The 55455-nt window shown below is 73.6% G+C and carries 50 protein-coding genes and 2 pseudogenes (2 of these 52 running past the window's edge); 27 read left to right on the top strand and 25 right to left on the bottom strand.

Annotated features, from left to right (window positions below; translation table 11 throughout):
- Window positions 1-438: the beginning of a methyltransferase domain-containing protein gene (locus ACIG5E_RS19600; RefSeq protein WP_396534855.1), read on the bottom strand. 456 nt of this gene lie to the left of the window's left edge; 438 of the gene's 894 nt are visible here — the first part of the coding sequence; the start codon lies at window positions 436-438; its stop codon lies off the left edge, out of view.
- Between the two features lie 108 nt (window positions 439-546).
- Here ACIG5E_RS19600 and ACIG5E_RS19595 point away from each other — a divergent pair, with 108 nt between their 5' ends.
- Window positions 547-1185 (top strand): AAA family ATPase, encoded by a 639-nt coding sequence (locus ACIG5E_RS19595; RefSeq protein ID WP_396534853.1) that lies wholly within the window; start codon window positions 547-549, stop codon window positions 1183-1185.
- 2 nt (window positions 1186-1187) lie between these two features.
- Here ACIG5E_RS19595 and ACIG5E_RS19590 read toward each other — a convergent pair whose 3' ends face one another.
- Window positions 1188-1394, bottom strand: a complete 207-nt coding sequence (locus tag ACIG5E_RS19590; protein WP_396534851.1) for a hypothetical protein — start codon at window positions 1392-1394, stop codon at window positions 1188-1190.
- A 152-nt stretch (window positions 1395-1546) separates the two neighbouring features.
- Here ACIG5E_RS19590 and ACIG5E_RS19585 point away from each other — a divergent pair, with 152 nt between their 5' ends.
- The 4 genes from ACIG5E_RS19585 (at window position 1547) to ACIG5E_RS19570 (ending at window position 4955) form a co-directional block, all read left to right on the top strand.
- On the top strand, window positions 1547-2122 hold the full coding sequence (locus ACIG5E_RS19585) for an O-methyltransferase (protein WP_396534849.1): 576 nt from the start codon (window positions 1547-1549) through the stop codon (window positions 2120-2122).
- A 70-nt stretch (window positions 2123-2192) separates the two neighbouring features.
- Window positions 2193-2738 carry a GNAT family N-acetyltransferase gene (locus ACIG5E_RS19580; protein WP_396534847.1) on the top strand — a complete coding sequence of 182 codons (546 nt, stop codon included), beginning with the start codon at window positions 2193-2195 and terminating at the stop codon, window positions 2736-2738.
- Between the two features lie 84 nt (window positions 2739-2822).
- A complete protein-coding gene (locus ACIG5E_RS19575) occupies window positions 2823-4064 on the top strand; it encodes a serpin family protein (protein WP_396534845.1) in 1242 nt (413 codons plus the stop codon).
- 138 nt (window positions 4065-4202) lie between these two features.
- Window positions 4203-4955 (top strand): thioesterase II family protein, encoded by a 753-nt coding sequence (locus tag ACIG5E_RS19570; RefSeq protein ID WP_396534843.1) that lies wholly within the window; start codon window positions 4203-4205, stop codon window positions 4953-4955.
- A 90-nt stretch (window positions 4956-5045) separates the two neighbouring features.
- Here the strand turns inward: ACIG5E_RS19570 and argJ are convergent, their stop codons facing one another.
- A complete protein-coding gene (gene argJ / locus ACIG5E_RS19565; RefSeq protein ID WP_396534841.1) occupies window positions 5046-6200 on the bottom strand; it encodes a bifunctional glutamate N-acetyltransferase/amino-acid acetyltransferase ArgJ in 1155 nt (384 codons plus the stop codon).
- Between the two features lie 362 nt (window positions 6201-6562).
- Here argJ and ACIG5E_RS19560 point away from each other — a divergent pair, with 362 nt between their 5' ends.
- From ACIG5E_RS19560 to ACIG5E_RS19540, 5 genes are all read left to right on the top strand, one after another.
- Complete coding sequence (locus tag ACIG5E_RS19560) at window positions 6563-7801, top strand: styrene monooxygenase/indole monooxygenase family protein (RefSeq protein WP_396534839.1); 1239 nt, start codon at window positions 6563-6565, stop codon at window positions 7799-7801.
- 189 nt (window positions 7802-7990) lie between these two features.
- The gene (locus tag ACIG5E_RS19555; RefSeq protein WP_396534837.1) at window positions 7991-8446 is read left to right on the top strand and encodes an archease; all 456 of its coding nucleotides are present in this window, start codon (window positions 7991-7993) and stop codon (window positions 8444-8446) included.
- A 30-nt stretch (window positions 8447-8476) separates the two neighbouring features.
- Entirely contained in the window at window positions 8477-9904 is a 1428-nt protein-coding gene (locus ACIG5E_RS19550; RefSeq protein ID WP_396534835.1) for an RtcB family protein, read from the top strand.
- 166 nt (window positions 9905-10070) lie between these two features.
- Entirely contained in the window at window positions 10071-11000 is a 930-nt protein-coding gene (locus ACIG5E_RS19545; RefSeq protein ID WP_396534833.1) for an ABC transporter ATP-binding protein, read from the top strand.
- Window positions 10997-11830: an ABC transporter permease subunit gene (locus ACIG5E_RS19540; RefSeq protein ID WP_396534831.1), complete on the top strand. Its 834-nt coding sequence runs from the start codon at window positions 10997-10999 to the stop codon at window positions 11828-11830. The genes ACIG5E_RS19545 and ACIG5E_RS19540 overlap by 4 nt, the downstream gene beginning before the upstream one ends.
- Window positions 11831-12094: 264 nt before the next feature.
- Here ACIG5E_RS19540 and ACIG5E_RS19535 read toward each other — a convergent pair whose 3' ends face one another.
- Entirely contained in the window at window positions 12095-13585 is a 1491-nt protein-coding gene (locus tag ACIG5E_RS19535) for a carboxylesterase/lipase family protein (RefSeq protein ID WP_396534829.1), read from the bottom strand.
- Between the two features lie 100 nt (window positions 13586-13685).
- On the opposite strand from ACIG5E_RS19535, the gene ACIG5E_RS19530 reads away from it, so the two are divergent.
- The 6 genes from ACIG5E_RS19530 (at window position 13686) to ACIG5E_RS19505 (ending at window position 19342) form a co-directional block, all read left to right on the top strand.
- On the top strand, window positions 13686-14366 hold the full coding sequence (locus ACIG5E_RS19530; protein WP_396534827.1) for a TetR/AcrR family transcriptional regulator: 681 nt from the start codon (window positions 13686-13688) through the stop codon (window positions 14364-14366).
- A gap of 98 nt (window positions 14367-14464) precedes the next feature.
- Window positions 14465-15511 carry a TIGR03617 family F420-dependent LLM class oxidoreductase gene (locus ACIG5E_RS19525; protein WP_396534825.1) on the top strand — a complete coding sequence of 349 codons (1047 nt, stop codon included), beginning with the start codon at window positions 14465-14467 and terminating at the stop codon, window positions 15509-15511.
- Between the two features lie 214 nt (window positions 15512-15725).
- The gene (locus tag ACIG5E_RS19520) at window positions 15726-16109 is read left to right on the top strand and encodes a hypothetical protein (RefSeq protein WP_396534823.1); all 384 of its coding nucleotides are present in this window, start codon (window positions 15726-15728) and stop codon (window positions 16107-16109) included.
- Window positions 16106-17899 carry a GMC family oxidoreductase gene (locus ACIG5E_RS19515; protein ID WP_396534821.1) on the top strand — a complete coding sequence of 598 codons (1794 nt, stop codon included), beginning with the start codon at window positions 16106-16108 and terminating at the stop codon, window positions 17897-17899. Before ACIG5E_RS19520 ends, ACIG5E_RS19515 begins: the two co-directional genes overlap by 4 nt.
- Window positions 17896-18738 (top strand): hypothetical protein, encoded by an 843-nt coding sequence (locus ACIG5E_RS19510; protein ID WP_396534819.1) that lies wholly within the window; start codon window positions 17896-17898, stop codon window positions 18736-18738. The genes ACIG5E_RS19515 and ACIG5E_RS19510 overlap by 4 nt, the downstream gene beginning before the upstream one ends.
- Before the next feature lie 133 nt (window positions 18739-18871).
- Window positions 18872-19342, top strand: coding sequence for a hypothetical protein (locus tag ACIG5E_RS19505; RefSeq protein WP_396534817.1), 471 nt, complete (start codon window positions 18872-18874; stop codon window positions 19340-19342).
- 42 nt (window positions 19343-19384) lie between these two features.
- Here ACIG5E_RS19505 and ACIG5E_RS19500 read toward each other — a convergent pair whose 3' ends face one another.
- Both ACIG5E_RS19500 and ACIG5E_RS19495 read right to left on the bottom strand, forming a co-directional pair.
- Window positions 19385-20257 (bottom strand): class I SAM-dependent methyltransferase, encoded by an 873-nt coding sequence (locus tag ACIG5E_RS19500; RefSeq protein WP_396534815.1) that lies wholly within the window; start codon window positions 20255-20257, stop codon window positions 19385-19387.
- Window positions 20258-20391: 134 nt separating this feature from the next.
- The gene (locus ACIG5E_RS19495; RefSeq protein ID WP_396534813.1) at window positions 20392-20940 is read right to left on the bottom strand and encodes a PadR family transcriptional regulator; all 549 of its coding nucleotides are present in this window, start codon (window positions 20938-20940) and stop codon (window positions 20392-20394) included.
- 148 nt (window positions 20941-21088) lie between these two features.
- Here ACIG5E_RS19495 and ACIG5E_RS19490 point away from each other — a divergent pair.
- Window positions 21089-22228: pseudogene (locus ACIG5E_RS19490) on the top strand (MATE family efflux transporter); the annotation flags it as partial.
- A 147-nt stretch (window positions 22229-22375) separates the two neighbouring features.
- Here ACIG5E_RS19490 and ACIG5E_RS19485 read toward each other — a convergent pair.
- The 4 genes from ACIG5E_RS19485 to ACIG5E_RS19470 form a co-directional block, all read right to left on the bottom strand.
- A complete protein-coding gene (locus tag ACIG5E_RS19485; protein ID WP_396534811.1) occupies window positions 22376-22852 on the bottom strand; it encodes a flavodoxin family protein in 477 nt (158 codons plus the stop codon).
- A 104-nt stretch (window positions 22853-22956) separates the two neighbouring features.
- The gene (locus tag ACIG5E_RS19480; RefSeq protein ID WP_396534809.1) at window positions 22957-23133 is read right to left on the bottom strand and encodes a hypothetical protein; all 177 of its coding nucleotides are present in this window, start codon (window positions 23131-23133) and stop codon (window positions 22957-22959) included.
- Between the two features lie 61 nt (window positions 23134-23194).
- Window positions 23195-23821 carry a TetR/AcrR family transcriptional regulator gene (locus ACIG5E_RS19475; protein WP_396534807.1) on the bottom strand — a complete coding sequence of 209 codons (627 nt, stop codon included), beginning with the start codon at window positions 23819-23821 and terminating at the stop codon, window positions 23195-23197.
- Window positions 23822-24110: 289 nt separating this feature from the next.
- Entirely contained in the window at window positions 24111-24287 is a 177-nt protein-coding gene (locus tag ACIG5E_RS19470) for an antitoxin (RefSeq protein WP_396534965.1), read from the bottom strand.
- A gap of 291 nt (window positions 24288-24578) precedes the next feature.
- Here ACIG5E_RS19470 and ACIG5E_RS19465 point away from each other — a divergent pair, with 291 nt between their 5' ends.
- Window positions 24579-26102, top strand: a complete 1524-nt coding sequence (locus ACIG5E_RS19465; RefSeq protein WP_396534963.1) for a M28 family peptidase — start codon at window positions 24579-24581, stop codon at window positions 26100-26102.
- A gap of 266 nt (window positions 26103-26368) precedes the next feature.
- Window positions 26369-27775, top strand: a complete 1407-nt coding sequence (lpdA, locus tag ACIG5E_RS19460; protein WP_396534805.1) for a dihydrolipoyl dehydrogenase — start codon at window positions 26369-26371, stop codon at window positions 27773-27775.
- 93 nt (window positions 27776-27868) lie between these two features.
- Here lpdA and ACIG5E_RS19455 read toward each other — a convergent pair whose 3' ends face one another.
- Entirely contained in the window at window positions 27869-28204 is a 336-nt protein-coding gene (locus tag ACIG5E_RS19455; protein ID WP_396534803.1) for a GNAT family N-acetyltransferase, read from the bottom strand.
- A gap of 90 nt (window positions 28205-28294) precedes the next feature.
- The gene (locus ACIG5E_RS19450) at window positions 28295-29269 is read right to left on the bottom strand and encodes a zinc-binding alcohol dehydrogenase family protein (RefSeq protein WP_396534801.1); all 975 of its coding nucleotides are present in this window, start codon (window positions 29267-29269) and stop codon (window positions 28295-28297) included.
- Between the two features lie 143 nt (window positions 29270-29412).
- Between ACIG5E_RS19450 and ACIG5E_RS19445 the strand changes: the two genes are divergently transcribed.
- Together ACIG5E_RS19445 and ACIG5E_RS19440 are read left to right on the top strand one after the other, a co-directional pair.
- Window positions 29413-30036 (top strand): TetR/AcrR family transcriptional regulator, encoded by a 624-nt coding sequence (locus ACIG5E_RS19445; RefSeq protein ID WP_396534799.1) that lies wholly within the window; start codon window positions 29413-29415, stop codon window positions 30034-30036.
- Between the two features lie 53 nt (window positions 30037-30089).
- Window positions 30090-30962 (top strand): hypothetical protein, encoded by an 873-nt coding sequence (locus ACIG5E_RS19440; RefSeq protein ID WP_396534797.1) that lies wholly within the window; start codon window positions 30090-30092, stop codon window positions 30960-30962.
- A 5-nt stretch (window positions 30963-30967) separates the two neighbouring features.
- Here ACIG5E_RS19440 and ACIG5E_RS19435 read toward each other — a convergent pair.
- From ACIG5E_RS19435 to ACIG5E_RS19425, 3 genes and pseudogenes are all read right to left on the bottom strand, one after another.
- Window positions 30968-31095: pseudogene (locus ACIG5E_RS19435) on the bottom strand (DUF302 domain-containing protein); the annotation flags it as partial.
- 95 nt (window positions 31096-31190) lie between these two features.
- Window positions 31191-32444, bottom strand: coding sequence for a threonine/serine exporter family protein (locus ACIG5E_RS19430; protein WP_396534795.1), 1254 nt, complete (start codon window positions 32442-32444; stop codon window positions 31191-31193).
- 127 nt (window positions 32445-32571) lie between these two features.
- Entirely contained in the window at window positions 32572-33252 is a 681-nt protein-coding gene (locus tag ACIG5E_RS19425) for a Tat pathway signal sequence domain protein (protein WP_396534793.1), read from the bottom strand.
- A gap of 361 nt (window positions 33253-33613) precedes the next feature.
- On the opposite strand from ACIG5E_RS19425, the gene ACIG5E_RS19420 reads away from it, so the two are divergent.
- Window positions 33614-35191 carry an alpha/beta hydrolase gene (locus ACIG5E_RS19420; RefSeq protein ID WP_396534791.1) on the top strand — a complete coding sequence of 526 codons (1578 nt, stop codon included), beginning with the start codon at window positions 33614-33616 and terminating at the stop codon, window positions 35189-35191.
- Between the two features lie 66 nt (window positions 35192-35257).
- On the opposite strand, the gene ACIG5E_RS19415 is transcribed toward ACIG5E_RS19420, so the two are convergent.
- Window positions 35258-36043, bottom strand: a complete 786-nt coding sequence (locus ACIG5E_RS19415; protein WP_396534789.1) for a DedA family protein — start codon at window positions 36041-36043, stop codon at window positions 35258-35260.
- A 219-nt stretch (window positions 36044-36262) separates the two neighbouring features.
- Here ACIG5E_RS19415 and ACIG5E_RS19410 point away from each other — a divergent pair, with 219 nt between their 5' ends.
- Genes ACIG5E_RS19410 through ACIG5E_RS19400 form a run of 3 tightly spaced genes read left to right on the top strand, consistent with a single transcriptional unit; the run spans window position 36263 to window position 39718 of the window.
- Window positions 36263-37651 carry an MFS transporter gene (locus ACIG5E_RS19410; protein ID WP_396534787.1) on the top strand — a complete coding sequence of 463 codons (1389 nt, stop codon included), beginning with the start codon at window positions 36263-36265 and terminating at the stop codon, window positions 37649-37651.
- Window positions 37652-37676: 25 nt separating this feature from the next.
- Window positions 37677-38354, top strand: coding sequence for a response regulator transcription factor (locus tag ACIG5E_RS19405; protein ID WP_396534785.1), 678 nt, complete (start codon window positions 37677-37679; stop codon window positions 38352-38354).
- Window positions 38351-39718, top strand: a complete 1368-nt coding sequence (locus tag ACIG5E_RS19400; protein WP_396534783.1) for an ATP-binding protein — start codon at window positions 38351-38353, stop codon at window positions 39716-39718. Before ACIG5E_RS19405 ends, ACIG5E_RS19400 begins: the two co-directional genes overlap by 4 nt.
- A 57-nt stretch (window positions 39719-39775) precedes the next feature.
- On the opposite strand, the gene ACIG5E_RS19395 is transcribed toward ACIG5E_RS19400, so the two are convergent.
- The 7 genes from ACIG5E_RS19395 to ACIG5E_RS19365 form a co-directional block, all read right to left on the bottom strand.
- Entirely contained in the window at window positions 39776-40489 is a 714-nt protein-coding gene (locus ACIG5E_RS19395) for a hypothetical protein (protein ID WP_396534781.1), read from the bottom strand.
- Window positions 40490-40655: 166 nt separating this feature from the next.
- Complete coding sequence (locus tag ACIG5E_RS19390; protein WP_396534779.1) at window positions 40656-41612, bottom strand: TAXI family TRAP transporter solute-binding subunit; 957 nt, start codon at window positions 41610-41612, stop codon at window positions 40656-40658.
- 107 nt (window positions 41613-41719) lie between these two features.
- Complete coding sequence (locus ACIG5E_RS19385; protein ID WP_396534777.1) at window positions 41720-43555, bottom strand: phospholipase C; 1836 nt, start codon at window positions 43553-43555, stop codon at window positions 41720-41722.
- Window positions 43556-43988: 433 nt separating this feature from the next.
- Window positions 43989-45416 carry a SufS family cysteine desulfurase gene (locus ACIG5E_RS19380; RefSeq protein ID WP_396534775.1) on the bottom strand — a complete coding sequence of 476 codons (1428 nt, stop codon included), beginning with the start codon at window positions 45414-45416 and terminating at the stop codon, window positions 43989-43991.
- Window positions 45403-46818, bottom strand: a complete 1416-nt coding sequence (locus ACIG5E_RS19375; RefSeq protein WP_396534773.1) for a family 2B encapsulin nanocompartment shell protein — start codon at window positions 46816-46818, stop codon at window positions 45403-45405. The genes ACIG5E_RS19380 and ACIG5E_RS19375 overlap by 14 nt, the downstream gene beginning before the upstream one ends.
- A gap of 299 nt (window positions 46819-47117) precedes the next feature.
- Window positions 47118-48401, bottom strand: coding sequence for an MFS transporter (locus ACIG5E_RS19370; protein ID WP_396534771.1), 1284 nt, complete (start codon window positions 48399-48401; stop codon window positions 47118-47120).
- On the bottom strand, window positions 48398-49681 hold the full coding sequence (locus ACIG5E_RS19365) for an aminotransferase class V-fold PLP-dependent enzyme (RefSeq protein WP_396534769.1): 1284 nt from the start codon (window positions 49679-49681) through the stop codon (window positions 48398-48400). The genes ACIG5E_RS19370 and ACIG5E_RS19365 overlap by 4 nt, the downstream gene beginning before the upstream one ends.
- Here ACIG5E_RS19365 and ACIG5E_RS19360 point away from each other — a divergent pair.
- Window positions 49680-51083, top strand: a complete 1404-nt coding sequence (locus tag ACIG5E_RS19360) for a PLP-dependent aminotransferase family protein (RefSeq protein ID WP_396534767.1) — start codon at window positions 49680-49682, stop codon at window positions 51081-51083. The two genes, ACIG5E_RS19365 and ACIG5E_RS19360, sit on opposite strands and share 2 nt — an antisense overlap.
- 29 nt (window positions 51084-51112) lie before the next feature.
- Here the strand turns inward: ACIG5E_RS19360 and ACIG5E_RS19355 are convergent, their stop codons facing one another.
- Both ACIG5E_RS19355 and ACIG5E_RS19350 read right to left on the bottom strand, forming a co-directional pair.
- Entirely contained in the window at window positions 51113-51622 is a 510-nt protein-coding gene (locus ACIG5E_RS19355; RefSeq protein WP_396534765.1) for a signal peptide protein, read from the bottom strand.
- A gap of 199 nt (window positions 51623-51821) precedes the next feature.
- Window positions 51822-53741, bottom strand: a complete 1920-nt coding sequence (locus ACIG5E_RS19350; protein WP_396534961.1) for a glycoside hydrolase family 5 protein — start codon at window positions 53739-53741, stop codon at window positions 51822-51824.
- 466 nt (window positions 53742-54207) lie between these two features.
- Between ACIG5E_RS19350 and ACIG5E_RS19345 the strand changes: the two genes are divergently transcribed.
- Window positions 54208-55455, top strand: the beginning of a protein-coding gene (locus ACIG5E_RS19345) for an SdrD B-like domain-containing protein (protein ID WP_396534763.1). Its footprint extends 1539 nt past the window's final position; 1248 of the gene's 2787 nt are visible here — the first part of the coding sequence; the start codon lies at window positions 54208-54210; its stop codon lies off the right edge, out of view.

The raw sequence follows: 55455 nt of genomic DNA, 5'->3' as shown, positions 1-55455 counted from the left end.
AGCCCGGTCGGGTACATGGACCAGCACGAGCCGGGCGTGCACCAGATCGAACGTCCCCGGCTCCGGGGGCGGATCAGCGGCGACGTCGTGCCGGCGCACCTCGTACCCGTCGCCTGCCTTCAGCCACGACGGGTCGATGTCCGTGGCCAGCACGTGCCCGGTCGGACCGACGGCCGCCGCGAGCGCCTCCGGGATACCGGGGCCACCGGCCCCCACTTCCCAGCAGCGCGAGCCGGCCCTGACCCCCAGTCGATCGAAGTGCCCGCGCGTCACACCGTCGAACAGCTCGGCCAGCCAAACGAATCGCTCGCCCGCCTCGGCGCGCGCGTTGTCCAGCAGGTACCCGCGGGCGGGAGCGGACTCTCCACCGAGCGCGGGAGTCCCGCCTATCGGATCCGGTCGGCCATCGATGTGCGGCGGGCGGGGCGAGGAGGTCATGACTACATGGTCACCCTTCCCAGGCCACCAGCGCCACGACGACGGGAGAGGGACGTCCGCGAGCGCCGGACTTGTTAGGGTCTTCGGTCGGACGCGGACGGGGGAGCGGTGGGCGGCGAGGTGGAGGCGGTGGCCGTGGCGCCGCGTGGGGTGGTGGACCTGCGGGGTGAGGCCGGGGCGGGGCTCGTGGTGACGTACCCGGCCGATGCCGTGGTGGTGGTGTCGGGCCTGCCGGGAGCGGGCAAGAGCACGCTGCTGCGGCGCTGGGCGGCGGGCGGAGCCGTCTCGACGGTGGACCCGCGCACGGTGCACGAGGCCTGCGAGGCGGTGATGCCCGCACGCCTGCCGTACGCGGTGTACCGGCCGTGGGCACGGCTGGAGCACTTCCGGCTGCTGCGCAGCTCGGTGCGGCGGGGCGGCCCGCTGCTGGTGCACGACTGCGGCAGCCGCGCCTGGATGCGGCGCTGGCTCGCCCGGGAGGCCGGTCGCCGGGGGCGCGAACTGCACCTGGTGCTGCTCGACGTCGGCGCCGCCACCGCCCTCGACGGCCAGCGGGCGCGCGGGCGGCACGCCTCCGCGCGGGTCTTCGCCCGCCACCACCGCGGCCTGGGGCGGCTGTTGGCGGAGTTCACCCGGCACGCGCGGTCCGGCGGGCCGGTGCCGACCCCGGAGGCGGCCTCCGTACTGCTGCTCGACGCGGTGTCCCGCTCCCGGGCGGAGGCGGTCCGGTTCGGCGGGGCGCTCTGAGCTCAGCGGCGGGTCAGGCGCTCCGCCTCCGCGTGCCACCAGCCGGGCGGGCCGGGCTCGTTGGCGGCGGAGGTCGGCTGGTCGGGGTGGAGCCCGAGGGAGCGCAGCGCTTCGGCGTCGATCCGCACGTCGAACCAGCACTGCCAGTGGCCGTCCGGACCGATGCCACAGGGCGCGTCCCACCGGATGGCCTCCGGTGGGAAGGGCATCCAGTCGATGCCCCGGTCACGCAGTCATGCGCGGAGGACGGCCATGGGCGTCGGGCGGCCGGTCCGGTTCCGGTAGGCGACGATGGTGATCCACTCGGTCATGACGGCATGATGTCACGGAGCCGTACGGAGTCGGAGGGGGTTTCGAGCGGATGACGGGTGACGAGGAACGCGGGGTACCCGCAGGGGTGTTGGCGGCCGAGCGGGTCGCCGCCCGGCTGGGGTTCGGCAAGAGTTGCACCCGGGAGGTCGGCCGGCTGCTGGCGTGCGCCGCCGCGGTCAAGCCGGGTGGGACGGTCGCGGAGAGCGGCACCGGCGCGGGGGTCGGTGCGGCCTGGCTTCGCAGCGGACTGGGGCCGGGCGCCCGGCTGGTCACGGTCGAGCGGGACGGCGAACTGGCCCGGAGTTCGGCGGAGTTGTTCGAGGGCGATGACCGCGTGCAGGTGCTGCACGGGGACTGGCGGCTGCTGGAGGGGCACGCGCCGTTCGACGTGTTCTTCTGCGACGGCGGCGGGAAACGCGACGACCCCGACCGGGTGGTCGAACTGCTCGCCCCGGGCGGGCTGTTGGTCATGGACGACTTCACGCCCTCGCCGCATTGGCCGCCCCGCTTCGGCGGCGAGGTCGACGGGCTGCGCCTGCACTACCTGACGCACTCCGCGTTGGAGGCGACCGAGGTGCTGAGCGCACCGGGCAGTTCGGCCGTCCTGGCCGTGCGGAAGGCGTGAGCGGAAGGCGTGAGCGGAAGGGCCTGAGTGGACATCAGAGCGGAGGCACGAGAGCGGAAGGCATGAGCGGATGGTGACGATCGAGACTCCCCGCCTGCTGCTGCGGCGCTGGCGCGAGGAGGACGTACCGGCGATGGCGGCCGTCAACGCCGACCCCGAGGTGATGCGCTGGATCGGGGACGGGCGGGTCCAGACCCTGGAGGAGACCCGCCGGGCCGTCGAGCGGATCGAGCGGACCTGGGACACCGAGGGCTTCGGCCTGTTCGCGGTGGAACTGCGGGAGACCGGTGAACTCGCCGGGTTCACCGGTCTGGCCGTGCCCTCGTTCCTGCCCGAGGTGCTGCCCGCGGTCGAGATCGGATGGCGGCTCGGCCGCTCGTTCTGGGGCCGGGGCATCGCCACCGAGGCGGCGACGGCGGTGCTGCGGTTCGGCTTCGAGACCTGTGGTCAGGACCGGATCACCAGCATCGCCCGGATCGGCAACACCGCCTCCGAGCGCGTCATGGCCAAGCTCGGCCTGCGGCCCGAACGGGAGACCACCGTCCCCGGCAGCGGCACCGCTGTCCGCGTCCACGAACTGACCCGCGCCGACTACCTGGCCCGTCTGCGGTCCTGACCGGGAAAACCGCTGGCCACGCGTGCCGCGCGCCTCCTAAGCTCGGCGCACCGGAGGAGCGAGCACGGGGGAGCGGGGGAGCGCATGAGCGGGGCCGAGGCCGTACGGGCCGCCAACGCGTTGGGGGAGCGCTGGGTCGAGCGGATCGACCTGCGGCAGGGGACGGTCCTGATGCCGGCCGGCGTCTGGCCGCTGCTCGGGCTGCTGGCCCCGGCCGGAAGCACCGCCGTCCAGGGCGAGTTGGCGCAGGCGCTGGGGGTGCCGGTCGCGGCCGCCGCCGAGCGCGCCCGCGACCTGCTCGGCCTGCTGCGGGACATCCCGGCGGTGCGGTCCGCGCTCGGCGTCTGGAGCGATGACCGGCTGCGGCTGAGCCCGGAGTGGCTGGCCTCCGTCCCGGCGGACCTGGTCGGCCGGCTGACCGGTGATGCAGACCGGGACCGTGCGCTGCTGGACGCCTGGGCGGCTGAACAGACGGACGGCCAGATCGACGGGATGCCGGTCGAGCTGAACCCGGACACCCGCCTGGTGCTGGCCGCAGCGCTCACCCTCCGGACGGAGTGGATCAAGCCGTTCATGGACTACGGCGCCTTCGAGCAGGACGGAACGGACGGTTGGGGCCGGGCCGTCCACTACCTGACCCGGGCGACGTCCCTGCTGGACCGCGCCGCCCTGCTGGAGACGCCCGCCGGGCCGGTGACCGAGCTTCGGGTGCTCGGGTACGGGGACATCAGCGTCCACCTGCTGCTCGGCGAGCCCGACGCCGCGCCCGGCGAGGTGCTGTCCGCCGGGATCGGAGTGCTCTCGCAGCGGCACCGCCGGACCACCGCCGACCGGCTGCCCGTCGGCGCGGCCGGTCCGGGGCTGACGATCGAGGCGGTGCGGCGGTACGAGCCGGAGGACCGCCTGTTCGTGAGCGTCCCGAAGTTCACCGTCGAGGCCGACCACGACCTGATCGCCCGCCGCGAGCTCTTCGGACTGGAGACGCTCGCCACCCCGTCCGCCACCGAGGACCGGCTGCCCGGCCTGTCGGACGGTGAGCCGCCGCTGTTCGTCAACAGCGCGCGCCAGAAGGCCACCGCGTCGTTTTCCGCCCGCGGGTTCCGGGCCGCCTCGGTGACGGCCATGGGGGTCGCGGCCGGCAGTGCGGGCAGCGCCCGGAAGCCGCCGTACCCGCAGCGCTTCGTCGATGTGGGCTTCACCCGCCCGTTCGGCTTCCTGGCCGTCCACCGGCTGTCCGGGCTGGTCCTGGCGGCGGGCTGGGTGACCGAACCGGACCCGGGTGAGGATCCGTGGGGGGTCGTGCTGGACGAGTCGGAGGAGGACTGACACGGCGCGCCACGGCTGGTTGCCCGGGTGGCCGGAGCGCGGGAATCCGGGTAGCACACCGTCATCGCCCCCGGTGGCGCGAGCGCACTGAGAGACTGGGGTGAGCAGAGTCCGTCAGGGAGAGAGGTCACACCCCGCATGCCCAGCAGCGCTGCCGTCGACAACCCGTGGTTCCGCAGGTTCAGCCCGTCCGACTTCGCTCCCGCCCGGATCGTGATCTTCCCGCACGCCGGCGGATCGGCCAGCTACTACATGGAGTACGCCAAGGCGCTCGCGCCGTACGCCGACGTGCTGGCCGTGCAGTACCCGGGCCGGCAGAACCGCTTCGCGGAGCCCACGATCGACTCGGTCCCGGAACTCGCCGAGCAGGTCTACCGGGAGCTGCGGGGGTGGGTGGACCGTCCGATCGTCTTCTTCGGGCACAGCATGGGCTCGGCGGTCGCCTTCGAGGTCGCCCGGTGCTTCACCCGCGACGGCCTGGCGGGGCCGGAGCGGCTGTTCGTGTCCGCCGGTCGGGCGCCCTCGCTGCCCCGGGACACCGCGGTCCACAAGCTCTCCGACGACGGACTGCTGGATGAGGTCATCCAGCTGGGTGGGACGGACGAGCGGATCCTCGACGTGCCGGCCCTGCGCCAGCTGATCATGCCGGCGCTGCGGGCCGACTACACCGCCATCGAGACCTATCTGGCCGCGCCGGATGCCGTCGTCCCGCAGCCGATCACCGCTCTGGTGGGGGAGACCGACGCCAACGCCACGGTCGAGCAGGCCGCCCAGTGGGAGCGGCACACCTCCGGCGGCTTCAGCCTCCGGGTCTTCCCGGGCGGGCACTTCTACGTGGCGGAGCAGATCGACGCCGTGGTTCGGCTGCTCACCGCGCACCTGCGCGGCTGAGCCGCTGGGCGGACCCGCCCCGCCCGCTGCCCGTCGGTGACCGGTCCGGGGCAGCGGGCGGAACCGCCGACCGTTGCCGGTGGGGCGGCGTCAGGTCGTGTAGTCGGCGTTGAGCTTGACGTACTCCTCGGTGAGGTCGCAGCCGTACACCGTGAACGCGCCGTCGGCGATGCCCAGGTCGATCCGGATGACCACCTCATCGCCGTCCAGGTACCGGCGGGCCCGTTCGAGCAGGGCGTCGCTCGGCTCCTCGGGGTACATCGGGAGGTCGTCGAACCGGATGCGGACGGCCGCCGGGTCGATGTCGGTCTCGTCGTCGAGCTTGCCGATGGCCATGGTGACGCGGCCCCAGTTCGGGTCGGCGCCGTGCACGGCGGCCTTGACCAGCGGGGAGTTGACCACGCTCTTGCCGACGCGCTTGGCCTGGGCCGCGTCGCGGGCCCCGGTGACCCGGACCTCGATCAGTTTGGAGGCCCCCTCGCCGTCCGAGGCGATGTCCCGTACGAGGTGCAGCGCGCACTCGTACAGCGCCCGCTCGAAGGCGGACAGGTCGACCGCTCCGGCGAGCCCGTTGGCGAAGATCGCGGCGGTGTCGCTGGTGGAGGTGTCGGTGTCGATGCTCAGCGCGTTGAACGTCCGGTCCATCACCCGGCGGAAGAGGGCGTCGAGTTCGGCGGCGGGGATGTCCGCGTCGGTGAAGAAGAACGTCAGCAGGGTCGCCATGTTGGGCTCGATCATGCCCACGCCCTTGGCGATGCCGACGAGCACGGCGTCGCCGCAGCGCGCGTGGACGTACTTGGGGCGGGTGTCCGTGGTCATGATCGCCCTGGCCGCGGCCGCGTAGTCGGCCTCCGGGAACGGCCAGGCCATGGCGTCGAGCCCGGCCCGGATGCCGTCCATGGGGTAGGGGCGCCCGATCACGCCGGTGGAGCCGATGACCAGCTCGTCCGGGGAGATGCCGGCGATCTCGGCGACCCGGCGGCGCACCTCCGCGGCGTTCTCCGCACCGGTGCGCCCGGTGGCCACGTTGGCGTTGCGGGACAGCACGACCATGCCGCGGCTGCGCTGGAGCACGGCCGCCTCGCGGCTGAGCACGACGCTGGGGCCGGCGAAGCGCGAGCGGGTGAAGACCGCCGCGGACCGGCACGGGACCTCGGAGATGACCGCCGCGAAGTCGTCCTCGACGTCCTTGAGGCCCATGTTGGTCGTGATGGCCCGGAAGCCCCGGGGCACAGCAGGCTGCATGGTCGATCGTTCCCTCTCCGAATGGGTCCCGGTTCGGGGCGCGCGGGGCGACCCGAACCGCAGGCGGTGAATGAGTTTGCGGAGATCTGAATACATCAATCATCGCTGTGTGGTCAACGCCGATTCCAAATGGCGATCTCGACCTGCCTGGAGAAGGTGTTGCGTCGCCTCGTCACAGCATCCACGGTGCATGAGTATGCGGACTGCGGAGGGGGTGGCGGCTGCGCCCGCCCGGGCGACGCCCGCCGGTTTCCTCCCGCCCGGCCCCTGCCCGTGGCCCGGCCGCTCGGCTACTGTGCCTGCTTGACGCACCGTGTTCGAGCAGCCGACAGACCGTCAGCAGACCACCGGGAGGCCACCGCATGCGCCGAATCGCCGTCGTCGGAGCGGGCCAGGCCGGCCTGCAGCTCGCGCTCGGGCTGGTGGCCGACGGGTGCGAGGTGACGCTGGTCGCCGAGCGCACCCCGGAGCAGGTGCGCGGCGGGCGGGTGCTGTCCACCCAGGCGATGTTCGGCCCGGCGCTGCGGATCGAGGCGGCGGCCGGGCTGGACCTGTGGACGGACGAGGCCCCGTCGGTGTCCTCGGTCGACGCGGCGCTCGTGGCGCCGCCGGCCACCCGTGTCCTGGAGTTCACCATGACCCTGGACGAGCCCGCCCGCTCGGTCGACCAGCGGATCAAGCTGGCCCGATGGCTGGAGCTGCTCGCCGAGCGCGGCGGCCGGGTCGAGTACCGCTCGCTGGACCCGGCCGGGCTGCACGCGCTCGCCCGGCGGCACGAGCTGACCGTGGTCGCGGCCGGACGCGGCGAACTGGCCGGGATCTTCGAACGGAACGCCGCCCGCTCGCCCTTCGACCGGCCGCAGCGCGCGCTGTCCTGCCTGTACGCGCACGGCGTCGGCTCGCCCGACCCGGCCGCAGGGCCCCGGGCCCGGATGCACGCGCTGCCCGGCCTCGGCGAGCTCTACCTGCAGCCGGCCCTGACCCGCTCCGGCCCCTGCGACATCCTGCTCTGGGAGGCGCTGCCCGGCAGCCCGCTGGACGCCTTCGGCGACGGCCCCGAGGTCGGCGTCCAACTCGACCGGATCCGCGCCCTGTTGGCCGAGTACCTGCCCTGGGAGGCGGAGCACTGGCGGGACGCCGAGCCGACCGACGCCGGGGCCGGGCTCTGGGGCGCGGTGACCCCGACGGTCCGCCGCCCGGTGGCGGAACTGGGCTCGGGCGTCGACGCCGTGCACGTCCTGGGCCTGGGCGACGCGGTGGTGGTCAACGATCCGATCACCGGCCAGGGCGCCAACGGCGCCGCGCGCGCGGCGGAGGCCTACCGGCAGGCGATCCGCGAGCACGGCGACGCCCCGTTCACGGCGGACTGGATGTGCCGCACCGCCGAGCGCTTCTGGCAGCAACACGCGCGCCACACCGTCGAGTTCACGGCCGCCATGCTGACCATGCCGGACCACCTGCAGGGCGTCTTCGCGGCCGCCGCCGAGTACCCGGCGGTCGCCCGCCGGCTCGCCAACACCTACGCCGAACCGAGCGACCACGCCGCCTGGCTGGCCACGCCCGAGCTGGCCGCCGCCTACCTCTCCTCGATCGGAAACTAGGGCCAGTCCGGCCGATCTTGCCGCGCGCGCGACGCCGGACAGGACCCTGGGGCGTGTCTGACAACCCCCGCCGCCCGCTCGGAGGTCCGACAGGCCGGACCGCACGCGGTGGGAGACCCCACTTGCCCCCGGCCCGCCCCCGGGACGACGCTGGAGGGAGGACGACAACGGGTGTGGGAGGCGTCGCTCGTGGACGGTCGTGAGCCCGCGGAGCGGTCCGACCGTGGCCACCGGAGCGTGCCGCACACGGCGGACCTGCGGGTGGAGGCATGGGCGCCGACGGCCGAGGGCTGCATCGGCGAGCTGGTGCACGCCGTCGTCGGCAGCTTCGCCGACCTGTCCGGTGCCCGGGTCATCGGCGAGCGCGCCTGCACCGTGCTCGCGGTGAGCGACCCGGACCTGCTCGCGGGCGTCCTGGAGGAGGTCATCTACCGGATGGACGCGGACGGCGAACTGCCCGCCGCGATCGCCCTCGGGCCGATCCGCGGCCTGGACGGCGCCCGCAGCGTCGAGGTGCGCTTCCGGATGGCCGACACCGCGACGGCGGCCCTGGTCGGTGCCGTGCCGAAGGCCGTCTCGCTGCACGGCCTGGAGCTGGGCGAAGGGCCGGGCGGCTGGACCTGCGCGGCCACCGTGGACGTCTGAAACGCGCGCCGAGCGAGCGGGGTGAGCGAGGTGGAGATCGTACTGGCCGAGGCGGGCCGCCACCGCTGGCGGATCGAGCCGCGCCCGCCGATGCGGGTGCCCGGCGTGGTCTTCGCGACCGGCGCGCTGCTGCCGCAGGCCGCCGGGGACCGCGCGCTGGAGCAGGTCGCGAACGTGGCGACGCTGCCCGGGATCGTCCGCGCCTCCTACGCGATGCCCGACGTGCACTGGGGCTACGGCTTCCCGATCGGCGGGGTCGCCGCCACCGACGTCGAACAGGGCGGGGTGGTCTCGCCGGGCGGGGTCGGCTTCGACATCTCCTGCGGGGTCCGGCTGCTCGCCGCCGGGGTGGACCGGGAGGAGCTCGACGCCGAGCGGATCCGCCGCTTGATGGACCTGCTGGACCGCACCGTCCCGCGCGGGCTCGGCCGCGGCGGGCTGTGGCACCTGGACGGGCCGGAGGAACTGGACGAGCTGCTGCTCGGCGGCGCCCGCTACGCCGTCGAGCACGGCCACGGCGTGCCGCGCGACCTGGAGCGCTGCGAGGACCGCGGGGTGCTGGCCGGCGCGGCCCCCGGCGAGGTGAGCACCCGGGCCGTCGAGCGCGGCCTGCAGCAGGTCGGCAGCCTCGGCTCGGCCAACCACTTCCTGGAGGTGCAGGCCGTCGACCAGGTGCACGACCCGGAGACGGCCGCCGCCTTCGGACTGCGGGCGGGCCAGATCTGCGTCATGATCCACTGCGGCTCGCGGGGCCTCGGCCACCAGATCTGCACCGACCACGTCCGCGCCATGGACCGCGAACTCCACCGCTACCGGATCGAGCTCCCCGACCGCCAACTCGCCTGCACCCCGGTCGACTCCCCGCGCGGGCGCGCCTACCTCGGCGCCATGACCGCCGCGGCCAACTACGGGCGGGCCAACCGGCAGCTGCTCTCCGAGGCCGCCCGGCGGGCCTTCGCCACCACCCTCGGCGTCGGGCTGGAGCTGGTCTACGACGTCTCGCACAACCTCGCCAAGCTGGAGACCCACGAGGTGGACGGCGAGGCGCGGAAGCTGTGCGTCCACCGCAAGGGCGCCACCCGAGCCCTGCCGCCCGGCGACCCGGACCTGCCCGCCGACCTGGCCCGCGCCGGGCAGCCGGTGCTGGTCCCGGGGACGATGGGCACCGCCTCCTACGTCATGGTCGGCCTGCCCGGTAACGAGGCCTTTCGCTCCGCCTGCCACGGCGCCGGGCGGGTGTGGAGCCGCCACCAGGCGCTGCGCATGGTGCGCGGCGAGCACCTGAAGGGCGAACTGGAGGCGCGCGGCATCGCCGTCCGGCCCGCCTCGATGCGGGCCCTGGCCGAGGAGACGCCCGAGGCGTACAAGGACGTGGACGCGGTGGCCGCCGTCACCGAGGCCGCCGGGCTGGCCCGGCAGGTCGCCCGGCTGGTGCCGCTGGGGGTCTGTAAGGGATGAGCGGGTGAGCGGATGAGCGGGTGAGCCGCCGCCCGGCCCGGGCGCGTCCCGCGACCGGTCCGGGCCCGGCGCGCCATGGTGGTCGGACGCGCCGTGGCGGGAACGATCCGCCACGGCGGTCCGACGAGCCGGCCACGGTCCGGAGCGCCAGTCACAGGAGGTGGGCATGCCGGGGAACGCGGCCGGGCCGGTGATCGAGCTGCGCGCGCTCACCAAGCGCTACGGCGCCACGGTCGGTATCGAGGACCTCGACGTCACGGTCGAGGCCGGCGAGGTGTTCGGACTGCTCGGCCCCAACGGCGCCGGGAAGACCACCACCCTGCGCTGCCTGGTCGGCCTGCTCGGCCCCAGCGAGGGCCGGGTGCGGGTGCTCGGCCTGGACCCGCTGGCCGACCACGCCCGGCTCGCCCCCGCCCTCGGCTACCTTCCCGGCGAGCTGCGCCTCTACCCCGAACTCACCGGGCAGCAGACCCTCGACCTCCTCGCCGCCCTCCAGGGCGCCCCGGTGCCCCGGCAGCGCGAGCTGTGCGAACGGCTGAAGCTCACCCCGGCCGAGCTGGCCCGCCCGGTGGGGCAGTACTCGCGCGGCATGAAGCAGAAACTGGGGCTGGTCCAGTCGCTCCAGCACCGGCCCGCCGTGGTGGTACTGGACGAACCCAGCGAGGGCCTGGACCCGCTGCTCCAGGAGACCTTCTTCGAACTGCTCGCCGAGGAGACCGCCGCCGGGCGCACCGTGCTGCTCTCCAGCCACGTGCTGCCCGAGGTGCAGCGGACCTGCGGCCGGGTCGCGATCGTGCGCCGGGGGCGGCTGGTGACCGTCCGCTCGGTGGCCGAGCTGCGCCGGGCCCGGGCGCGCCGGGTGCGCCTGGTGTTCGACGACGGACGGGGTGCCCGGCCGCTCGGGGCCGCCGAGCGGTGGTCCCCGCGCTGGGAGGGCCGGCGGGTGGAGCTGCTGGTGCCGCCCGACGAGGTGGTCCCGGCCGTGCGGGGCCTGCTGGCCGAACTGCCGGTGGCCGACCTGACGGTGGAGGAGGCGGGCCTGGACGAGGCCTTCCTCGACCTCTACCGCTCCGGTGGGCAGGAGGACCGGCCGTGACCCCGGGCACCGTCAGCCGCCGCCTCCCGCTGGTCTGGCTCGCCCTGCACCGGCGGCGCCGGATGCTGCTCACCCTGCTGATCGCCATGGTCGTCTTCGAGGCCCTGATCGTGGTGATCGCCGGAACCGTGCCGACCGGCGAGCTGTTCGGCGCCCGACGCACCCCGCCGGGCGCGTTCAAGGCCTTCAGCGGCTCCAACGGCGACGTCTCGATCGCCAGTTACCCCGGACTGCTGGGCGCCGGGCTCACCCACCCGGTCTGGATCGCCCTCCAGCTGACCGTGATCGGCTCGCTGGGCGCCGCCGCCGTCGCGGCCGACGTCGAGTCCGGCACCATCGAGCTGCTGATGACCCGCCCGGTCTCCCGGCGCCGTCTGCTCGCCGAGCGGGCCGGCGCGCTGATCGCGGCCTCGGTGCTGCTGAACGCCGCCGCCACGCTGGCCGTCGCGCTCGGGGTGGCGGTCTCCCCGAAGCTGCGCGACGCCGTCCCGGAGGGCGGGGTGTTCACCGCCGGACTGCTGGGCTGCGCCCTCACGTTCTGCCTGACCGGGCCGGTGCTGGCGGTGTCCGCGCTGAGCCGGCGGCGGGCGCAGGTGGTGGGCGCCGCGGTCGTGTTCGGCGCGGGCGGCTTCGCGCTCAACTTCGTCGCCCTGGCCTGGTCCCCGGCCGAACGGCTGCGCTACCTCAGCCCGTTCCACTACTACGCGCCGGGCGACGCGCTCGCGCACGGCGGTCTGCCCTGGGCGTCGCTGGCGGTGCTGCTCGGGGTGGGGCTGCTCGGCCTGCTGGCGGCCTTCCGGCTGCTGGAGCGACGGGATCTGGCGATCTGACTCCCGGTGCCGGAGTGCGCGGGCGGGGTCCTCGGCAACGACCCTCCTGAATCGCCGCAGGTGGGGCCACTCCTGCTGCCGCCGCTGTCCCGGCCCCCGGTGGCCCGGCAGCGTGTACCCTGCGCTGCCGGGCCACCGGCAGGCCGGTGCCCGCTGACGCCACGCCGAACGAGCTGATCGCCGTCGCAGGCGCCCGGTGACCGCCCCCGCGACCCGGGCACGGCCGGGCCGACGGTCCGGCCGGCTGCCGGTTGCCGGCTCGCCTCAGCCGAGGTCGAAGGCAGTGGGGGAGTGCCCCGCCCAGACGGTGCGGGAGGCCTGCTCGGGGTAGCGGACGGTCTCCGGGCGGGCGTCCAGGACCCGGGTGAGCTGCCGCTCCGGCTCGTGGGCGGCCCACCCGGGCTCGCCGGTGGTGATGAACCGGATCCAGGCCTGCTGCAGCTCCCGGGAGATTTCGACGGCCTCCGGGGCGGGCGGGTCGCCGAGGAAGTGGCGGCCCATCGGGCTGTTCAGGCTGCCGAAGGCGAGGGGGATGTCCAGGCCGTGGCAGGGGCCGAACACCCCGCCCATGGCGGGGGCCGGGTAGGCGAGTTCGAGGAGGTACGAGGTGCCGCCGGCCGCCGTGTTGCCCTCGGCGAGGTGCAGCGAGGGCATCCGGAACAGGGCGTCGGAGAAGACGGTTTCGAGCAGGTCCTCGGGCGTGGCTCCGGGGAGGGCGGTGCGGTAGGCGTCCGGGCCGTCCGGCGGCGGGGCGAGCAGGTCCAGGGCGGTGCGGGCGTCCTCCTCGGTGAAGGTGCCGTGCCGGCCGGCGAGGACGGCGAACAGCCGGAACTCGTCGCGGGTGTGGCCGACCAGCAGTTCGACGCCGGCGGCCCGCCCGGCGGCCAGAGCGGCCCAGGGGGCCTCGGTGAGGACCTCGCCGTCGACCACCGGGACGGTGGCGACGCCGGAGTGGGCGAGCCGCCCCCAGCGCGCCAGGTGCGCGGGGAGCGCGGCGTTGAGGTCGGTGACCGCCGCGGCCAGGCGCCAGGGGTCGACCTCGGCGAGGGCGGCGGCGGTGGGGGCCGTGCCGAGCCGCTCCGCCAGGGCGGCGGTGACCTCGGCCGCCAGCGCGGGGGTGCAGAGGTTGCCCCCGACGCTGTGGGCGACGGCTCGGTGGAACAGGCGGCGGGCCCGGGGCATCGTCAGCAGCGCGGCGACCGAGGCGGCCCCGGCCGACTGGCCGGCGATGGTCACCCGGTCGGGATCGCCGCCGAACGCGGCGATGTTGCGCCGTACCCACTCCAGGGCGGCGATCTGGTCGAGGAAGGCGCGGTTGGCCGGGGTGCCCTCGATGAGCGCGAAACCCTCCGCGCCCACCCGGTAGTTGACGGTCACCACGACGATCCCGGCCCGGGAGAGTTCGACCGGGTCGTACAGCGGGTCGCCCGAGGTGCCCGAGATGAATCCACCGCCGTGGATCCAGACCAGCACCGGCAGCCCCGCCCCGCCCGGGTCCGGGGTGCAGACGTTGAGCGTCAGCCAGTCGGTGCCGTGGGTCGGCTCGGCGGGCAGCGGCCCGGACTGCGGGACGACGGGGCCGAACTCGACGGCCTCGCGGACGCCGTCCCAGCGCTCGGGCGGGGCGGGGGCGGCGAAGCGGAGCGGTCCGACCGGCGGGCGGCCGTACGGGAGGCCGCGGAAGACCGCGAGTCCGCGGTCCACCAGGCCACGGACGGCTCCCTCGGTGGTGTGGGCGACGGGCTGTACGAGCACGGTGACACTCCATCCCTCGGAATGCCTCCAGCGTTGTCGGTCAGGTGTATTATGTCAAGCGTATTGGAAAGCCGGGGGAGTCTTCGAGGAGTGCCGGGCCATGCCCAAACAGGTGGACCACCAGGAGCGCCGCGAGACCATCGCCCGGGCGCTGTGGCGGGTCGTGGAGCAGCGCGGTGCCACGCAGCTGACGATGCGCGAGGTGGCCCGGGAGGCCGGGATCTCCCTCGGGCAGCTGCAGCACTACTTCGGCTCCCGGGCGGAACTGCTCGGCTTCGCGATGGATCTGGCCGGCGAGCAGAGCGCGCGGCGGGTCGGCCTGGCGCTGGCGGAGCTGGGCGAACGGCCGCACCCGCGCGCGGTGTTGCGGGCCATGCTGGTCGAACTGCTGCCGCTGCACGCCGATTCGCGGGTGACCAGCCGGATGAGCGCCGCCTACGTGCTGGAGGCGCTGCACGACGAGGAGGTCCACGCGCGGGCGCGGGAGGCCCTGGTGCGGGGGCGCGGCGCGGTGGAGCAGGTGGTCCGGCAGGCGATCGCCGACGGGCTGGTCGCGGCCGACCGCGACCCGGTGGTGGAGACGGACCTGCTGCTCGCGCTCACCGGCTTCACCACACTGCTGGAACTGGGCGTGGTCGGGCCGGACGCCGTGCTCGCCGCCGTCGACCGACACCTGGACGGGCTGTTCGCGGGGGAGGGCGGGGCGGGGCGGCCGGCCCGTGACGGCGTGGCAGGCTGGGCGGGTACCGCCGCAGCCCCGCGTGACGCCAGCCCCGCGTGACGCCAGCCCCGCGTGACCCCAGACCCGCACGACGCCAGACCCGCACGACGCCAGACCCGCGACCAGCTGACGCCAGACCCGTGACCAGGAGCACCCGCATGGACCGACCCGCCGCCCTCCGCCTCGACGCCAACGCCTCCGGGCACCCGGCGGGCATCCTCGACGCCGCCGAGCAGGCCGAACGCCGGGGCATGGACCGGCTGGTGGTCGCCGAGACCGCGTACGACCCCTTCCTCCAGCTCGCCCGGGCCGCCGACCGCACCGAGTCGATCGAGCTGGCCACCGGCATCGCGGTGGCCTTCGCCCGCACCCCGATGACCCTGGCCTACCAGGCCTGGGGGCTGCACGCGGCCTCCGGCGGGCGGGCCGTCATCGGGCTGGGCTCGCAGGTCAAGCCGCACATCGAGAAGCGCTTCGGGATGCCCTGGGACCGCCCGGCCGCCCGGATGCGCGAGTACGTGCATGCGGTGCGGGCGATCTGGCACAGCTGGCAGACCGGTGAACGGCTGCGCTTCCGGGGCGAGTTCTACACCCACACGGTGATGACGCCGGTCTTCTCGCCCGACCCGATCCCGGCCGGGGTGCCCCGGATCCTGCTGGCCGGCGTCGGACCGCTGATGACCCGCACCGCCGGGGCGGTGGCCGACGGCTTCCTCGGACATCCGTTCTCCTCCACCGCCTACCTGGCCGAGCAGGTGCTGCCCGGGCTGATCGAGGCGCGCCGGCAGGCGGAGACCGAGGGGGCCGCGTGGACCGGGCGGCCGTTCGAGATCGTCGGCAACGTGCTCACCGCCGTCGGCCGCACCGAGGAGGAGCTGGCGGCCAACCGGGCTGGGGTGCGGGAGCGGATCGCGTTCTACGCCTCCACCCCGGCCTACCGCCCGGTGCTGGCGCAGCACGGCTGGGAGGAGCTGCAGGAGGAGCTGCACACCCACTCGGTGCGCGGGCGCTGGGCGGAGATGACGGCGCTGATCTCCGACGAGGTGTTCGACACCTTCGCGGTGTCCGGCACGGTCGAGGAGGTCGCGCGGGAGATCCACCGCCGGTACGCGGGGCTGGTCACCCGGCTCTCCGTCAACCTGCCCGAGGACGCGGACCCGGCGCTCGGCCTGGACGTGCTGGCGGCGGTGCGCGCGCTGGGCTGAAACGGTCCGAGATCTGCCATCGGATGGTGCTGATCGATCAGGAGGCGGCCAAGAACTGGCACATTCGGGCAAGCGGTTCCGGGCGGCCCGCCCGGGCGGCAGGATCGCGCTGAGCGGGACGGACGGGTACGGCCGGATCGGCCGTCCTGGCACGACCTGCGTCCTGTCATGTCTTGGCCACCCGCTGCCGATCGTGAGGGTTACCCGCGTGTCCGTGTCCGACGATCGCACCGTTGATGACGACCCGTACGGGAACTGGGAACTCGCCGAGGACGACGAACTGGCCGACCTCGACGAGTTCCTGCGCGTCTGCGCCGAACTGACCGGCTTCGACGTCCCCGAACTGCACGCCACCGGCATGGCGCACGAGCACCACCACACCACCCTGGCCCACCCGGTCCGCGACGAGCACGCCCTCGTCCACCTCTGGTACGTCGGCGCCTGGCCCGGCGAAGCGCCCTCCTCCGCCAGCGCCCACGACCAGGGCCTGGTCTGGCGGACCTTCCGGGCCAGCCCGCCCGGCAGCGCCGCACCCGGCCACGGCAGCTGGGCCGAGGCCCCGCGAACGGGTGAGCAGCCGACGGGTGAGCATCGGTGAGCGCCCGCTGGGACGCCGTCGTGGTCGGCGCGGGCTTCGCCGGGAGCCTGGTCGCCCAGCGCCTCGGCGCCCGGGGCTGGCGGGTCCTCGTCCTGGAAGCCGGACGGACCGCGCCCACCGCCGCCGAGACCGTCACCGCCCACCGCGCGGCCGGCGGCGGTCCGCCCACCGCGCCCTACCCGCACAACCCCGACGCGCCGTCACCCGATGTCACCGACCTCACCGGCCACCCGGACGGCGGCTTCACCGCCACCGGCTACCTCCGCCAGTACGGCCCGCTGCCCTACGCCAGCGGCTACCTGCGCGCCAACGGCGGCACCGGACTGCTCTGGACCGGCCTCGCCCCGCGCATGCACCCCGAGGACTTCCGCACCGCCGACCTCGGCCACGGCCGCAACTGGCCGATCGGCTACCACGACCTGGAACCGCACTACCGCGACGCCGAACGGGAACTCGGCGTCGCCGCCGACGCCGAGGAACAGCGCCGGGCCGTCGGACTCCCCATCCCGGACGACTACGCCTACCCGATGCGGGCCATCCCGGCCAGCCACCTCGACCGGCAGCTCGCCCGCGCCCTCGACGGCCGCACCGTCCGCGACCCCGCCATGCCCGACCCGGCCCGACTCGCCGTCACCGCCACCCCGCACGCCCGCAACGGCCTGCCCACCCGGCCGGGCACCGGCCACGGCCCGCCCTGCGTCGGCAGCGCCAGCTGCGTCCCGGCCTGCCCGAGCGGCGCCAAGTACACCCCGCTGCGCACCCAGGCCCGCTGGGCGCCCACCGTCGAACTGCGCACCGAGGCCGTGGTCAGCCGGGTGCTCGCCGACCCGGCGACCGGGCGGGCCACCGGCGTCGAGTACCGGTCCGGCGGGGCCGCCCACCGGGTGACAGCGGGCCTCGTGGTGCTCGCCGCGCACGCGATCGAGAACGCCCGACTGCTACTGCTGTCCGGCCTGGCCAACCGCAGCGACCAGGTCGGCCGGAACCTGATGGACCACCCCGCGCTGCTCACCTGGGGGCTGATGCCCGACCCGGTCGGGCCGTACCGGGGGCCCGGCTCCACCAGCGGACTGGAGGCCTTCCGCTTCGGCGGGGCCCGGCACCGGCGGGCGCCGTTCCGGATCGAGATCGGCAACTGGGGCTGGTCCTGGGCCGGCGGCACCCCCGAGGCCGAGGCGGCCGCGCTGCTCGCAGCCGGACTGCGCGGCAAGGAACTGCGCGAACGCCTCGGCGACCGGCTGGGGCGGCAGTTCTCGCTCCAGTTCGAGCTGGAGCAGCCCGCCGACCCGGCCAACCGGATCACCCTCGACCCGGAACGCCGCGACCCGCTCGGCCTGCCCGTCCCGGCGATCCACTACGACCTGGGCGGCTACGTCCGCGAGGGCATGGCCTCCGCCCGGGCCGTCTCCGACCAGCTCTTCGCCCTGCTGGGCGCCGAGGACCACACCGCCTACCCGGGCGCCGGCTGGCCCGGCCGGCTGGAGCACCGGGGCGAGGCGTACGGCTACCGGGGCGCGGGCCACGCCGGCGGCACCCACCTGATGGGTGACGCGCCCGGCACCTCCGTGGTCGACCACTGGCAGCGCTGCTGGGACCACCCCAACCTGTACGCCGTCGGCTGCGGCTCGATGCCCTCGCTCGGCACCTCCAACCCCTCGCTCACCATGGCCGCCCTGGCGCTGCGCAGCGCCGAACGGATGCACCAGGACCTGCTGGAGCTGCGGAGCCCGGCGACCGTCTCCCCTCCCCGTACACCCGTACCCCCTTCGTCGCCCTCGGAGCGCTCATGACCGGCCTGCCGCTGCCGCCCGTACCGGAGCCGTACCACCTGCCCTTCCACTACGGCGCGCTGCACAACGTCGGCGTCGACTACCTGGTGGAACCCGAGCGGGCCCGCGCGCTGCTCGCCAAGCGCCACCCGGGGCTGAGCGTCGCCGCCTTCGACGGCGGGGCCTGCGTGTCGCTCAACTACCAGCTGTACTTCGCCCAGTACCCGAACGGCGGCGGCATCACCCAGGAGCTGGAGATCAACCTGATCGCCCACCCGGCGTTCGCCGAGGACCGCATCCCGGCAGTCAACTACGGGCAGTACGCCCGCGGTTACGACCAGACCAAGCTGCTCGGCATCGCCCGGCTGCACGTGCTGTGCGACAACCCGCTCGCCATCGACGCCGGGCGCCGCCTGTACGCCGAGCCCAAGCATCCCGGCTGGTTCGAGACCACCATGCCCTCGCTCAACGCGCCCGCCCTGCGCGAACGGTGGACCGTCTCCTGCCGCCGGGCCGACCTCGGGGCGGACGGGCTGCGCCGGCACGAGGAGGAGATCCTCGCCCTGGACGTCGACCTGGTCGGCCTCACCCCCGAGCCCGTCAACAACACCCCGATCACCGGCTACGGCACCGACGACGAGGGCAAGCTGCTCGCCGGACCGCTGAACGTCCACCAGCCCTACCGCTACTACGCGTTGGACGACCGCAGCGCCGACCGCGTCCGGCTCGACCTCGGCAACCCCGCCGAGGAGGCCGCCCGCGACCTCGCCCTGCTGGTCGGCGACGCCCCGGCGGCCGGAGTCTGGACCTACCAGTCCGCACCGGTGGCCGCCCACAACCGCGCCTACTACGTCCGGTGACGGGCAGCCCCGTCCCGACCGGGAGCACCGCCGTGCGCCGGGACGTCGTGGGCGGCCCGGGGCGACGACAGGCGGCCCGCCGGCGCAAACCCGGTGGACCTTCGCGATCAGTGCACTAGTCTGTCGTGCCGACATGGACGAGCACGGGAACATTGAGACGGACGACGTCGAGGCGCTGCGGCGGCTGCACGACGGCGGGGACTACCGGCGGCTGGCCGAGCGGACCTCGAACCCGGACGTCCTGCGCCAACTTGCCCGGGCGGATTACCCGTTCGTCTGGCACGCGATCGCCCGGAACGCCGCCGCACCCGCCGATCTGCTGGTCCCGCTGTCGGCTCGGCGGCACAGCACCTGGAACGACAACTGCCTGCTCCAGCTGATCGCCGCCCACCCAGCCCTGACCGGCGCCGAGTTGGACGGCCTGGTGCCGTTGCTGGCCGCGCGCCTGCGGGAGGGCGACCGCCCGTACGCGGCGGTGCTGGAACTGGCCCGGCGGCCGGAGTTGCCGGCCGAGCGGCTGAACTGGCTCGGGCACCTGCCCGGTTCCTCGGCCCACCTCCGCCGGGGGATCGCTCGGGCGCTGGCGGCGCGGCCGGTTGGCTGAACGCCGCCGGTCCGGAGGCTGACGGGAGGCGCGGCCGAGGACTCAGGCGCTCGGCGTCGGGCGGACGGCGCGGCGCTCGCGCAGCGTGCGCAGCACTCGGCGGGTGGCGCGGGTGGCGACCGGCGGGAGGAGGTCCAGGGCCAGGCGGCGCGAGGTGGAGCGGATCTGTGCGGGCGTCTTGACCTGGTAGTTGAGCCGCAGCACGTGGTGGCCGGCGATGGTGTCCTCGTCGACGGTGTAGTCCTCGGCCCGCCAGTCGCGTTCCAGCAGGGTCCGGCGCGCGGCTTTGGCGTCGCCCCAGGTGCCGTAGAACTTCATCGGGGTGAGCAGCACCGGCCGCAGCCCGCCGGTGAAGACCGCCTCCCACACCGCGGCCGAGACGCCCGGGGTGTGCTCGGAGCGGTAGTCGTCCAGTGAGACCAGGCCGTCCTCGGCGAGGGCGGACCTGGCCACCAGGATGTCCCCGCTGACGTGCTCGTACAGGTGCGAGGCGTCGACATGGACGAATCGGCAGCTGCCCGCCGGGATCCGGCCGTCGGCCAGCACCGAGGTGGGCGCCTGGACGATCTCGGGCAACTCGCGGTGGAAGGCGAGGTAGTTGGACTCGAAGGCGCTGCGGGTGAGCGTCTTGCGGTAGGACATCGTCATCTCGGCGGCGTTGTCGGCGTCGCCCGCCTCGGAGTCGAACAGGTCGCAGACGGTCAGTCGCTCGCCGGGCTGCAGGTGGTCCCCGAGCAGCACGGCGCTGCGGCCGAGGTAGCTGCCGAGCTCCAGGATGTCGCCGGTGATCCCGGCCGCCGTCTGGGCGGACAGCAGGTGCGAGAAGGCGGCCCGGTCCAGCCCGAAGAACCAGCCGGGGATGTCGTCCCGCCGCTGCGGAGCGGGGCGGGCGGCGGCGATCGCTTCACTGGGCACGGCTGCCTCCAGGGGACGGGCGGAGCGCGGTGGTGGATCACGCCGCGGAGGGGCGCCGTGGTCGTGAGGCCGATCATCATAGCGATGCCCGGGCCACCCGGGACCAGCTGCCGAACGGCATATTTCCGCTCCCGTCAGAGGCTTTCCGGACCGTCCGCGCCGACCAGCCCGGCGATGGTCTCGGCCAGCCACGCCCGTTCGGCGGCGCTGGAGGCCCGGGCGACCAGCAGCATGCCGCGCCGGAACGGGTTCGGCTCCCGCTCGGCGGTGACCGGGCGGCCGTCCCCGTCGTAGAAGAAGCTGCTCGGCGCCTCCAGGAAGGCGAGTCGGCGGCGGAGCACCGCGGCCTGCCGGAGCGGGTCGGCCAGGTGGTGGAGGAAGGCGGCGAGGGCGAAGAAGCGGATCTGGTCGGTGATCTCGGCCTGCTCCGGGTCGGCCAGTCGGCGCAGCAGCTCCGCCCGGCCCTCCTCGGTCAGCTCCAGGGTCTGGCGCGGTGCGGCCCCGCTGCCGGGCTCGGTGCGGCGGTGCAGCAGGCCGGCCTTCTCCAGTCGGGTGATCGCGGGGTAGAGCGCGCCGTCGCTGACCGGCCGGACGTGACCGGTCAACCCGGTGATCCGGGACTTGAGTTCGTAACCGTGCAGCGGCTGGTCGTACAGGAAGCCGAGGATCGCGAGGGTCAGCACAGTCGAAGCCCTTTCGTTGGAGTGCGCCCCATGGCGCGGCCATGTTACCTCTTGCCGAGGTGTCTCGAATCGAGGTATATCAATTCGAGGCAGAGCCGATCGAGGTGGGCGCCCGCTCCGGTGCGGGCGGCGGAACGAGGGGGGAACCATGCGCGAGCAGCTGTCCCGGCTGGCCGCTCTGGCCGGACCGGTCTACGCCGAACTGCTGTCCGGGGTGATCGCCACGGTGATCAGCACGCTGTGGGTCGCGAGCCTCGGCGGATCCGCCGTCGCCGCCGTCACCCTGGCCGGCACCGTCGAGAACCTGCTGCTCGGACTCGTCCTGGTGGTGGCCTCCGGCGTCAGCGTCCGGCTCGCCCGGGCCCTCGGCGCCGGCGACCGGGACGAGGCCGCCCGCATCACCCGTGCCGCCTGGCGCCTCTGCGCGCTCGGCAGCCTCGCCCTCACCGTCCCCGGCTTCCTGCTCCGGGACCGGCTCGCCGCCGTCTTCCTCGACGGCGAGGCCGCCACCCGGGCGGCCGAGTACTTCACCGTCGCCTTCCCGGCGTTCGTCCTGTTCTTCGCCCAGCGCGTCGCCGACGAACTCTTCAAGGGGGCGGGGGACACCCGCACCCCGATGCGGATCGCCCTGCTCTCCAACGCCCTGCTCCTGGTCCTCGATCCGCTGCTGATCCTCGGCCCCGGCCCGCTGCCCGCCCTCGGCGTCACCGGCGCGGCCCTCGCCCTCGCCACCTCCCGGGCGGTCGCCCTCGCCGTCACCCTGCGGCTGCGGCCCCGAACCGGAGGAGCGGTCCGGGGCGTCGGCGCGGCAGCCGTCCGCATCCTGCGGGCCGGCGCGCCGTTCGGCCTGGACTTCACCGCCCGAATGGCCGTCGGCACCGCCCAACTGGCCCTGGTCGCCGGCTTCGGAGTCGCGGCCGTGGCCGGATACGGCATCGGCTACCGGCTCCTGCTCCTCGTCACCATGGCCTTCTACGCGCTGCGCCAGGCCACCGCCATCCAGGCCGCCCGTCTCACCGGCGCCGGAGCGGCCGCCGACCTGCGGGCCCTCCACCGCGCCACCGCCCGCCTCGCCGTCGGGCTGGGCGCGGGCGCGGCGCTGCTGGCGGCCGGCTGCGCCGGCCCGCTGACCGCCCGGTTCACCGACGATCCGGCCGTGACCGCCCAGTCCATCGGCTTCCTGCACCTGACGGCCCTCTACCTCCTCCCGTACGCCCCGGCCGTCGCCCTCGGCGGCTTCCACCAGGCGACCGGCGCCGGGCGGGCGCTGGTGCTGGCGGCGGTGTTCGGGCTCGGTGCCCAGCTCGGGGCCGCGGTGGTGCTGTCGGGGGCGTTGGGGGTGGCCGGGGTGTGGTGGGGGCAGGTGGTGGGGGCGGTGGTGCAGTTGGCGTTGCTGCTGGCGCTGACTCGGCGTGGGATCGGCGCGGTCGGCGGTTCAGGAGGCCCTGCCGGGCCGGGGGTGCAGGCCGGTGGCGAAGGTGTGGGCGGCCGCCAGGTCGCGGGCGTCCGGGCGGTGCTTGTTGATGCCGCCGACCAGTTTGAAGGGGAGCCAGGTGTCGTGCCCGCGGGCCGTGAAGCTGCCGACCACCTCGAAGCCCTTCGGCTCCAGGAGCCGCGTCAGCGGGCGGGTGAAGGGGCGGAAGCCGGGCTCGGGTAGGCCGCTGGTGGCGAAGACGAAGGCTTGGCGGGGCTGTTGGGCCGCGGGGAGGGCACGCACGTAGTCGCGCAGCCGCGGGTGCGGCCGGCCGGTGAAGACGCCGGAGCCGAAGCCGACCAGGTCGTAGCCGGCGAGGTCGGCCGGGTCGAGCTCCTCGGGTTCGACCACCGGGGCGGCCAGTGCCTGGCCCATGGCGGCGGCGATCCGCCGGGTGTTGCTGTGGGACACCGAGACGCACACGATGACGGCCTTCATGGTGATGCTCCCTTCGCTCCGCGCTCGCGGTGGGTGCGGAAGGTCCGCGCCCACAGGGTCGACCGGGCAGCGCTCGGGAACGTGACATCGGGGGGCCGGCCGGCTCAGGCCGAGGGAAGAGCGCCGAAGGCGTGGACGCCGGTGCGGCTGCCGCGGTAGACGGCCGTCCCGGCGGCGGCCAGCGAGACCACGGTGAACTCGCCGTCGGTGCCCAGGTGTTCCGGCTCGTCCTGCCAGCGGAGCCGGCCCGTCGCGAGGTCGAACGCGTACGGTTGCGTCAATCGGGTGAACGGCGCCGCCGCGCACCACGCCCGGAGGGCCGCGCCGGGGCGTCAGCGACCTTCACCGCGCGGACGGGCCGAGGTGGGCGTCCAGGCTGGTGCGCAGCAGCGATTCGAGGCCGTCGCTGCCGGTGGCCAGCCGCAGGCTGCCCCAGGCGCGCAGCTGGGCCAGGCCGTGCAGGTTGGCCCAGAGGGCGGCGGTGGCGGCGGTCGGGTCGTCGGACTGGGGGTGGACCTCGGCGACCAGGCCGACGAAGGTCAGGAAGAGCGGGAGGGTGGTGCGGCGCAGCTCGGAGCCGCTGCCCTCCAGCAGGTCGTGACGGAACATCAGCTCGAACATGCCGGGGTTCGCCGCCGCGAAGCCCAGGTAGGCGCGGGCGAGCGCCTCGATCCGGGTGCGTGCGTCGGCGCCGGTGGTGACGGCGAGGGCGTCGGCGCCCGCGAGGGAGTCGGTGAGCCTGCCGAAACCCTGGCGGGCGACGGCGGCGAGCAGTTCGCGGTGGGTGGGGAAATGGCGGCGCGGTGCCCCGTGGGAGACCCCGACGTGCCGGGCGATCTCGCGCAGTCCGAGGGCGTGGACGCCCTCCCGGGTCACCAGCTCGACTCCGGCGGCCACCAGTCGGGCGCGCAGGTCGCCATCCTGCTCGGTCAGGGGCTCGATCATGGTCTCGGTCATGGCCTCAGTCATGGACACTGTCTACCTGATCTTCGTAGACACTGTCTACTCGGCTGGGCGGCCGTCCGCCCGGCAGAATCGGAGGCATGGACGAAGGTGGCGAGTCGGCCTGCTGGCTGGACCGGGTGTGCCCGGAGTGCGGACGGCTGCGTGAGCGGCCGGGCCCGGGCCCGTGCGAGAACTGCGGCGCGGATGCGGACGGGGAGTCCGGCGCTGAAACGGAGCAGGGGCCGGGGCGGGAGCCGGGTCGGGGCGACGGCTGAACGCCGCCGCCCGGCCCGGGCGGACCCGACCTCGGCCGCTACTGCGGCGGCTGGTCGCGGAACTGGTTCTTCAGCTTTTCCTGGGCCGCGTCGGTTTGGCTGCTGTACTTGCCCTGAGTGCGGTCGTCGAAGGCGTCACCCGCTTTGTCGACGCCCTTCGAGGCCTCGTCCTCGTGGCCCTTCAGCAGGCTCTTGAGCTTATCCAGCATGGACATGTGGTCACCCTCCTGGATGAGACGCCCCCACCCCTCCAGGATCACAGCGCGGGCCGTCCCGCGCATTTCGCAGCCGCGCGGCGGGCTTGGCAAGGCGATCCCGGTCATGTCAAATCGTGAGTTCACGGATCGTCGGAAGGAGTCGCCTTGAAGCTGCGCAGCCGTTGCCGGACCTCCCCGCTCGCCCGTTCCACCCCGTTCGACCACACCACCCGGCTCGACCACACCACCCCGTTCGGCCGCGCCGCCACGACACCTGGCCCGCGCATCCGGAACCGGACGGGCGCGGCGCTGACCGTCGCCGCACTGGTCACCCCGCTGCTGCTGGTCGGCACCGGCAGCGCCAACGCGGACCCGGATCCTGCCCGCCGGGGCGCCAGGCTGGCCGAGCGGCTGGTCGCTGCCAGCAGCGCCGATGACGCGCACGACACCCTGGCCGCGCTGCAACGGATCGCCGACCGCAACGGCGGTACCAGAGCCGCCGGTTCGAAGGGCCACGACGAGTCGGCGCGCTACATCTACGAGCAGGCTCGGCGGGCCGGGCTCAAGGTCTCCCGGCAGGAGTTCGAGTACACCTTCTTCGAGGCCCGCGCCCAGCGGCTGGACGTGGTGTCACCGCAGGCCGAGTCGGTGCCGGTGATCGCCATGACCTACTCGGCGAGCGGTCCGGAGGCAGGCCTGACCGCCGAGTTGGGCATCGCCCCGGTCGGCGCCACCACCGGCTGCACGCCCGCCGACTACCCGGCGGGCTCCGTCACCGGCCGGATCGCGCTGATCCGGCGCGGCGGGTGCGGCTTCGCCGAGAAGCAGGCGGCCGCGGCGGGGGCCGGCGCCCTCGGGGTGCTGATCTACAACAACACCGACGGCGAGCTCAGCGGGACCCTCGGCGAGCCCGCGGCGGGGAAGGTCCCGACCGGCGGGATCACCAGGGCGGCCGGTGAGGCGCTGGCCGCGAGGGCAACCGCCGGACCGGTCCGGGTGACCCTGGACATCCGGACCTTCATGGAGCCGCGCAAGACCTGGAACGTCATCGCCGAGACCCGCGGCGGGGACCCGGACAACACCGTGATGATCGGCGCGCACCTGGACTCCGTGCCCGCCGGGCCCGGCGTCAACGACAACGGCTCCGGCGCGGCCGGCATCCTCGAGGTCGCCAGGAACCTCGGCGTCCGACCGGTGAAGAACAAGGTCAGGTTCGCCTGGTGGTCCGCCGAGGAGTTCGGTCTCAAGGGCTCCGAGGCGTACGTGAAGTCGCTCTCCGAGGCGGACCGGAAGAAGGTCCGGCTCTACCTCAACTTCGACATGATCGCATCCCCCAACTACGCGCAGTTCGTCTACAACGGCTCCGGCAGCGCGGGCGGCGGCGCCGGTCCCGAGGGCTCGGCCCAGATCGAGCGGGACCTCACCGGGTACCTGGACGGCCGCGGCCTGCCGCACGACCCGTCCGCCTTCAACGGCCGCTCCGACTACGGGCCGTTCATCGACGCGGGCATCCCGGCCGGCGGCACCGACACCGGTGCCGAGGTGATCAAGTCCCCCGAGCAGCAGGCCCGTTACGGCGGCACGGCGGGCACCGCCTTCGACGCCTGCTACCACAAGGCCTGTGACGGCCTGGACAACATCGACATGGCGGCCTTCGACGTCAACATCGACGTGATCGCCCACGCCGTCGGCACCTACGCCTGGGACCTCTCCTCGCTGCGGCAGCCCGTACCTGCCCGGCGCCCCGCCTGGCAGGCTGCGGCCGGAGCGGGTATGAGCACCCCCGGCAGCACCGGTACGGGCGGAGCCGACGCCCACGAGGTGGCGGCCTGACGCCCGGGTGGGCCCGCTGCCGTCCTCGGGCGGCGGGCCCGCCCGCCCGCCGTGCACCTGCTGGCCATCCCTTTCCTCCCTCCGTCATCGCCCCTGGTGGGGCCGGGTGCGAGCCACCGTAGCGGACAACACTGACAATCCGGCCCGAGCCCTGTACGGTGCCGCGCGGAGCGCATCCGCCGAGACCCGGTGGGTGCGCCGGGTCCGGTCCTGACACCATGGGACCGAGATCACGACACCGTGACACCCTCGGAGGAGTCAGCAACATGAGCACGCACTACGACGTCGTCGTCCTCGGCGCGGGCCCCGGCGGCTACACCGCCGCCGTCCGCTCGGCGCAGCTGGGCCTGAAGGTCGCGGTCATCGAGGCCAAGTACTGGGGCGGCGTCTGCCTCAACGTCGGCTGCATCCCCTCCAAGGCCCTGCTGCGCAACGCCGAGCTCGCCCACATCTTCACCAAGGAGGCCAAGACCTTCGGCATCAAGGTCGAGGGCCAGGTGACCTTCGACTTCGGCGAGGCCTTCCGCCGCAGCCGCACGGTGGCCGACGGCCGGGTCAAGGGCGTCCACTACCTGATGAAGAAGAACGGCATCACCGAGTACGACGGCTGGGGCACCTTCGTCGACGACCACACCCTCCAGGTCGCGCTCAGCGGCGGCGGCTTCGACGTGGTCACCTTCGACCACTGCATCATCGCCGCCGGTGCCACCACCCGTCTGCTGCCGGGCACCAGCCTGAGTGAGCGCGTGGTCACCTACGAGGAGCAGATCCTGACCGAGGAGCTGCCGGAGAGCATCATCATCGCGGGCGCCGGCGCGATCGGCGTCGAGTTCGCGTACGTGCTGCACAACTACGGTGTGAAGGTCACCATCGTCGAGTTCCTGGACCGCGTGGTGCCGCTGGAGGACGTCGAGGTCTCCACCGAACTCGCCAAGCAGTACCGCAAGCTGGGCATCGAGGTGCTCACCTCCACCCGGGTGGAGTCGATCGACGACAGCGACCCGAACAGCAAGGTCAAGGTCACCGTCACCAAGAACGGCCAGCAGCAGGTGCTGGAGGCCGACAAGGTGCTCCAGGCGATCGGCTTCGCGCCGCGGGTCAACGGCTACGGCCTGGAGAACGCCGGGGTCAAGCTCACCGACCGCAACGCCATCGCGGTGGACGGCCGCGGCCGCACCAACGTCGACCACATCTTCGCGATCGGTGACGTGACCGCCAAGCTGATGCTCGCGCACGCCGCCGAGACGATGGCCGTGATCGCCGCCGAGACCATCGGCGGGGTGGAGACCCAGGAGGTGGACTTCGTCATGATCCCGCGCGCCACCTACTGCCAGCCGCAGATCGCCTCCTTCGGCTACACCGAGGCGCAGGCCCGTGAGCAGGGTTACGACGTCAAGGTCGCCAAGTTCCCGTTCACCGCGAACGGCAAGGCGCACGGCCTCGGCCACCCGATCGGCTTCGTCAAGGTCATCAGCGACAACAAGTACGGCGAGCTGCTCGGCGCCCACCTGATCGGCCCCGAGGCCACCGAGCTGCTGCCCGAGCTGACGCTGGCCCAGCAGTGGGACCTCACCGTCCACGAGGTCGCCCGCAACGTGCACGCCCACCCGACCCTGGGCGAGGCGGTCAAGGAGGCCATCCACGGCCTCGCCGGCCACATGATCAACATGTGACGACCCGATCGGCCTGACCCGTGACCCCGCCGGGCGCCCCGCGCCCCGGCGGGGTCACGCGCGCCGCGTCCCCGACCTCACGGGTCGGTACACCTAGCTCAGCTGGGTGCGCAGCCAGCTCTTGACCTCCGGGGTGACCTCGTCGGCGATGTCGGCGAACTCCTCGTGCTTGATCAGGAACTTGGCCACGTACGGGCAGACCGGGACGATCCGCTTCCCGGCGGCGCGCACGTCCGTCAGCGCCTCCTGGACGAGCTGCCCGGCCAGGCCGCGGCCGGCGAAGGCCTCCTCGACCAGGGTGTGGTAGAAGACCCGCTGCCCGTCGTGGTCCAGGTACTCGGTGAAGCCGGCGAGTTCGCCGTCGACCCGGATCTCGTACCGGTGCAGGGCGTCCGCCCGCTCGACGACGGGGGTACTGGGGGTGCTCATCGCGGAGGCCTTTCGTTCGCGGGGCCCGTACGGGCTCTCGGTGCGGGGCCAGGTTAGCCCCGGCCCCGCGCGATCACCGCCCCGAGCGGATCACGGCAGCAGCAGGATGCGGCCCAGGTGGGAGCGGTCCTCCATGATCCGGTGGGCGGTGGCCGCTTCGGCGAGCGGGAGGCGCGCGTGGACGGCCGTCCGCAGCCGGCCGGCCGTGAAGTGCTCGACGCACTCCTCGATGTCCCGGCGGGCCGGCTCCGGTCGGACGGTGCGCCAGGCGATCAGGGAGAAGCCGACGATGGTGCGCAGGCCGAACAGGCGGGCCACCGGCACGCTGCCCGGCTCGCCGTCGGCGGCGCCGTACACCACGACCCGGCCGAGCGGGGCGGCCAGCTCCAGGCTGCGCTGGAGGACCTCGCCGCCGACCGAGTCCAGGACGACGTCCACGCCCTGCGGTGCGGCCGCCCGCACCTGCTCGGGCCAGTCGGGGGCGGTGTAGTCGACGGTGACGTCCGCGCCGAGCGACTTGAGGAAGTCGAGCTTGTCCGCCGAACCGGCGGTGGCGATCACGGTGCCCGCGCCGAGCAGCCTCGCCAGCTGGACGGCCAGGTGGCCGATCCCGCCGGCCGCGGCGTGCACCAGGACGGTCTCGCCGGGGGCCGTCCGGCCGGTGCGCAGCGCGGCCAGGGCCACCGGTGCGGCCATCGGCAGCATGCTGGCGGCTCCGGCGTCGAGCCAGGCGGGCACGCGGGCCAGCCAGGCGGCATCGGCGATCGAGAACTCGGCGAAGGCGTCCAAGGCCAGCCCGGCGACCCGCTGTCCGAGCAGGTCCCCGGTCACATCCGGGCCGACCGCCTCGACCGTCCCGACGACGTCGCCGGTCAGCACTCCCGGCAGCGGTCGGTGGAAGACCGATCCGGCGGGCGCTCCCCGCCGGAACCGGGTGTCGACGAAGTTCGCCCCGATCGCCTCGGCGCGCAGCAGGACCTGGCCCGGCCCCGGCGTCGGGGTGTCGGCCTCCTCCGGCGTCAGGACCTCGGGGCCGCCGTATTCGTAGTACCGGATGCGTCGCATGGTGCCCTCCCTCGACGGGCCGGACCGGAGTGAACTGGACCGGCGGTCAACTTGCACTCCGGGACGGTACTTGACCGCTGGTCCAGTTGTCCACGGGTTACGGTACGGGGCACGGGTACGAGACGAACGGGGAAGGGGAAGCCGTGGCGGAAGGCCGACGCGAACGCGCCGACGCGGTCCGGAACCGGCGCGCGATCCTGCGCGCCACCGAGGAACTCCTCGCCGGCCACCGGCCCGAGCAGATCTCGATGGAACAGGTCGCGGCCGCCGCCGGGGTGGGCAAGGGGACGGTCTTCCACCGCTTCGGCAACCGGATGGGCCTGATGCTCGCGCTGATGCAGGAGCGGGCGCTCGACCTGGAGGAAGCCGTCCGCAACGGGCCCCCACCGATCGGCCCGGGCGCCCCGCCCCGGGAACGGTTGCTCGCCTTCCTGGACGCCGTGGTGGCCGTGGTCGGCCGCAACAAGAGCCTGCTGGCCGCGCTCGGCCACGCCGTCACCACCACCCCGCAGCCGCCCGGGCAGGCCCCGCGCGACGCGCACCCGGTCTACCTGGCCTGGCACACCCACCTCAGCGGGCTGATCACCGAACAGCGCCCCGACCTGGACGCCGAACTGCTCACCCATATCCTGCTCGGCGCCCTGCACAGCGACCCGATCCTGCGGTTGCTGGAGCAGGGCGACGGGCAGCGGCTCGCCGACGCGCTGCGAGTGCTCGCCACCTCGCTGCTCGACGGGCCGGCGGGCCGCCCAGGCCGAGTGGGTTGACCTGGTGACCCGGCGGGGCTCGGCCGACCGGGCGACTGAATGCGAACCGGGCCGTGCGCTACGACATCGTCCACGACCCCGACCGCAACAGGTGGTACCTGGACGCCTCCTGGTCCACCGACAAGACCGCCCTCCCCACGCCGGAAGAGGTCCGGGCACGGGGCCGGCGCCTGCTGGGGGTCGACCTGAACGCCGACCACCTTGCCGCCTACGTCCTCGACCCGCACGGCAACCCGATCGGCGAGCCGATCTCTGTCCCCCTCGACCTCACCGGACCAGCCAGCAGGCGGGACGGCAGGCTGCGCGCCGCCATCACCGACCTGATCCGCATCGCCCGCGAACACCACTGCGCCGCCATCGCGATCGAGAACCTGGGCTTCGACGACATCCGCGCCACCGGCCGCGAGACGATGGGCCGGGGCCCGCGAGGCAAGAAGTTCCGCAAGACGGTCGCGGGTATCCCCACCGCGCGCTTCCGGGAACGCCTGCGCGGCATGGCCTTCCACGCCGGTCTCCTCGTGATCGCCGTTGACCCGGCCTACACCTCCCGCTGGGGCGAAAAACACTGGAAAGCCCCGCTCCAGCACCAGACCACCACCCGCACGGTCACCCGGCACCACGGCGCCGCGGTGGCCATCGCACGACGCGCCCTCGGACACCGGATCCGGCGTCGGCCAGGTGTGACCCGCACCCGACCAGAGGATCGTGCCGGGAGAGCTACCGGCCAGACCGCATCCATCCCGAGAGCACGCGGGACCGCGAGCCCACCCAGGACAGCGAGCACGCCCCACCGGGGCGACAAGACTCGACCGCGCCACAGTGACCAACTCGCGCTGCTCCCCGACCTCGAAGACCGTTCGCGAGGTCACCAGGCCATCACCGGCCCGGTTTGCGGCAGTTTGGCCAACACTGGCCAACAACGCTAAGAACGGTTGCAGGCGCCGAGGATCAGGTAGTCCTCCAGCTCCGCACCGAGCTTCTCGTGCAGGGTCGCCCGCACGTCGATGGTGGTCAGCACGCCGAAGCCCTGCTCCTTCAGCAGGCGGTGACGTCCGCCACCGCCTGCTGGAACGGCCGGTCGAGCCGGACGCCGAGCCCGTAGTCCACGATTCCTCCTCGGGATCCGTCGTCCGGCCAGTATCGACCGGCCCCGGTCAGGCCCGCAGCTGGGGCACGGCGAGCGCGGGGCGCGGGATGCGGCTGATCACCGAGCCGATCAGGGTGCCGATCGACACCCCGAACACCGCGGACACGGCGGCCAGCACCGACTGCGCTCCGTTGCCGACCTCGATCTGCGCGGTGTTGAGCAGGCCGAAGGAGCCCGGAACCACGATCCAGAACGCCGGGAGGTAGAGCACCTGCCAGAGCGGGCCGCCCGGCAGCCAGTGCACGACGGTGGCCGCGACCGCCGCGCTGACCGCGCCGGCCAGGCCGCCGATCGCGGCGCCGTGGACCTGGCCGACCACCACCTGGACGGTGACGCTGACCGCGATCACCGCGACGATCCACGGGATGGCCGAGGGCGGGGTGTTCACGTTGACCACGACGCCCGCCACGGCGATCGCCAGCCCGATTCCGATGACCCAGCAACTCGGCTTGGCCACCTGGATGTTGGCCAGCGCGCTGGCCGGCATGCCGATCGCGGTCGTGGCCGCGGCCACTCCGGCCAGGAACAGCGCGAGCTGCACCGAGCCGGACACCAGCCGGGCCGTCCCGGCGCTGGCGGCGCCCGCGGCGACCTCCGACAGCCCGGTGACCAGCAGCCCGCCGGGCAGCAGGATCGCCAGGGTGGCGACGATGGTGCGCAGCGGCCCGTCCAGCAGGCCGGCCTGGGCGAGCGACAGCACGAGCAGCGCCACCAGGAACCCGGCGGTGACGGGCAGCAGCGGGCGCAGTCGGGGCAGTCGGCGCGCCAGCATGGTCAGGCCCGCGACGATCAGCGAGCCGGCCCCGGCGGCCAGCACGTTCGCCGTCATCGGCTGGAGGAACAGGCAGACGCCCACTCCGACCGGCAGCGCTCCCAGGTCGGCGACCCAGGCGGGCCAGCGGGCCGGCGCCCGGCGGATGGCGTCCAGTTCGGCCAGCGCCCGGGGCCCGTCCAGCTCGCCCGAACGCAGCCGGTGCACCAGGTGGAGGACGTCGGCGGTCTGCTCGAACCGCAGCGCGGTGTCGACCGGTTGGAACGTGGTGGCGTCCGCCGGGTCCAGGGCGACGAACAGCCCGTTGGTGAGTGCGGCGACCCGTACGTCGGGAGCCCCCAACGCCCGCCCCAGTCCGCGGAGCTCCTCCTCGACGTCATGGACGGGAAGACCGCCGCCCAGCAGGGCTTCGCCCAGTTCGAGCAGCAGGCGGCGGAGCGGGTCCGGTGGGGCTTCGTCGCCCCGGACCGATGGAGACTTGCTAGACATGGCAGGTATCGTCCCATCCCGCCCGGATCGGTCCGACTCTGCCCCGGTCTGATCGTTCGCCGGGCCCGGGTCGACCGGATTCGGGCGACCCGGACGGGCTGCGCGGGGCCGGCTGCGCGGGCGCCGGTCAGTTCACGGTGACCGCCGGAGCGCCGGGCTGGCTGGTGTCGGCGAGCGGGCCGTAGCCGGCCGAGAAGTAACCGTCGGCGGGGCAGAGGCCGGAGCCGCCGCTCTTGGCGAAGTGCTCGTTGGTGAAGGTCAGACCGTTGCTGCCGTTGTCGGCGGTGCCGGTGAAGGCACCGCTGAGCTGGTAGGTGCAGGTGATGGTGCCGAACCAGCTGTCGAGAACGGCGGTGGCCTGGATCGGTCCGGCGCTGCCGCCGGTGAGGGTGACCGGCAGGCCGGTGGCGTCGTCGACGGAGACGCCGTAGGGGAGGGTGTCGACGGTGAGGCTCTCCACCGAGGTGACGCCGGTGACGTTGGCGGTGCAGGAGTCGAAGGTGAGCCCGGTCAGCGACTCGGTCGCGACGCCGGGGGCGGCCGGGTTGGTGAGCACCGTGGCGGAGTACTGGGAGGTGGCGCAGGTGACACCGGTGGTGCTGGTCGCGGTCGAGTAGAAGGTGGCGCTGGTGCCGGCGGCGAGCGGCGCGGCGAGGGCGTCGCCCGCCGCGACGGCGGCGCCGCCGGCGGTCAGCACGGGCCCGGCGGCGTCGGCCGGGAGGGCGGGGGCGGCGGAGGCGGGGGCCGCCGCGGCCAGGGCGAGTGCGGCGAGGGCGGCGGGAACGGTCCAGCGGGGGAGTGCGCGCATGGGAAAGCCTCTTCCTCGGTGAGGGGGGCGAGAAGACGACCTTTGCTGCTCCCGGGAGGTGGGGGATCGGGGAGCTGACTACGTTCTAGGACCGTGTCGGTGTGCCGTCAAGGCGCTGCGGACAACTTGCTGACTTTTCGTCAACAAGCCTTCCCGCGGAAGCGCGGTATCCCGATCACGGTGCCAGCGGCGTGACAGTGATCCGACAGCGGCCGAAAGCGATCCGACGGTGTCCTGACAGCGGCGGGCGGAAGACTTCGCGACGTCCGGTCGGAAGACCCCTGAGATTCCCGCCAGCCACGCGACTGCGGTGATTCCTGTGATTCATCCGACTCCTGCGACCGACGAGAGGGAACCGCCCGTGCCCCGACCCCGCCTCACCGTCAGCCTCCGCGCCGCTGCCGCCACGGCCGCCGGCCTGCTGCTGGCCGGCCTCACCCCGGCCGCGGCCTCGGCCGCCGCGCCCGCCCCGCCGGTGCCGAAGCTGACCTGGACGAAGCCGTGCACCCCCGGCTTCCAGTGCGACACCGCCCAGGTGCCGCTGGACTACCGGGACCCGCACGGCCGTTCCATCGCGCTGGCGCTCATCCGCCGCCCCGCCGACGACCAGGCGCACCGGATCGGCACGCTGTTCTACAACCCGGGCGGCCCGGCGGTCCCCGGCACGGCGGCCCTGCCCGCCGTGGTCCCGCTCTTCCCCGAGCAGGTGCGCAAGCGCTTCGACCTCGTCAGCTTCGACCCGCGCGGCGTCGGTGACTCGACCACGCTGCAGTGCTTCCCCGGCCAGGCCGCCGAGCGGGCCCTGCTCAGCGGCCTCCCGGCCGGCTACCCGATCGGCGCGGAGCAGGAGTCGCGTTGGGCCGACACCTACGCCCAACTGGGCCGCCGCTGCGCCGAGAACGACCGGAGCGGCCTGCTCGCCCACCTGTCCACCGCGGACGTCGCCCGCGACCTGGACCTGCTGCGCCAGGCCGTCGGCGACCGGCGGCTGAACTACCTCGCCACCTCGTACGGGACGTACCTCGGCGCCACCTACGCCAACCTGTTCCCGGACCGGGTGCGCGCCATGGTCCTGGACAGCGCCGTCGACCCGGTCGCCTGGTCCACCGGCCGCACCCCGCAGGACGCAGCGCTGCCACCCTTCCTGCGCACCGGCAGCGACCTCGGCTCGGCCCGCGCCCTCGACACCTTCCTCGACCGCTGCGGCGCCGCCGATCCCGCGAACTGCGCCTTCTCGGCGGGCAGCCCGGAGGCGACCCGGGCCAAGTTCGCCGAACTGATGAACCGCCTGGACCGCGGGCCGGTCACCGTCGGCACCGGACCGCAGGCCGTCACCTACGACCGGGCGACCGCCCTCTCGGCCATCTCGGTACTGCTGTACACGGCCCAGCCGGTGCCGCAGTTCGGCACCACCGGCTGGGCCGCCCTGGGCCTCCAACTGCAGAGCCTGTGGACCGCCCCCGACACCCCGGCGGCGCCGCTGCCGACCGGCGGACCGGTCAAGCAGACCCAGGTCCTCGGAGTGCTGTGCGCCGACACCGCCAACCCGCCCGCGGGCGCGGACTACTCGGCGCTCGCCGACCTCGCCGGGGCGCGCTCCGGCGACCTCGGCCCGTCCTGGGTCTGGCCGACCCAGCGATGCGCCGCCTGGCCGGCCGAGGCCGCCCGGGACCGCTACACCGGACCGTGGAACCGGCGCACCGCAGCGCCCGTCCTGGTCGTCGCCAACACCGATGACCCGGCCTGGCCCTACGAGGGCTCCCGTGCCCTGGCCGACACCCTCGCCCGCGGCCGGCTGCTGACCGTCGACGGTGACGGACACACCGTGCTCGGCAACCCGAGCAGCTGCGCGGCCGGCTACGAGGAGCGGTACCTGGTGGACGGCGAACTGCCGCCGCGCGGCCAGGTCTGCGCGCCGGACAAGCGGCCGTTCCAGTAGCGGTCGGTGACCGGTGGCACCCGGCCCGGGGGCGGGAATCCCGTCGCCGGTCGGGTGCCGTCCGGTTCAGCGCTCGGGTCCGCTGTGGTCGTCGGGCGGCTCGTCGGAGGTCTCGTCGGAGGTCTCATGGGCGGGCTTTTCGGAGGTCTCGTCGGACGGCTCGTCGGAGGGAGGGGCGGAGCGTTCGCCGGGCGGCTCGTCGGAGGTCTCGTCAGAGTTCCCGTCGGAGCGGTCGCCGGAGGGCCCACGCTCCCGGGAGTGGTGACGTCGCAGGAACCAGGCCAGCAGGGCGACGGCGACGATCACGGCGATCACGATGGTGGTGACCCGGCCGACGGTGCCCTCCACCCTGGTGTAGGCGGCTCCGGCGAAGTAACCCAGAAGGGTGAATCCGACGCCCCAGGCGATCCCGCCGAGGACGTTGTAGAACAGGAACCGGCGGTACGGCATGCGGGACATCCCCGCCAGCGAGGGCACCAGCGGGCGGACGAAGGCGATGAAACGGCCGATGAAGACGGCGGCCGGTCCGCGTCGGCGGATCAGGTCCTGCACCGTGTCGACCTGCTTGGCGTGGCGGCGCAGCGGGCGGGTACGCAGGATCGGTGGACCGAGGTGGCGGCCGATCTCGTAGCCGGCGGAGTCCCCGAGGACGGCCGCGCAGACCACGACCAGGACCATCCAGCCGAGGGAGACACTGCCCTGGTGGGCGAGGAAGCCGCCGAGGACGGCGGCGGTCTCGCCGGGGATGAAGAAGCTGAAGAACAGGGCGTCCTCGGCGAAGACCATGCCGCCGACGGCCGCGTACACGACCGGGCCGGACAGGCCGCGCAGCCAGTCGGTGATCGTGTGCATCGGCCACACCCCGTCGGTGATCGGGCCCCTTCCCGCGTCCCTTTCCGCCCCAATGTAACGCGTGTCGCCGCGCAGGCCCCAGCGGGTGGGAGGGGGGTGGCCCGGTGCTCGGCTTCCTTAGCGGAACGTTAGATCTGCGCGGCGTTCCTTGCCGCCGTGCGCCGGGCGGCGGCACGCTCTGGGGCACCCACCCCACCGCATCGATTCCCGGGAGCCGCCATGTCCCCGTCCGCCGTCGCCGTCCGTCCGCAGCCGCCCGGCGGGGAGCGCGCCCGGCGGCGGCTCGCCCTGATCGGCGGGTCGCTGGGCAACCTGGTGGAGTGGTACGACTGGTTCGTCTACGCCAGCTTCGCCGTCTACTTCGCCGACGACTTCTTCCCGGGCAGCGACTCCACCGCGAAGCTGATGAACACCGCGGGCATCTTCGCGGTCGGCTTCCTGATGCGCCCGGTGGGCGGCTGGCTGCTCGGCCGGGCCGCCGACCGGCACGGCCGCAAGAGCGCGCTCACCCTGACCGTCACCATGATGTCCGCCGCCGCCGTGCTGATCGCCGTCGCCCCGACCTACGCGCAGGCCGGCTACCTCGGCGCCGTCGTGCTGCTGCTCGCCCGACTGCTCCAGGGCATGAGCATCGGCGGCGAGTACGCGGCCAGCGCCACCTACCTGACCGAGGCCTCGGCGCCGAACCGGCGCGGCCTCGGCTCCTCCTTCCAGTACGTGTCGATGACCTGCGGCCAGCTCCTCGGCCTCGGCATCCTCATCGTCATGCAGCACACCCTCAGCAGCGCCCAACTGCACTCCTGGGGCTGGCGGGCGCCGTTCCTGCTCGGCGCCGTCCTCGCGGGTGTGGTGCTGTGGCTGCGCCGCCGGCTGCCGGAGACCGAGGCCTTCACCGCCGAGACTGGCGGCCGGGAGCAGGACGGCGGCCGGGAGCAGGACGGCGCCCGGGGCACCCTGCGCAGCCTTTGGGAGCACCGGCGCCAGGCCCTGCTGGTGATGGCCCTCACCCTCGGTGGCACCGTCGCGTACTACACGTACACCACCTACCTGACCAAGTACCTGATCGGCAGCGCCGGGCTCGCCAAGAACACCGCCACCCTGGTCAGCTTCACCGCGCTGGCCGTCTTCGCCGCGATCCAGCCGCTGGCCGGCCTGCTCTCCGACCGGATCGGCCGTCGCCCGCTGCTGATCACCTTCGCGCTCGGCTGCACCGTGGGCACCTACCCGCTGATGACCGCGCTCGGCTCGGCCTCCGGCTACTGGTCCGCGCTCGGGCTCTCGCTGGTCGCCCTGGTCATCGTCACCGGCTACACCTCGATCAACGCGGCCGTGAAGGCCGAACTGTTCCCCACCCGCATCCGCGCCCTCGGCGTCGCCCTCCCGTACGCCCTTGCCAACGCGCTGTTCGGCGGCACCGCCGAGTACATCGCGCTCTGGTTCAAGAACAGCGGGCACGAGTCCGGCTTTTTCTGGTACGTCTCCGGCTGCGCCCTGGTCTCCCTGGTCGTCTACGTGCTGATGCCGGACACCAGGAACGCGGTGCTCAGCCCCGAGGAGGCCCGGACGGAGGCCCCGACGGGGGCCGCCGCGGCCGAGGCCGTACGGTAGTCCCCTCAGAGGTGGGGAGGGTTCCGTGCACATGCTGCTCGTCGAGGACGACGACCGCATGGCCCAGGCCCTCGCCACCGCGCTCGCCCGGCGCGGCCACACCGTGCGCCGGGTGGTCCGCGCCGCGGAGGCGCTGCGGCACGCCCGGGAGGCCGAGTTCGTCCTGCTCGACCTCGGGCTGCCCGACCTGGACGGCCTCGACCTGCTGCGCAAGCTCCGCACCGTGTGCAGCCTGCCGCTGATCGTGGTCACCGCGCGCAGCGAGGAGCGGGACGTCCTCCAGGCCCTGCGGGCCGGCGCCGACGACTACGTGGTCAAGCCGTTCCGGATGGCCGAACTCATCGCCCGGATCGACACCGTGCGCCGCCGCACCGGCTCCGCCCCCGAACCGGGCGGCGGCGAACGGCAGGTGCGCACCGGCGACGTGGCGATCGACCTGGCCGCCCGCACGGTGACCGTCGACGGCACGCCCGTCCGGCTCACCCGCCGCGAGTTCGACGTCCTCGCCCTGCTCGCCGCCCAGCCCGGCGACGTCCGCTCCCGCGAGGAGATCCTCGACCGGATCTGGGGCGACGCCTTCCTCGCCTCCTCGCGCTCGCTGGACGTGCACGTGGCCGGCATCCGCGCCAAGACCGCGCGGGCCGGGCTGGTCCGCACCATCCGCGGGTACGGCTACCAGCTCGGCGCCCTGGACGGTCCGTGAGGCGCCGCCTGCTGGCCGTGCTCACCGCGCTCATCGGCACCGCCGTGCTGCTGCTCGCCCTGCCGCTGGCCGACTCCTACGCCCGCGGCCGCACCGAACACCTGCTGCTGCAGCGCCGGGCCGACGGCGTCCGCTTCGCCGAACTCGCCGACCGGATCCGCACCGACGCCGACCGCCGCGAACTCGACGCCGAAATCACCCGCTACGCCCAGCTCTACGGCGCCGCCGTGACCGTCGTCGACACGGCCGGCCACACCGTCGGCCGGGCCGGACCCGCCCCGAGCGGCACGGCCGCGCAGCAGGCCCAGGATCGCGCCCTCACCGGCCGCTCCACCGAGGAACTGCCCACCGTCCGCCCCTGGGGGCCCGACACCGTGGTGCTGGCCGAACCGGTCGGCCAGGACGAACGGGTGGGCGGCGCCGTCCTGTTGACCGTCCCCACCGGCGCCGCGCGCCACGACGTGCTGGTCCGCTGGGCACTGATCGCCGCCGGCGCCGTCACCGCCTTCGGCGCCGCCGCACTGGTCACCGCCGGGATCGCCCGCTGGCTGCTGCGGCCCGTCCACGAACTCGACCGCGCCGTCGCCACGGTGGCCGGCGGCCGCTTCGAACTGCGGGTCGCCTCCGACACGGGCCCGCCCGAACTGCGGCGGCTGCGTCGGCACTTCGACGGCATGGCCCAGGCCGTCGCCGAATCGCTGCGCCGCCAGCGGGACTTCGTCGCCGACGCCTCCCACCAGCTGCGCAACCCGCTGGCCACCCTGGTGCTGCAACTGGAGAACGCCGAGCCGCACGTCGGGCCGGGCCCCGGGCGGCAGGCGCACGCCCTGGCCCTGGACGAGGCGGACCGGCTGGGCGAACTGCTCGACGGCCTGCTGGCGTTGGCCCGGCTGGAGGCCGCCGCCGCGCCGGTCGAGGAGCAGGATGTGTCGGCGGCGGTGACCGAGCGGGTGGCCGCCTGGGCGCCGGTGTTCGAGGCGGGCGGGCTGGAGCTGACGGCGGACGTCGCACCCGGACTGCGGGCCCTCGGGCTCCCGGACGCGACCGGGCGGATCCTGGACGCGCTGCTGGACAACGCGAGCAAGTTCGTACCGGAGGGGGAGCGCGTCCGGGTGGTGGCCGGCGCCGTGCCCGAGGGGGGTTCGGTGGTTCGGGTCACCGACAGTGGCCCCGGCGTTCCGGCGGGCCAACTGCCGCTGCTGCTGGGGCGGTTCGCCCGGGCACCCGAGCACCAGAACATTCCCGGCACCGGACTCGGTCTGGCCATCGCGGACGAACTGGCGCGCGCCTGCGGCGGATCGCTGACCGTCGCGGGCGCGCAGCCGCACGGACTGACCGTCGAGTTCCGGCTGCCGGGGCCCTGAGACACGGTCGGCGGCCGCGACATGACCGGGCGGCCACCGACCGGGGCGGGGAGGGTGTCAGTCGTGGGCGCTGATCTCGCCGCCCGCGCCGAGCACGATGTACACGCCGTTGGCGTCGAGGCCGTCGTCGTGCTGGTTGGACTCCATGGTGCCCATCACCGCGTTGTCGTTGCCGATGATGTCGGCGCGGTAGTGGAGTTCGCCGACCTTGGTGACCTTGGCCGTCCAGCCGCCCGCGAGCTTGAAGGTGCCCGGCCCCTGGTGGGAGCCGCCCATCCAGGCGTGGACCGTGCCGTCCATCGCGAGCACCACGAACATGTCGTTGGCGTCGACCCCGGCGTCGTGGCCGTTCGCCTCGACCGTGCCGAGGACCTGGCCGTCGTGGACGATCTTGGCGACGTAGTGCAGGTCGCCGAGCTGCTGGATCTCGACCTTGCTGCCGTCCGGCAGGGTCTGGCTGTGGGCGCCCTTGCCGGTGCTCGCCGGCGGGGTGCTGCGGTGCGCGCCGGTCGGGGTGGCCGAGGCGGTGGTGCCGTGCGTGCCCGGGGTGGCGGGCGGCGTGGTGGCACCGGGTGCGGTGCCACCGGGCGTGGTGGAGGCGCTGGCGGTAGCGGTAGGGGTGAGGGCGATGGTGGCGGTCGGCGCGGCGGTGTCGTGCGAGCCGGACGAGCTGCTGCAGGCCGTGGTGGCGGATACCAGCAGGGCGGCGGTCAGGACGGTGCCGGCCAGCGTGCGGACGGCGGGGGCGCGGCGGGTCGTCGAGAAGGGCATGCGGGTCTCCTGCGCGAAGTACGGGTGAGGACACGCCCGTTGCCCCGATCGGCCTGGACGGGGGCCGGTGGGAGACGGAGCGGCGTGCACGATCGAAGTTAGTCCGCACAGTCGACGGAATGGCGCATTCCGTGTCACCGGATCGTCACGCCCTCCACCGGGCCGACTATCCGTACACCGAGCGGTAGTACGCCGCCGCCCCCGGATGGAGCGGGACGGCCCCGGTGGAGACGGCGAACCGGGGCTCCAGCCGGGCGCCCGCCGTCACGGACCGCAGCAGGGTGGCCCACTGGTCGAAGAGGATGCCGAGCAGTTGCCGGACGGCGTCCTGGGGCACGCCCGGCCGGGCGGTCAGGTAGTTGCCGACGCCCAGGGTGGCGACCGGGCTGTCCAGGCCGTACGCGCCGGCGGGCAGGGTGACCGCCGTGTAGACCGGGCCGTAGCGCTCGCGCAGCAGCGCGGCGACCGCGTCCAGCGGTACGAACCGCAGCGGCAGCTCCCGGGCGAGCGCGGACACGGCCGGTGTCGGCACGCCGCCGGACCAGAACACCGCGTCCAGCGCGCCGCTGCGCAGCGCGGCCAGGGAATCGGCCAGCCCGAGCGACTGCTGCCGCACGCCGGTCCCGGCCTGTCGCAGCAGCCGTCCGGCGGTCACCTGGAGCCCGGAGCCCACCGCGCCGGTCGCCACCCGGCGGCCCGCCAGGTCGGCGAGTTCGCGCACCGGGCCGTCGGCGGGGGCCAGCAGGTGCAGGTAGTTGACGTACACCCGGGCCAGCGCGGTCAGGCCGAGCGGGCGGTCGAAGGTGTCGTGGCCCAGCACCGCGTCCTCGGCGACGTCCGCCGTGGTGAGGGCGAGGTCCACCGAGCCGTCGGCGAGCTGCTGGAGGTTGTCCACGCTGGCCGCGCTGCTCACCGGGGTGAGGGTCAGCCGTCCGCTCGCCGTCACGGCCTCGGTGAAGGAGCGCCCGAAGGCGTTGTACGGACCGCCCTCGGGCCCGGTCGCCAGCCGCAGCGATCGCGTCGGCGCGTCCCCGGCCGAGCAGCCGCCGGAGCAGCAAGCGGTGACGGCGGCCGCCAGGGCACCAGCCAGTACGGTGCGGCGGCGCGGGGTGGTGGCGGTCATGGCGGGAAGGGTAGCCCGCCCCGGGTCCTCGGTTGAACGCGAGCACCGCCGGGTCCTGGCTGCCAGGACCCGGCGGTGCCGGGGGTGTTGCGCGTGCGGGCCGGGCGTCAGGCGCGGCGGCCGCGCTTGCGGCGGGCGAGGAAGACCGCACCGCCGCCGAGCGCCAGCAGGGCGACGGCCGCGGCCGCGATCGGCCCGGTGTTGGAGTTGGCGCCGGTCTCGGCCAGCGGCGGGCCGGAGACGCTGCTGGTGGCCCCGGCGACGGCGGTGCTGCCGGTGCCGTCGGTGGAGGTCGCCGAGCCGGCCGGGGTGGTGGCCGAGGAGCCGCCGGTGGGCTGGCCGCTCGGGGTGGTGTCACCGCCGGCGGGCTGGCCGGTGGCCGGGTCGAGGATCAGGGTGGCCGACTGCGGGTTCTTGAAGTCGAACATGCCCTCGATGGAGCCGGCGTGGTCGTCGAAGGAGTAGTCGCCGATCCGGCCGGTCTTCCAGTTGTCCTCGACGAAGCGCAGGATCGAGGTCTGGTCGGTCTGGGTGTGGTCGACGAAGTTGGCCTTGGCGTACGGGGAGGCGACCAGCAGCGGCAGGCGCGGGCCGAAGCCGCAGCGGTCGGCGTAGCCGCCCCAGCCGGCGTCCTTGCCGCACTGGCCGGGGCCGCTCAGGCTGTCGTTGGCCGCGTCCTTGGAGCCGTTGACGGGCTCGGCGAACTTGTGGTCGTACCAGCCGTCCGAGTCGTCGTAGGCGATGACGACGGCGGTGGAGGCCCAGTCCTTGGACTTCTGCAGCTTGTTCAGGGTGTCGACGACGAAGTGCTGCTCGTCCAGCGGGTCGGAGTAACCAGCGTGGCCGTCCTGGTAGTTGGCGGCCTTGAGGTAGCTGACGGCCGGCAGGTTGCCGTGCTGGAGGGCGGCGTCGAAGTCGGTCAGGTCGTACTGGTGGTTGGCCTGGCCGTCGTGGCCGATCTCGTCCACGGTCTTCGGCGCGAGGTGCTGCGGGTTCGCCGTGGACTTGTAGTACTGGAAGGGCTCGTGGTGCGGGTTGTAGTCGGTCTGCGCGGCGCCGACGATGTTCTTGTGGGTGGCCTCGCAGGCGGCCTTGCCGTCCTTGGTGCCGGTCGGCTTGAAGCCGCCCTGGAACCAGCCCCAGCTGACGCCCTTGTCGTTCAGCAGGTCGCCGATGTTCTTGCCGGTCATGACCAGGTGGTTGTGCTTGGGGTCGGAGCAGTCGTCGTAGCCCGGGTCGGGGTCGTTGATGACGGTGCCGATGCCCTTGGCGTCCGGGGAGGCGACCACGTAGGCGTCGGTGGTCTGCTGACCCGTCTTCGGGTCGATCGGGTAGCCGCCGTGCAGCTGGCCGGAGACCAGGTTGATCGCGCCCGGGGTGGAGGGGCCGTAGTTGGTCCCGAAGGAGTTGTCGCTCATCGCGAAGCGCTGGGCGTAGTTCCAGTAGCCGGTGACGGTGTTGCCGTCGTAGTAGTCCATCACCAGGCCGGGCGCGGTGTACATCGGGGGCTTGCAGCTCTCGATGTCGGTGTGCTCGACGAACTTGTCCATCTTGCCGCCGTCGAAGGCGAGCTGCTCGTCCTTGTAGGTGTGGTCCTGGTCGCAGGTGACGGCCTGCGCCGGGCCCAGGCGCTGCGGGTTGTTCCGGTTCGGGTTCTTGTGCAGCAGGTCGTCGCTGAGGCCGTCCACCTTCGGGGTGTCGGGCTTGGCGGTGAACTTCACCTTGTCGTCGGCGGTGTTGGCCGCGTTCGGGTAGGTGCCGAAGTAGTGGTCGAAGGAGACGTTCTCCTGGAATATCACCACCAGGTGCTTGATCGGGGTGGCGGTCTGCGGACCGTCGGCCGCGAAGGCCGCGGGAGCACCGCCGAAGGCGGCCAGCGAGGCCGCGCCGATCAGGCCGGCACCGTAGCGGAGCCACCTGTTACGGGTGGGGACTGCGTGCATGGTCGATTCCTCGGACGTCATCGTCATACGTGTCAGGAGTTGGGGCCGTGACGCGCGTAGCTCGAAGCGGCGCGGCGGCTAGACGCTAGAGCGTAGCGGTGAACGCGATTGACGAGTGCATGTGAACGCGAGGTAAATCGCCGCAGTACGGAACTCTTCGTCAGGGCTGCCACCCGGCAGACAAGTCCGATGAATGTCGCTCGAATCCGACGATTACGGGACAGGTTTCGGCGCTTTCAGGCCAGGAATGTCGTTTCTATCCCGGCCGGGATCGCCGTGAGCCCCTGCGCGAAACCGTGGTCGAAGTCACGGAACATCGCCCGACCGGCCTCGGCGGCCAGCGGGCGGGCGGCCAGCCGCCGCGGGGGCAGCGGGCCGCTGAACGACCGGGGGCGGACGGGCCGTTCGGCGCCCGCCCGCCCCCGGCGGCCGGTCAGGACGCGGCGGCCTCCGCCTGGATGCCCTGGAGGGCGGTCACCAGGGCGTCGACGTCCTGCACGGTGTTGTACAGGGCCAGCGAGGCTCGGGCCGCGGCCTGCAACCCGTAGGCGGCGAGGGCGGGTTGGGCGCAGTGGTGGCCGGCCCGGATGGCGATGCCCTGCTGGTCGAGCGCCCCGGCGAGGGCGATCGGGTCCGTCCCGGCGAGCAGGAAGGTGAGCACCCCGATCTTGCCCGGCGCCTCGCCGATCAGCCGGAGCCCGGGCACGGTCCGCAGCGCGGCGGTGGCGTACTCGGTGAGCTGCTCCTCGTGCGCGGTGGCGGCCTGGCGGTCCAGTCCGGACAGGTACCGCAGGGCCGCCCGCAGGCCGGCCACCCCGCCGATGTGGCCGGTGCCGGCCTCCAGCCGGTGCGGGACGGGGGCGTAGCTGGTCTGCTCGAAGCTCACCGAGTCGATCATGTTGCCGCCGCCCTGCCACGGGGGCATGGCCTCCAGCAGCTCCCGCTTGCCGTACAGCGCGCCGATCCCGGTCGGCCCGAAGACCTTGTGCCCGGAGAAGGCGTAGAAGTCGGCGTCCAGGGCGGTGACGTCCACCTGGAAGTGGGCGACCGCCTGGGCGCCGTCGACCAGCACCTTGGCGCCGTAGCGGTGGGCGAGCGCAGTCATCTCCGCCACCGGCGGGATGGTGCCCAGCACGTTGGACGCGTGGGTGAGCGCCACCATCTTGGTCCGGAAGCCGAGCAGGTCCCGGTAGGCGTCCTGGTCCAACTGCCCGTCCGGGAGCAGCGGGATGGGGACGACCCGGGCCCGGCGCTCCTTGGCGATCAGCTGCCAGGGCACCAGGTTGGAGTGGTGTTCGGCGGCGGAGACCAGGATCTCGTCGCCGACGCCGAGGTTGGCCCGCCCCCAGGTCTGGGCCACCAGGTTGACGGCCTCGGTGGTGCCCCGGACGAAGACGATCTCGTCCGGGTCCGGGGCACCGAGTACCTTGGCGGCCTCGGCGCGGCCTTCCTCGTAGATCTGGGTGGCCTGTTTGGCGAGGGTGTGCGCGCCGCGGTGGACGTTGGAGGTGCCCGACGCGTAGTGCTCGCCGACGGCCTCGACCACCTGGCGGGGCTTGAGGGTGGTGGCGCCGTTGTCCAGCCAGACCAGCGGCCGGCCGTTGACCTCACGGTGCAGCTGGGGGAAGTCCCGGCGGACGGACTCGACGTCGAAGCCGCCGGTGGGTGCGGTGGGCGCGGACCTCCGGTCGGCCTGGGTCGGCAGCCAGTAGTGGCCGCCGCCGGCGGCGTGGGCGAGGGCCTCGGGCAGCGGGTTCGGGGGAGTGGCGACGCCGTTGCCCGGCAGGGTGGTCGACGTCGAGAGGCCTCCCGGCGCCCCGCTGATCCCGGTGCCGCGCCCGATTCCGTCAGGAGTAGTCATGGTAGTTCGACACCTCGACGTTCTGGAGCACCGCGATGGCGTCGTCCACGAGCGCGGCGGTCGAGAAGTAGCTGGTCACCAGGTAGGAGGTGATGGCCTGCCGGTCGACGCCCATCGCGCGCACGGCCAGGCCGGGCTCGACCTCGTCCGGGACCTTGGACGGCCGCAGCCCCACCACGCCCTGCCGCTCCTCGCCGACGCGCATCAGCAGGATGTTGGTGGTGCCGGGCGCCGAGTTGGCCGTGCCGTTAAGGTCCAGCTTGTCGGAGGGCAGCAGCGGCACGCCGCGCCAGGTCAGGAACGGGCTGCCGAACAGCTCGACGATCTGCGGCGGCACCCCGCGCCGGGTGCACTCGCGGCCGAACGCGGCGATCGCCCGCGGGTGGGCCAGGAAGAACGCGGGCTGCTTCCAGACCCGGGTCAGCAGTTCGTCCAGGTCGTCCGGGGTGGGCGCGCCGCCGCGGGTGCGCACCCGCTGGGTCGGCACGACGTTGTTGAGCAGGCCGTACTCGGCGTGGTTGAGCATCTCCCACTCCTGGCGCTCGCGCAACGCCTCGACGGTCAGCCGGAGTTGGGCCTGGACCTGGTCCATGTCGGAGTTGTAGATGTCCGCGACGCGGGTGTGCACCTTGAGGACGGTCTGGGCGATGCTCAGCTCGTACTCGCGCGGGCTCTCGTCGTAGTCGACGAAGGTCTCCGGCAGGTACGGCTCGCCGGAGTGGCCCGAGTGGAGGTCGATCGGGTGCTCGGGGTCGGTCGGGGCCTGGCCGGCCGCGAACTCCTCCAGCTGGGTGCGCAACGAGGGCTCCCGGTCGGCGAGTTCGACGAGCATCCGGCGGTCCAGCGAGAGCACGGTACAGGTGGTGACGGCCTTCACCCGGTACGTCATCGCGGTGCCGCCGGCCCAGGCGGCGGCGTCGAAGAAGTCGCCGTCGCCGAGGACGGCCAGCAGGGCGTCGTCGCCGTAGGCGCCGGTCGCGCGCTTCTCGGCCCGGCCGAACGCGAGGATGTGCAGCTGATCGGCCGGGGTGTCGGCGTCGACGATCAGCTCGCCGGGCGCGACCTCGCGCTCGGTGAACCCGGCCGCGAGCGCGGTGAGCACCGGGCTGTCGACCTGGCTGAGGAAGGCCAGTTCGCGCAGGTCCTCGGCGATGACCCGGGTGGCGCCGCCGCCGTCGACGTACGTGCTGACCAGGCCGTCGCCGAGGATGAAGCCCCGGCGGCGGTTGACCCGGTAGACGCCCGCGTCCAGGTCCACCCAGGGCAGTGCCCGCAGCAGGTACCGGGGAGTGATCCCGAGCATCTGCGGGACGGTCTTGGTGGTGGTGGCGAGATTCCGGGCGGCGGAGGTACTGAGGCTCTTCTGGCCCTGCTGGTTCTGCGGAACGGTCTCGGTGGTCACGACTGGTCACCTCTCCGGTATGAACAACCGACGTGTCGTCAGATCGACCCGGAGAATGTTGCCGCTGGATCGCGCTCGGTGTGACCACGTTTCAACTCGCCGGACAGCGGACAGTCCCTGCGCGAACACGGGGAATCGAGGTTGCCAAACTCACTCGATCGGGTGGCTTTGGCATAAGCGGCGGCGATGCTTCGCAAAGCCGGACTTGGGAGCACGGGGGGCGAGTTGGGGCGCACGCCCGACCGCCCCCGTGCGCCCGTCGCGGACGGGCACGCGGGGGCATTGGGCCCCGGTCACCGCTACGGCGCGGCGGGCAGCGCCCGCAGCCGGCTGACCGGGGAGACGAGAAGCCCGACCACCACGGCGGCGGAGCCGACCGCCGCGACGGTCAGGGCGCCCCGGGCGCCGAGCTGACCGGTGAGCAGCCCGGCGGCGAGGCCGCCCAGCGATCCGCCGCCGAACAGCAGGGTCCGGAAGGCCGCCGTCATCCGCCCCATCATCGACTGGGGCGTCACGGCCTGGCGGAGGCTGACGATGATCACCCCCGCCACGCCGAGGCCGAGGTAGGTGCTGAAGAAGGACAGCACGAACATCCCGATCATCACCGGCCGCGGCCCCGCGGCGGCCGGGATCAGGCCCGGGCCGAGCAGCAGCACCGACTGCGCGACCAGGTAGACCCGGCCGAGCGGGAAGCGGGCGATCACCCGCCGCGCGACCAGCGCGCCGATCAGTCCGCCGACGGAGGCCGTCGAGAAGACCGCGCCGATCGTCCCGTCGCCGAGGTGGAGGTCGTGGTGACCGTAGAGCAGGAACATCGTCCACACGGTGATCATCGAGAAGTTGCAGCAGAAGCCGATCAGCGCGAGCGAGCGCAGCACCGGGTTCCGCGTCACCCAGCCCATGCCGTCCTTGAGTTCGCGCCACAGGTGCCGCTCGGCGGCCGGTTCGGGGGCGGGCTCCGTCGTGCGGATCGACAGCAGCGAGAGCACGGACACCAGGTAGGAGCAGGCGTCGACGAGCACGGCGACCGGCGCGCTGACCGCCGACACCAGGACGCCTCCCAGCCCGGGCCCGGCGACGTCGGCGGCGGAGGAGCTGGTGCTCATCCTGGCGCTGGCCTCGACGTAGTGCTCGGGGCTCCTCACCAGTACCGGCACGTACGACATCCAGCTGACGTCGAACACCACCGAGGCGATGCCGACCGTGCAGGCGATCACCATCAGCACGGGCAGGTCGAGCGCGTGCCACCAGTAGAGCAGCGGCACCAGCGCCAGCAGGACCAGCCGGACCAGGTTGGCGCCGAGCATGACCGGCCGCCGCCGGTGCCGGTCCGCCCACACGCCGATGACCAGGGCGAGACCGAGGTAGGGGACGAGCTGCAGGAAGCGCAGCAGTCCGACCTGTTCGTCGGTCGCGCCGAAGGCGCCGATGGCGGTGAGCGGAAGGGCGAGGTTGGTGACCTGGGTGCCGAGCAGCGAGACCGTCTCGCCGGCCCAGAACCTGAGGAAGTCGTGGTTGTGCCACAGGCTCTGCCGCGCGGGTTCGGTGCTCGGCGGGGACGAGACCTGGGTCGTCCGGGTCATCGGGCGCTCCTCGCCAGCTCGGCCACCGTGCCGGCCACCGCGTCGACCTCGTCCTCGGTGTTGTAGTAGTGCGGCGACAGCCGCAGGCACCACTCCACCTCCTTGTCGGCGAAGTCGAACTGCGCGAACTCCCGATAGCTGAGCGCGGAGTTGATGCCACGCGCGTCCATCGCGGCCTTGAACGGGCCGGCCTGCCAGCCCTCGATGGTGAAGGTGACCAGGGCGGCCGGCGCGGGCCCGCCGTCGAGCGTGCGGACGCCGGGGACGGCGGCCAGCCGCTCGCGCAGCCGGCCGGCCAGCGCGGGGGTGCGCCGGGCCACCGGCTCCAGACCGACCCGCAGGGCGTAGCGGACGGCGGCGGCGCAGCCGAGGACGGTGGCGTACGGGAACTCCCACTCCTCGAACCGGGCCGCCGTGTCGACCGGCCGGTAGTAGCCGGGGGCGACCCAACGCGCGCCGTGCATGTCGATGTGGAGCGGCTCGTACCCGGCCTCCAGCACCCGGTCGGAGACGTAGAGGAAACCCGAACCGCGCGGGCCGCGGAGGAACTTGCGGCAGGTCGCGGTGAGCAGGTCGCAGCCGATCGCCTCGACGTCGATCGGGTACTGGCCGACCGACTGGCAGGCGTCGACCAGGTACAGCAGGTCGAGTTCCCGGCAGTGCCGGCCGATCTCGGCGACCGGCTGGATCAGCCCGGAGTTGGTGGGCACGTGGGTCACGGCGACCAGGCGCGGCCGGTGGGCGCGCATCAGCGTGGCCATCGCCTCGACGTCGACGCCGCTGCCGTCGGGGTGGTCGGGGGCGTGCAGGATCCGGACGCCGTGGCGCCGGCGCAGGGACAGGAAGGCGATCTGGTTGGACACGAAGTCGTTGCGGGTGGTCAGGATGACGTCCCCGGGCCGGAAGTCGATCGCGGACAGGGCCTTGGTGTAGGCGTGGGTCGCGCTCGCGGCGAAGGCGAGGTTGCCGGGGCGGGTGCCGAGGAGTTCGGCGAGCGCGGCGTAGAAGTCGGCGACCTCGGCGGCGCGGGCGGCGGCGGCCTCGTAGCCGCCGATGCCCGCCTCCAGGCGCAGGTGGTCGAGCACCGTCTCCAGGACCGGACGGGCCATCAGTCCGGCGCCGGCGTTGTTGAAGTGGATCACCGCCTCGCAGCCGGGAGTGTCGGCTCGGAGGGCGGCGAGGTCCAGGAGCGGTTCCTGGCCGAGCTTCAGGACCGGTTCCGGTCCGGGGCTCAGGAGCGGTTCCGAGCTGGAGGCGAAAGCGCTATTCTCGTTCTTCATGTCTGACGGTAGCAGTATCGAGACCCTGGTGGCGATCCTCCGGTCCCAGATCGCCCGCCTCTCCCCGGGCGACCGCCTGCCCAGCAGCCGGGACCTGATCACCCGTCATGGCGTCGGGCCGGTCACCGTCTCCCGGGCGATCGCCCTGCTCGCCGCCGAGGGCGCGGTGGTGACCCGGCCCGGGAGCGGCACCTACGTCGCGGCCCGCCGCCCGCCGACCGGCGGCGGCGAACCGGACACCTCCTGGCAGGCGGTGGCCCTGGCCGGCCGCCCGTTCGCCCCCGAGGCGCCGGACGAGCAGCCCGGCACCGTGCCCGCCGGCACCATCGCGCTGTCCGGCGGCTACCTGCACGAGAGCCTCCAGCCCACCCGGCTGCTCGGCGGCGCCCTGGCCCGGGCAGCCCGCCGCCCGGACGCCTGGCACCGCGCCCCGGCGGCCGGCCTGACCACCCTGCGGACGATCTTCGCCCGGCAAGCGGGCGGCGACGTCGGCCCGGACGACGTGCTGGTCACCGGGGGAGGGCAGGGCGCGCTGTCACTGCTGTTCCGCGCCGTCGCCGCGCCCGGCAGCCCGATCCTGGTCGAGTCACCCAGCTACGCCGGGGCGCTCGCCGCCGCGCGCTCCGCCGGACTGCACCCGGTGCCCGTGCCGATGGACGACCAGGGTTTGCGCCCCGACTTGCTCGCCGAGGCCTTCGCCGTGACCGGCGCGCGCCTGCTCTACTGTCAGCCCACCTTCCACAACCCGACCGGGACGGTCCTCTCCGGCGAACGGCGCCGCCAGATCGTCGACGTGGCCCGCGCCGCCGGGGCGTTCATGATCGAGGACGACTTCGCCCGCCACCTCGGCCACGGCCGGCCGGTGCCCCGGCCGCTGGTCGCCGACGACCGGGACGGCACCGTCATCCACCTCACCTCGCTGACCAAGCCCGCCTCGCCCAGCCTGCGGATCGGCGCGCTGATCGCCCGGGGGCCGGTGATGCGGCGGCTGCTCGGGATGCGGCGGGTGGACGACTTCTTCATCGCCCGCCCGCTCCAGGAGGCCGCGGTCGAACTGCTCAGCACCCCGGCCTGGGACCGGCACCTGCGCGCCCTGTCCGCCGCGCTGCAGCAGCGCTGCGCCGTCCTGGCCGACGCCCTGGCGCGGGAGGTGCCGGACTGGACGCTGCACCGGGTTCCGGAGGGCGGCCTGCACCTGTGGGTCAGGCTGCCGGCCGGCCACACCGAGGAGGCCGTCGCGGAGGCGGCCCGGGCGCACCGGGTGGCCGTCAACCTCGGCCACCACCACTTCCCGGCCGAGCCGCCGGCCGCCCACCTGCGGCTCGGCTTCGCCGCTGCGGCCGAACCCGCCGAACTCGTCGAGGCGGCGGCCCGCCTGGGCGCCGTGGCCGCCCAGGCCTGACGGCGCAGCGGTGTAGCGGCCCGGGGGGCTCAGGCGTAGATCGCGATCCGGGGCTCCACCGTCCCCTGGGCGGGCGCGTGGAGCACGGTGATCCGGTACCGCTCGGTGAGTGTGTGGTGGCTGTGCAGGACGATCTTCGCTGGGATCAGGCCGGTGTAGAGCGTGCCGGTCTGGCTGGCGAGCGGCACGGTGTGCCAGCGGCCGTCGCTCCCCAGCTGTTCGAGCCGGATGTCCGACGGGTCGAGGAACGGGCCCCTCTGGGGCGACTCGACCAGGATCTGCGGGGCGATCGTCCGGTCCGTCGGGGCGTCGTTGCGGTAGCTGAAGGTGATCCGGTGCGGCGCGCGGTCGCTCGGCAGTGGGGTGTCGGGCAGGTCGAAGAAGCGGACCGGTGCCGCGTTGGCCGCCGATGCGGTCGGGGATGCGGCGGCCGGGGACGCGGAGGCCGCCTGCGCGGGCGCCGCCAGCGCCACGGTCGGCAGAACGGCGAGGGCGACGGTCAGCACCAGAGCCCGACGGGGGATCGTCCTGGTCGGCATGGCGCCTCCTTCGGTCGAGGGGCGGCCACTGGGGAGCTGCCGCCTGCCGGACGGTGCCCGCAGTGCTACGGACGGTCGCCGGCCGGGTGGTTCGTTCCCCTCCACCCTGCACGCGCCCGGCGGATGGCGCATCCGCCGGGCGCGTTGACCGGATATCCGTCACACCGTGTGATCGGGCGCTACCGATCGGGCCGGTGCGTCAGCTCAGCGGACGGCAGAGCAGCGCGTCCGGAACGCCGTACTGGAGCCAGCGCCAGGTGTCGGCCACGCCGGCGACGTACTCGTCGTCGGCGCACTGGCCCTTGTAGGTGCCGGGCGCCCAGTCGCTCGCGACGGAGCCACCGGCGGCGGGCCGGTTGTCGCCGTGGTCGAACCAGACCGTCCGGCCGGTGGTGGGCAGGGCGGTGGCGGCCGGGGCGCAGAGCAGCGCGGACATCGCGTCGCCGTGCACGCTGTAGCCCACGGCGAAGGTGTTGTCCGGGCACTGGAGCTTGTCGTAACCGGACGCCCAGTCACCCCCGGTGACGTAGCGCTGGTCGGTGACGGTCACCCAGTCGCCGGTGCCGACGGCGGGAAGGCCGGTGTCGGTGCACAGGCCGCGGCTGCTGCTGCGCCCGAGGCCGGCCAGGCGCTGGCCGTCCGGGCAGTCGCCCTTGCGGTTGCCGGGGCTCCAGTCGGGCCGGGCCAGCATGCGGCCGGAGACGTTCTGGTCTCCGTGGTCGAGGTCGAGCATGTTCCAGCGGGCGACCGGTGCGACCTGTCCGGTGTACGAGGGGGCGTTGACCAGCTTGTTCCAGTCGGCGGCGCGCCAGTCGCCGGGGTCGTTCAGGCCGAGCTGCCGGCCGGCGGTGTCGTAGGAGAGCAGCGCCCAGTTGTCGTTCGGGACGCCGTTGTTCTGCCAGCCGACCAGCGGCCAGACGGCGAAGTCGGTGTCGTTGGCGGCCAGGATGTCGGTGAAGCGGTCGAACCAGGCCTGCTCCTTGGCGTCGGTCGAGCCGCGCCCGGCGGCGCCGAACTCGCTGACCCAGACCGGGGCGGTGAAGTGCTGGCCGGACCGGGTGACGAACAGGGCCTCCTGGTCGACCACCTGGGCGAGCTGTTCGGGGGTGAAGTCCTCGTAGCGCGGGTCGCCGGTGGAGCCGGGGCCGCTGCCTGCGCCGGTGTTGGCCGGGCCGGTGTAGGCGTAGAAGTGGGCGGCGTAGACCAGCTTGTCGGACCGGATCAGGGTGTTGGACAGGGTGGCCACCGGGGTGAGCATCGGTCGGCCGTGGGAGAACCCGGCGGCGGGGATGCCGTACCAGTTGATGCCCTCCATGATGACCAGCAGGTCGGGGTCGGCCTGGAGGATCCGGTTTCCGGCCTCCTCGAAGGCCGCGTACTCGTCGTGGCTGTCGCCCAGGCCCCAGTTGGGGTCGTCCCAGGTGTCCCGGCGCACCTCGTTGCGCAGGTCCGCGCCGACGACCCGCTTGTCGTCCTTGTAGCGGTTCGCCATGAACACCCAGTCGTCCTCCCACTGCTGGGTGCTCTGGCCACTGTTCCACCGCTCGTTGCCGTCCAGGCCGCAGCAGAAGCGGTAGCTGGTGGTGTGGTTGTTGAGGATGACCGCGAAGCCGTCGGCGGTCAGCGCGGCCACGACCGCGTCGTAGACCTGCAGCGGGGTCTTGCCCCTGAGCTGGGGATTGGCGGCGACGGCGGCGTCCGGGACGGCAGCGGTGTCGTGGATCAGCGCGTTGGCGAACGGCAGCCGGACGGCGTTCAGCCCGAGGCCGTGGAAGCCCGCCAGGATCTGGCCGATCGGCGCCCGGTCCAGTCCGAGCGGGATGTTATACGAGACCTGGCCGGCCTGGTTGTGCGCCGGGTCGGTGGTGGAGCCGCTGCCCTCCCAAGTCCCCTGGGCGCCCGCCCAGTTGCCGGCCTTGAGCTTGAACCGGTCGCCGTTCGCGTCGACCACGTACCGCCCCCGGGTGCTCAGCGGGCCGGTCCAGGAGGCGGCGAGCCGGGTGCCGCTCGGCGCGGGCGCGGCGGTCGGTGCGGCTTGGGCGGGCGGGGCGGTGCCGATGAGGGCGGCCAGTAGGGCCGCCACCGCGAGCACGGCTCGGCGAGCCGGGCGGATGGGTATCACGGATCTCTCCAGTAAGGGGTGACAGGGGCAGGAATTGTCGACGGTACGTCAAAAGACCTGTTCCGCCGACGCGCTCCAGGAGGGTGCCACCACTCCTGGGGCTGGTGGGTTGGAATGAATCGTGGACGGTTCTGTGCAAGCTGTGTCGAAATTCCGGGACCGTCGTAGTGGTGTTCGACTGGGCGGCCACCCTCCGCGGTCAGGTGTTCTTGTCGACATGGCGCTTGTTCGGTGCCGAGGGGGCGCCTCGGGCCGGATCCGCGCTGGTGGGAATGGCCGCGCCGTGAGTCGCCGTGGAGGGGTGGCGTCATGCAGACGTCTGACTGGTCATCAAAGTTCCACGTTCTGCCACCCGGTTAGGTGAATTCCCTTTAAGCTCACGTTAATCATGGCGGTTTCAGGCCACTCTGTGGACTTCCTCGGATAGTCGGGCCATGAGGCCATTCGGACGATGAGAGCAGGGATGAAAACGACGAATGAACTGATGAACGGCGCCGCGCGCGGGCCGTCCCGGTCACGGCTGGGCCTGCCCGGCCGTCGCGCCGTCGGCCGCGTCGCGGCGCTCGCCATCGCCGTCGGCAGCAGCTCGCTGGCGGCCGTCCCGACGGCGGTCTCGCAGACCGGCGACGGGACGGTCACGGTCCGGGTGATCCGGGCCGTGGACGACTCCGGCACGTGGACGCCCGCGCTGGAGCCGAACATGGCGGGCGTCAAGGTGACGCTCACCGATGACGCCGGTGTCTCGGTCGACGGGACCACGGCGGCGGACGGCACGGTGACGCTGTCGCCCGCGACGAGCAAGGCGACCGGCGGCAAGTACCGGGTGCAGGTGGTGAACCCGAAGCCGGGCGTGCTGTTCCCGGCCTTCGCCTCCCGCCAGGGGCTGGACGGCGCGCCCAACCAGCTCAGCTCCAACGAGGAGTTCGTCGACCTCAGCGGAGGCAAGAACGTCTCGTACACCACCGGGCTGTGGAACCCGGCGGACTACTGCCAGAAGAACGCGCCGCTGGCGACCGCCTGTCAGACGCCCACCTACCAGGGCGGGACCCAGCGCACGCTGGTCACCTTCCCGTACGACATGCGCGGCCAGGAGGGCCCCGGCAACGCCGCGACGAACATCGCGACCGACGCCGAGACCGGCACGATCTACGGCCTCGCCTGGAACAAGGCGGACAAGCGGCTGTTCTCCGCGGCGACCGCCAAGCGGACCACCGACTACGGCCCCGGCGGCTCCGGCGGGATCTACGTCACCGACCTGAGCGACCCGGCGAAGAAGAAGACGACCGTCTTCACCACCGTCCCGAACGCCGGCAGCACCGCGCACGGGCCGGGGACGGACGACGCCTTCCTCGACGCGCCCGGTAAGGAGAGCCTGGGCGGCATCAAGGTCACCGACGACGGCAAGGACCTGTTCGTCGTCAACCTCAACGACCGGAAGCTGTACCGCTACGACGCCACCGCGCCCACGGCGTCGGCGCCCAAGGCCTCCTACCCGATTCCGGACCCGGGCTGCCCGTCGGCTGCGGACTGGCGGCCGTACGGCCTCGGCATGCAGGACGGCACCGGCTTCCTCGGCGGGGTCTGCTCCGGCGAGTCCACCGGCAAGCTCACGGACGTGCGTGCGCTGGTCATGCCGTTCGACCTCGGCACCGGGGCGTTCGGCAAGCCGGTGCTGGACCAGCCGCTGGACTACCCGCGGCAGTCCACCGTC

Source organism: Kitasatospora sp. NPDC053057, assembly GCF_044546945.1.
Taxonomy (GTDB): domain Bacteria; phylum Actinomycetota; class Actinomycetes; order Streptomycetales; family Streptomycetaceae; genus Kitasatospora.
Note: the sequence above shows the minus strand (reverse complement) of the source record. Positions and strands in the feature narration are given on the sequence as shown.

Excerpts from the sequence above, each read along its gene's own strand:
- ACIG5E_RS19590 (WP_396534851.1), bottom strand. The coding sequence starts at position 1,394 with ATGCCCTTCCCACCGGAGGCCATCCGGTGGGACGCGCCCTGTGGCATC.
- ACIG5E_RS19585 (WP_396534849.1), top strand. The coding sequence starts at position 1,547 with ATGACGGGTGACGAGGAACGCGGGGTACCCGCAGGGGTGTTGGCGGCC.
- ACIG5E_RS19580 (WP_396534847.1), top strand. The coding sequence starts at position 2,193 with ATGGTGACGATCGAGACTCCCCGCCTGCTGCTGCGGCGCTGGCGCGAG.
- ACIG5E_RS19575 (WP_396534845.1), top strand. The coding sequence starts at position 2,823 with ATGAGCGGGGCCGAGGCCGTACGGGCCGCCAACGCGTTGGGGGAGCGC.
- ACIG5E_RS19570 (WP_396534843.1), top strand. The coding sequence starts at position 4,203 with ATGCCCAGCAGCGCTGCCGTCGACAACCCGTGGTTCCGCAGGTTCAGC.
- argJ (WP_396534841.1), bottom strand. The coding sequence starts at position 6,200 with ATGCAGCCTGCTGTGCCCCGGGGCTTCCGGGCCATCACGACCAACATG.
- ACIG5E_RS19560 (WP_396534839.1), top strand. The coding sequence starts at position 6,563 with ATGCGCCGAATCGCCGTCGTCGGAGCGGGCCAGGCCGGCCTGCAGCTC.
- ACIG5E_RS19545 (WP_396534833.1), top strand. The coding sequence starts at position 10,071 with ATGCCGGGGAACGCGGCCGGGCCGGTGATCGAGCTGCGCGCGCTCACC.
- ACIG5E_RS19530 (WP_396534827.1), top strand. The coding sequence starts at position 13,686 with ATGCCCAAACAGGTGGACCACCAGGAGCGCCGCGAGACCATCGCCCGG.
- ACIG5E_RS19525 (WP_396534825.1), top strand. The coding sequence starts at position 14,465 with ATGGACCGACCCGCCGCCCTCCGCCTCGACGCCAACGCCTCCGGGCAC.
- ACIG5E_RS19510 (WP_396534819.1), top strand. The coding sequence starts at position 17,896 with ATGACCGGCCTGCCGCTGCCGCCCGTACCGGAGCCGTACCACCTGCCC.
- ACIG5E_RS19505 (WP_396534817.1), top strand. The coding sequence starts at position 18,872 with ATGGACGAGCACGGGAACATTGAGACGGACGACGTCGAGGCGCTGCGG.
- ACIG5E_RS19485 (WP_396534811.1), bottom strand. The coding sequence starts at position 22,852 with ATGAAGGCCGTCATCGTGTGCGTCTCGGTGTCCCACAGCAACACCCGG.
- ACIG5E_RS19475 (WP_396534807.1), bottom strand. The coding sequence starts at position 23,821 with ATGACTGAGGCCATGACCGAGACCATGATCGAGCCCCTGACCGAGCAG.
- ACIG5E_RS19470 (WP_396534965.1), bottom strand. The coding sequence starts at position 24,287 with ATGTCCATGCTGGATAAGCTCAAGAGCCTGCTGAAGGGCCACGAGGAC.
- lpdA (WP_396534805.1), top strand. The coding sequence starts at position 26,369 with ATGAGCACGCACTACGACGTCGTCGTCCTCGGCGCGGGCCCCGGCGGC.
- ACIG5E_RS19455 (WP_396534803.1), bottom strand. The coding sequence starts at position 28,204 with ATGAGCACCCCCAGTACCCCCGTCGTCGAGCGGGCGGACGCCCTGCAC.
- ACIG5E_RS19450 (WP_396534801.1), bottom strand. The coding sequence starts at position 29,269 with ATGCGACGCATCCGGTACTACGAATACGGCGGCCCCGAGGTCCTGACG.
- ACIG5E_RS19430 (WP_396534795.1), bottom strand. The coding sequence starts at position 32,444 with ATGTCTAGCAAGTCTCCATCGGTCCGGGGCGACGAAGCCCCACCGGAC.
- ACIG5E_RS19425 (WP_396534793.1), bottom strand. The coding sequence starts at position 33,252 with ATGCGCGCACTCCCCCGCTGGACCGTTCCCGCCGCCCTCGCCGCACTC.
- ACIG5E_RS19415 (WP_396534789.1), bottom strand. The coding sequence starts at position 36,043 with ATGCACACGATCACCGACTGGCTGCGCGGCCTGTCCGGCCCGGTCGTG.
- ACIG5E_RS19410 (WP_396534787.1), top strand. The coding sequence starts at position 36,263 with ATGTCCCCGTCCGCCGTCGCCGTCCGTCCGCAGCCGCCCGGCGGGGAG.
- ACIG5E_RS19395 (WP_396534781.1), bottom strand. The coding sequence starts at position 40,489 with ATGCCCTTCTCGACGACCCGCCGCGCCCCCGCCGTCCGCACGCTGGCC.
- ACIG5E_RS19390 (WP_396534779.1), bottom strand. The coding sequence starts at position 41,612 with ATGACCGCCACCACCCCGCGCCGCCGCACCGTACTGGCTGGTGCCCTG.
- ACIG5E_RS19385 (WP_396534777.1), bottom strand. The coding sequence starts at position 43,555 with ATGCACGCAGTCCCCACCCGTAACAGGTGGCTCCGCTACGGTGCCGGC.
- ACIG5E_RS19380 (WP_396534775.1), bottom strand. The coding sequence starts at position 45,416 with ATGACTACTCCTGACGGAATCGGGCGCGGCACCGGGATCAGCGGGGCG.
- ACIG5E_RS19370 (WP_396534771.1), bottom strand. The coding sequence starts at position 48,401 with ATGACCCGGACGACCCAGGTCTCGTCCCCGCCGAGCACCGAACCCGCG.
- ACIG5E_RS19360 (WP_396534767.1), top strand. The coding sequence starts at position 49,680 with ATGTCTGACGGTAGCAGTATCGAGACCCTGGTGGCGATCCTCCGGTCC.
- ACIG5E_RS19365 (WP_396534769.1), bottom strand. The coding sequence starts at position 49,681 with ATGAAGAACGAGAATAGCGCTTTCGCCTCCAGCTCGGAACCGCTCCTG.
- ACIG5E_RS19355 (WP_396534765.1), bottom strand. The coding sequence starts at position 51,622 with ATGCCGACCAGGACGATCCCCCGTCGGGCTCTGGTGCTGACCGTCGCC.